Raw genomic sequence first — 57,671 nt, forward strand, 5'->3', positions numbered from 1 at the left:
GGTTGATAGGCCGGATCTGGAAGCACCGTGAGGTGTGGAGGTGACCGGTACTAATAGGCCGAGGGCTTGTCCATAGAGGCTCGCGTCCACTGTGTTGGTTCTGAAACCACGAACAACCGTCGTAGCCGTTGCTGCGGTTCCGGTTGATTGTTTCATAGTGTTTCGGTGGTCATAGCGTGAGGGAAACGCCCGGTTACATTCCGAACCCGGAAGCTAAGCCTTACAGCGCCGATGGTACTGCAGGGGGGACCCTGTGGGAGAGTAGGACGCCGCCGAACAAATTGTGAGAGGGTTGGACCCCGAACTTCGGTTCCGGGTCCAACCCTTTTTTGTTTTCCGTTACTTGAAGTTCATGTTGCACAACCAGCATCCGCCTCATGGGTATTGCTGCTCTGCTCAGGGCCGCCGGCGTCGGAGTCGGTGACGAGGTCGTCGTGCCGGCGTTCGGCAACGTGGAGGTCGCCGAGGCCGTGACACAGGTGGGCGCGCTGCCTGTGTTCGCCGACATAGACCCGATGACGTACTGCCTCGACGCCTCCGCCGTCGAACAGGCCCTGACTCCGCGGACGGTGGCCGTGGTCGTCGTACACCGCTTCGGCCGGTCCGCCGACATGGGGAGGCTGCACGCGATGGGCCAGCGGCACGGCCTGCTGGTGCTGGAGCACGGCGAGTCCGAGGCGCCGTACGACGAGATGGCGCAGCGCAGGGAGCGTGCCGCCTATCTGGACACCAAGCTGCGGGGCGTACGGACGCCCGACGGCGGTGACGGGCACACCTATCAGCAGTACGTGGTGCGGGTGCCCGGGAACGGCCGGCCGGACCGCGACGCCTACGCACGCGCCATACAGGCCAGGGGAGTTGACTGCCGGGTGCCCGTGAAAACCCCCGTGCACCGGCTTCCGGAGTTCCGTCGGTGCGTGTCCCTTCCGGAGACCGAGCGGGCCGCCGAGGAGACACTCGCGCTACCCGTGGACGCGTCGCTGACGCGCCGGGAGATGCAGCGGATCGTCTCGGTGTGCAACGCGCTCGGCGGACCGATCGTGGTTGGGAGCACGGCCCTGTTCGGGGTATGATCTATTCCGTTGCCGCGGGGGAAACCCCGGCAGGGCGACCGGCCCCTATAGCTCAGTCGGCAGAGCGTCTCCATGGTAAGGAGAAGGTCAACGGTTCGATTCCGTTTGGGGGCTCCAACGAAAAGGGCCCTCACCCGATGGGTGAGGGCCCTTTTCCACGCCCTGGGGCAGCCGCCCTACTGCGGGAGGCCCGGCACCCGCATCGCCAGGATGGCCATGTCGTCGGACGGGGCGTCCGAGGCGAAGCGCTCCACCGCGCGCATGATGCGGGCCGCCACCGCACCGGCCGTCAGACCCGTACAGGTGGTCAGAACATCGGCGAGACCGTCGTCGCCCAGCATCCGGCTGCCCTCACGGCGTTCGGTGACGCCGTCCGTGACGCACAGCAGCACGTCGCCCGGGTCCAGAGTGATCGTCTGCTCGTACAGCTCCAGGTCCTCCATGACGCCGAGCAGCGGCTGGGGGTCGGCGGCCGGCTCCACCGTGCCGTCCTGACGCAGGCGCAGCGGCAGCGGATGGCCGGCACAGACCACCTTCAGCCGGGCGCTGCCGTCCTCCTGCGGCCACAACTCGCCGTACAAGAGCGTGAGGAAGCGGCTGCGGGCGCCCTCGTCGAGGATCGCGGAGTTCAGGCGCTCCAGCACCGCCGGTCCGCCGAAACCCTCGCGGGCCAGCAGCCTGAGCGCGTGCCGGGCCAGGCCGGTCACCGCGGCCGCCTCCGGGCCCGTACCGCAGACGTCGCCGATGGCGAAGCCGTAGGCGCCGTCACGGATGGGGAAGAGGTCGTAGAAGTCGCCGCCGACCTCGTTGCCCTCGCCGGCCGCGCGGTAGATGACTTCCACCTCCACGCCCTCGACGTCGGGGAGTCCCGGGGGCAGGAGGCTGCGCTGAAGCGACTGGCTGATGGCCGTGCGCTCCGAATACAGGCGGGCGTTGTCCAGGGCGAGGGCGGCGCGGCGGCTCAGGTCCTCGGCCAGTTCCAGGATCTCCTGGCGGAAGTGCTCGTCGGTGGGCTTGCCGAGGGTGAGCATGCCGATGACGCGGTTGCGGGCGACCAGCGGCAGGACGACCGTTTCGCCGCCGACCGCGGAGGCCGTGGCGAGGGTCGGTCCGATGATCGTACTGATCTGGTGGTGCGAGTCACCCAGGCTGAGGCTGCGCATGGAGCTGCGCAGGGCCGCCTGGTGGGCGGCCTCGCCGGGGGCGGTCCACACGCGCGCTCCGGGTGTGGGCACCGGGTCCGGCGGGGCGATCTTGGACAGCAGGGACTTGATGCCGTCGATCAGCTCCTCGTCCTCGTGCAGGACGTAGGACAGGTAGGGGTCGGAGGCCTGGTCGGCGATCGTGTAGACGGCGCACCAGGTGGCCAGGGTCGGGACCGTCATCTGGGCCATCAGGGCGAGGGTCTGGTCGCGGTCCAGGGTGCCGGCCAGCAGGTCGGAGGCCTCGACGAGGAAGCTGAGGGAGCCGCGGCGCAGCCGCTCCAGTTCGCCGAGGCGGGCCGACTCGACGGCGAGGGCGATGCGGTCGGCGGCGAACTGGAGGCGCAGCGCCTCCTCGTTCGAGTACCGGCCGGGCGCCTCGGCGGCGACGCCGAGGGAGCCGGTGAGGCGGCCTTCGACCTTCAGCGGGACGGTGACGACCGAGCGCATGCCCGTGCTGTTGAGGAGGGGGACGGCGCCCGGGACGGCGGTGAGGTCGTCGTGGACGGCGGGCATCCGGGCGGAGCCGTAGCGGCCGGGGCCCGCCTCGACGGGGACGCGGGCGAAGCGCTGGCGTGCGGAGGGCAGACCGGTGGAGGCGCGGACCTCCAACTCCGTTTCGTCGTCGGTGGCCAGCAGGAGGAAGGCGGCGTCGCCGTCGAGCATGTCGCGGGCGCGTTCCACCGTGCGTTGCAGCAGGCCGTCGAGGTCGTCGGGGGCGGGAGAGCCGATGAAGACCTCGAACGGGTCGGCGCTGGGGCCCTCGGGGGCGCTGCCCGCGTCGGAGGTCGCCGGAAGGCGCAACGGTGTCTGGAGCACGGCCCGTTCGTGGTCCCGCACGAGCAGGCAGACCGTGGAGGGCTCGCCGTCCGTGTCACGTACGCGGAGGTGGGAGGCGTAGACGGGGATGACGCGGCCGTGGGCGCCGCGGATGCCGTAGCTGCCTTCCCAGCGGGAGAGTTGGAGCGCCTCGGCGATGCCCGTGCTGGTGCCGGGGGTGTGCGGCCAGGCGGCGAGGTCGGTCAGTGGCCTGCCGGTGACCTGCTTGGCAGCGAAGCCGAACAGTTCCTCGGCGTCCTCGTTCCAGGCGGTGATGGAGCCGCCGCTTTCGATCTGGACGACGGCCACGCGGACCCGGCCGTCGGCGAGCGGGAGGAGGTCGGCAGGCAGGCAGGGGCCGGCTGCGCGCGTGCCGACCGGGCGCTCGGGCAGGTCCAGTTGGAACCAGACCTTCTTGTGCGTCGGCGTGTACTCCACGCCCCAGCGGCCGGCCAGGGCCGCACACAGTTGCAGGCCGCGGCCGCCCTCGCGGTCGGGGCTGCCCATGTTGACCGCCGAGCTCTGCACCGGGAGTTCGCGCTCGGGGTAGCGGTCGGACACCTCGATGCGCACCCCCTCGTCGCTGCGCAGGCACAGCACGTCGGCCGCGGTTCCGGCATGGACGACGGCGTTGGTGACCAGTTCGCTCGTGAGGACCACCGCGTCGTCGACGATGTCGCCGAAGCCCCATCCCTGGAGGGTGTCGCGGACGAAGGACCGGGCGGTCGCGACCGATCGGCCCAGGGGATCGAAGCTGGCGGCCGCGCGCGCGGTGATCACAGAACTCCTCGTCCGGTTGTCGACGTGCAGACCCTGGTGGCCGACGGGCTCTCGCCGCTGCTCCGGCAGCTGCGGTCCGTTCGGCTGCGGCTCCGGGGTCTGTCCCCCCGGGATCACTCCGGTGGTCATGTCTGCGGCCGCCCTCCGATGCCCGCTCGTTCCCGTGCCACCGCCCAGACCGGACGGACCGGTGCGGCTGGACAGCCCCATGCAAGGTTACTTACCTTCGCCGTCCACGCGGACGCCGGTCGCCAGTGTTTCCGCCCCGAGGGTGTGCGGAGGGTGTGCGAAGCTGCCGAACTGTTATGGCCTGGTTCGGCCGGGGTGAAACACTGGGCAGGCTTCTGGTGAAGGTCCGGGCAGGCTGAGTGTGTTCTCTGCAACCCAGGGCAGCGGCTCTCCCTGTGGGCTGATTACATCGGACAGGAATACGCAGCATTAACCGGTACGTCGAGTAGGCGTACCGCAGCACGGCGGTAACGGTCGACCCCTGCGGGAGGGACACAGTGGAGTCTGGCGCAGCGACGCGGGGCACGAAGACGCGCGCGAAAGGCGGACAGTCCCCGAAGAACCGGCGCACGACGCGCAACGGGACCACCGAGGTGGACACGGCTTCCCTGAACCGACTGCTGGCCGCTCTGGTGTCGATGCGCGACGGCAATTTCCGCAGGCGGCTCACGGTGTCCGGGGACGGCGTGATGTCGGAGATCGCGGCCGTCTTCAACGAGGTGGCCGACCGCAATCTGCATCTGACGGGCGAGTTGTCGCGGGTGCGACGCATGGTGGGACGTGAGGGAAAACTCACCGAGCGGCTGGAGACGGGCGCTTGCGAGGGCTCCTGGGCGACCGCTATCGACCACTCCAACGCGCTCGTCGACGATCTCGTACGACCCGTCTCGGAGGTCGGCCGGGTCCTCTCCGCGGTCGCCGAGGGCGATCTGTCGCCGCGCATGGAGCTGCGCACGCAGGTGCCGGAGGGGGCCGGGCACCCGCTGCGCGGTGAGTTCCTGAAGGTCGGTCGGACCGTCAACAACCTCGTCGACCAGTTGTCGACGTTCACCGACGAGGTCACGCGCGTGGCCAGCGAGGTGGGCACGGAGGGCAAGCTGGGCGGGCAGGCGCGGGTGCGCGGTCTGTCCGGATCGTGGAAGGACCTCACGGACTCCGTCAACACGATGGCGTCCCGGCTGACGGCGCAGGTGCGGGATATCGCGCTGGTCACGACGGCGGTGGCCAAGGGCGATCTGTCACGCAAGGTGACCGTCCATGTCGCCGGCGAGATGCTGGAGCTGAAGAACACCGTCAACACGATGGTCGACCAGCTCTCCGCGTTCTCCTCCGAGGTGACACGGGTCGCCCGTGAGGTGGGCACGGACGGCATCCTCGGCGGTCAGGCGCATGTGCCCGGGGTCGACGGTACGTGGAAGGAACTCACCGACTCGGTGAACCTGATGGCCGGCAATCTGACGGCCCAGGTGCGCGGGATCGCCCAGGTCACGACCGCCGTGGCGAACGGTGATCTGTCGCAGAAGGTGACCGTGCCGGCGCGTGGCGAGGTCGCGCAGCTCGCGGACACGATCAACCAGATGACCGAGACGCTGCGCATCTTCGCGGACGAGGTCACGCGGGTGGCCAACGAGGTCGGCGCCGAGGGCCGCCTGGGCGGCCAGGCGAACGTGCCCGGGGTGGCCGGCACCTGGAAGGACCTGACGGACTCCGTCAACACGGTGTTCCGGAATCTCACCACGCAGGTGAGGGACATCGCCACCGTGACGACGGCCGTGGCCAGCGGTGATCTGTCGCAGAAGGTCACCGTCGACGTGGCCGGCGAGATGCTGGAGCTGAAGAACACCGTCAACGGCATGGTGGACCAGCTGTCGTCCTTCGGTGCCGAGGTCACGCGGGTGGCGCGGGAGATCGGGGTCGAGGGCGAGCTGGGCGGTCAGGCCCAGGTGGCGGGCGCGGCGGGGACCTGGAAGGACCTCACCGACTCCGTCAACACCGCGTTCCGCAACCTCACCGGGCAGGTGAGGAACATCGCCCAGGTGACGACGGCCGTGGCCAACGGTGATCTGTCGCAGAAGGTCACCGTGGACGTCTCCGGCGAGATGCTCCAGCTGAAGAACACCGTGAACACGATGGTGGACCAGCTGTCGTCGTTCGCCGACCAGGTGACCCGGATGGCCCGGGACGTGGGCACGGAGGGCCGCCTGGGCGGTCAGGCCCGGGTGGACGGCGTGTCCGGCACCTGGAAGGAGCTCACCGACTCCGTCAACTTCATGGCGGGCAACCTCACCTCTCAGGTGCGGCAGATCGCCCAGGTGACGACGGCCGTGGCGCGCGGCGACCTCTCGCAGAAGATCGACGTCGACGCGCGCGGGGAGATCCTGGAGCTGAAGAACACCATCAACACGATGGTCGACCAGCTCTCCGCCTTCGCCGACCAGGTCACCCGGGTCGCCCGTGAGGTGGGCACGGAGGGCCGGCTTGGCGGGCAGGCGCAGGTGCCCGGCGTCGCCGGTGTGTGGCGCGACCTCACGGACTCCGTGAACGGCATGGCCGGCAACCTCACCGCCCAGGTGCGCAACATCGCCCAGGTCGCCACCGCCGTGGCCCGCGGTGACCTCTCGCAGAAGATCACCGTGGACGCGCGCGGGGAGATCCTGGAGCTGAAGAACACCCTGAACACCATGGTCGACCAGCTCTCCTCGTTCGCCCAGGAGGTCACGCGGGTGGCCCGTGAGGTGGGTACGGAGGGCATCCTCGGCGGCCAGGCCGAGGTCCAGGGGGTCTCCGGCACCTGGAAGGACCTCACCCAGTCCGTGAACTTCATGGCGAACAACCTGACCAGCCAGGTGCGCAACATCGCCGAGGTCACGACCGCCGTCGCCAAGGGCGACCTGTCGAAGAAGATCACCGTCGACGCCAAGGGCGAGATCCTCGAGCTCGTCACCACCGTGAACACGATGGTCGACCAGCTGTCGTCGTTCGCCGAGCAGGTCACGCGGGTGGCCCGCGAGGTGGGCACCGAGGGCATCCTCGGCGGCCAGGCGCACGTGCCCGGTGTCGTGGGCATCTGGAAGGACCTCAGCGACAACGTCAACCTGATGGCCAACAACCTGACCATGCAGGTGCGCAACATCTCCCAGGTCGCGGCCGCGGTCGCCAACGGCGACCTGACCCGGACGGTGACCATCGAGGCGCGTGGCGAGGTCGCGCAGCTCGCGGACACGTTCAACACCATGGTGAAGACGCTGAGTTCGTTCGCCGACCAGGTCACGAAGGTGGCCCGTGAGGTGGGCACGGACGGCATTCTCGGCGGCCAGGCGTACGTCCCGGGGGTGGCCGGCACCTGGAAGGACCTCACCGAGTCCGTGAACCAGATGGCGTCCAATCTGACCGGTCAGGTTCGCAACATCGCCATGGTCACCACCGCCATCGCCAAGGGCGATCTGACCAAGAAGATCGACATCGACGCGCGTGGGGAGATCCTGGAGCTGAAGACGACCATCAACACGATGGTCGACCAGCTGTCCAGCTTCGCCGAGGAGGTCACCAGGGTCGCCCGCGAGGTGGGCACCGAGGGCCAGCTCGGCGGCCAGGCACGCGTGCGTGACGTCGACGGCACCTGGCGGGACCTGACCGAGTCCGTGAACGAGATGGCCGGAAACCTCACCCGGCAGGTGCGCGCCATCGCGCGCGTGGCCACCGCGGTCACCCGCGGCGACCTGAACCTGAAGATCGACGTCGACGCCTCCGGCGAGATCCAGGAGCTCCAGGACTACATCAACAAGATGATCGCCAACCTGCGCGACACCACGATCGCCAACAAGGAGCAGGACTGGCTCAAGGGCAACCTCGCCCGCATCTCCGCGCTGATGCAGGGCCGTCGTGACCTCCAGGACGTGGCCTCGCTGATCATGAGCGAGCTGACGCCGGTGGTCTCGGCGCAGCACGGTGCCTTCTTCGTCGCCATGCCGCTCGTCGACGACACGGACCTCGGGGGCGAGGGCGACGACGCCTACGAGCTGCGGATGCTGGGTTCCTACGGCTACTCGCTGGGGTCCATGCCGACGTCGTTCCGGCCGGGCGAGGCGCTGATCGGGACCGCCGCGGAGGAGAGGCGCACCATCCTCGTCGACAACGCGCCCAGCGGCTATCTGAAGATCTCCTCCGGGCTCGGCGAGGCGCCGCCCGCGCAGGTGATCGTGCTGCCGGTGCTGTTCGAGGGGACGGTCCTCGGCGTCATCGAGCTGGCCTCCTTCACGCCGTTCACGCACATCCAGAAGGACTTCCTGAACCAGATCGCGGAGATGATCGCCACCAGCGTCAACACCATCTCCGTCAACACCAAGACCGAGCAGCTGCTGAAGCAGTCCCAGGAGCTGACCGAGCAACTGCGCCTGAGGTCGGAGGAGCTGGAGCAGCGGCAGAAGGCGCTTCAGGCGTCCAACGCCGAACTGGAGGAGAAGGCCGAGCTGCTGGCCCAGCAGAACCGCGACATCGAGGCGAAGAACTCCGAGATCGAGGAGGCCCGGCAGGTTCTGGAGGAGCGCGCCGAACAGCTCGCCGTCTCCATGCGCTACCGCAGCGAGTTCCTGGCCAACATGTCGCACGAGCTGCGTACGCCGCTCAACTCCCTGCTGATTCTGGCCAAACTGCTCGCCGACAACGCCGAGGGCAACCTCTCCCCGAAGCAGGTCGAGTTCGCCGAGACGATCCACGGCGCCGGCTCCGACCTGCTCCAGCTGATCAATGACATCCTGGACCTGTCGAAGGTCGAGGCGGGCAAGATGGACGTCTCCCCGACGCGCATCGCGCTCGTCCAGCTCATCGACTACGTGGAGGCCACCTTCCGCCCGCTGACCGCGGAGAAGGGCCTCGATCTGTCCGTACGGGTGTCGCCGGAGCTGCCCGCGACCCTGCACACCGACGAGCAGCGGCTGCTCCAGGTCCTGCGCAACCTGCTGTCCAACGCGGTGAAGTTCACCGACTCCGGGTCGGTGGAGCTGGTCATCCGGCCCGCCCGGGACGACGTTCCGCAGCCGATCCGCGAGCAGTTGCTGGAGGCCGGCTCGCTGACCGACCCGGACGCGGCCTTGATCGCCTTCTCCGTCACCGACACCGGAATCGGCATCGCGGCCAGCAAGATGCGGGTGATCTTCGAGGCGTTCAAGCAGGCCGACGGCACCACCAGCCGCAAGTACGGCGGTACCGGCCTCGGGCTGTCCATCTCGCGGGAGATCGCGCAACTGCTCGGCGGTGAGATCCACGCCCAGAGCGAGCCGGGCCGCGGCTCGACGTTCACCCTGTACCTGCCGCTGCACCCGGGGGAGCTGCCGCCGCAGGGCTACCAGCAGCCCGGCTCCGTACTGGACGCCCGCGAACTGGTCGCCGCCCCCGGGCCGGACCCGTCCGGGCAGGCCGCCGCGCAGGTCGAGACGCCGGCGGAGGTGAAGTCGTACCAGGAGACGCAGAACGGCCCCGCCGCGCTCTTCCGGCGCCGCCGCAAGGCCCTGCCCGCCGCCGACCCCAGGCCGGCGCAGCACGGGCAGCCGCTTCAGGAGCAGTGGGTGGTGGCGTCGGCGGGCCCGGCGGAGCCGGAGACCGTCCCGCAGGGGCACCGTGACATCCGGTTCGGCGGCGAGAAGGTGCTCATCGTCGACGACGACATCCGCAACGTCTTCGCCCTGACCAGCGTCCTGGAGCAGCACGGCCTGTCCGTGCTGTACGCCGAGAACGGCCGAGAGGGCATCGAGGTGCTGGAACAGCACGATGACGTGGCGGTCGTCCTGATGGACATCATGATGCCCGAGATGGACGGTTATGCGACGACCACGGCGATCCGGCGGATGCCGCAGTTCGCCGGGCTGCCGATCGTCGCGCTGACCGCGAAGGCGATGAAGGGCGACCGGGAGAAGGCGATCGAGTCGGGCGCCTCCGACTACGTGACCAAGCCCGTGGACCCCGATCACCTGCTGACGGTGATGGCGCAGTGGATGAGCGGGGAGTGACGGCGCAGCGGTGACCGGAACGTTCGCAGGACGCGGGACGTTGTCGACTCGGAGGCCCCGAAGCCGTGTAGGAGTGCGGAATCCGGGGAACCTTCTGGTCTCCCGCGGCGTTTCTGCCAGGTGCACAGTGACATCACGGTGACAGGGTGTGGCGACGGGCGGGGTGCGGCTACGATGACCGGCACAAGGACGGGCGGCGCAAGGGAGTCGTCCCCTGGGGCGGCACCCGCCGGTGCTTCCCCGGTTCCTGCGGACAGGGGCGGCCCCAAGCCGGGGCGAGGAGGGCGGGCCATGGTGCAGAAGGCCAAGATCCTCCTGGTCGATGACCGGCCGGAGAATCTGTTGGCGCTGGAGGCCATCCTCTCTGCGCTCGATCAGACGCTGGTGCGGGCATCGTCCGGGGAGGAAGCGCTCAAAGCACTGCTCACGGACGACTTCGCGGTCATTCTGCTGGACGTTCAGATGCCGGGCATGGACGGCTTCGAGACGGCCGCGCACATCAAGCGGCGGGAGAGGACCCGGGACATTCCGATCATCTTCCTCACCGCGATCAACCACGGCCCCCACCACACCTTCCGCGGCTACGCGGCCGGCGCGGTGGACTACATCTCCAAGCCGTTCGACCCGTGGGTGCTGCGCGCGAAGGTCTCGGTCTTTGTGGACCTGTACATGAAGAACTGCCAGCTGAAGGAGCAGGCGTCCCTGCTGCGGCTCCAGTTGGAGGGCGGTGGCAAGGGCGCGGTGGGCGACGGCAAGGAGTCGGCCGGTCTGCTCGCCGAACTCTCCGCCCGTCTCGCCGCGGTCGAGGAGCAGGCGGAGGCCCTGTCCAAACAGCTGGACGACGAGTCCGCCGACGCGGCGGCGGTGGCCACGGCGGCCCACTTGGAGCGCAAGCTGACGGGTCTGCGACGCGCCCTGGACGCGCTGGAGCCGGGCACGGGGAGCACATCGTCGGTGCCTTCGCAGGGCTGAGCCCGAATCCGGGGGCGGGGGCCCGGCCCACTCGGCGAGCGGCGGGACCGCGCCATGCTTCCCGCGATGTACGGCTCTTGAGGGCGTGTCAGCCCGGCTCCTCTCCGGACACGACACGAACGGGTGAAGCAACGGGCGCACGTGTCCGCTGTCGTCTCCACCGGTAACCTCACACCCATGGCCTCACGTCCCTCCGCAGCCAAGAAGCAGCCCGCGAAGAAGGCTGCCGCTTCCGGGGCGGCTCCGGCGAAGAAGGCCGCCGCGAAGAAGGCGCCCGCCAAGAAGGCGCCCGCCAAGAAGGCGCCCGCCAAGAAGGCCGCGGGCAAGCCGGCGCCCAGTCCGACGGGGGGCGTGTACCGGGTCGTGCGCGCCCTCTGGCTCGGGCTCGCGCACGCCGTCGGCGCCGTCTTCCGCGGAGTGGGGCAGGGCGCCAAGAACCTCCACCCCGCGCACCGCAAGGACGGCATTGCGCTGCTGTTGCTCGCCGTCGCCCTGATCGTCGCCGCCGGTACCTGGGCCGATCTGCGCGGGCCCGTCGGCGACCTGGTCGAGATCCTGGTGACCGGCGCGTTCGGACGGCTGGACCTGCTGGTGCCGATCCTGATCGCGGTCATCGCCGTCCGCTTCATCCGGCACCCCGAGAAGCCCGAGGCCAACGGCCGGATCGTCATCGGACTGTCCGCCCTGGTGATCGGCGTGCTGGGGCAGGTTCACATCGCCTGCGGCTCGCCCGCCCGCAGCGACGGCATGCAGGCGATAAGGGACGCCGGCGGGCTCATCGGCTGGGGCGCGGCGACCCCGCTGACCTACGCCGTGGGCGAAGTCCTCGCCGTACCGCTGCTCGTGCTGCTCACGGTGTTCGGCCTGCTGGTCGTCACCGCGACCCCGGTCAACGCGATCCCGCAGCGGCTGCGGCTGCTCGGGGTGAAGCTCGGCATCGTGCACGGCCCGGAGGCCGAGGAGTACAGCGACGACGACGCGCGCTACGAGGAGCAGTGGCGCGAGGCGCTGCCCGCGCGCTCCCGCAAGCGGCAGAGCGCCGCCCAGGACTACGACCCGGACGCCGCGGAGCAGGAGGCCCTCTCCAAGCGGCGTTCCCGTCCCCGTCGCTCGGCGGTGCCGCAGCCGGACATGGAACGGCAGATGGACGCCGTGGACGTCGCCGCCGCTGCCGCCGCCGCACTCGACGGCGCGGTGCTGCACGGCATGCCGCCCTCGCCGATCGTCGCGGACCTCACCCAGGGCGTCGGCGTGGGCGACCGCGGGGAGAGCACGACCCCGACGCCCGTGCCCGCCGCACGCCCCGGCGAGGACGGCCGGACCGGACGGTCCCCGCAGGAGCCGCCGGTCCAGCGGCCCGCGAGCCCGAAGCAGTCCGGGGTCCCCGACCTCACGAAGACCCCGCCGCCCCAGCCCCGCGACCTGCCGGCGCGCGCCGAGCAGCTCCAGCTCTCCGGCGACATCACCTACTCCCTGCCCTCCCTGGACCTGCTCGAGCGGGGCGGTCCGGGCAAGGCGCGCAGCGCGGCCAACGACGCCATCGTCGACGCGCTCTCCAACGTCTTCACCGAGTTCAAGGTCGACGCCCGCGTCACCGGGTTCACCCGCGGCCCGACGGTCACGCGCTACGAGGTCGAACTCGGACCCGCCGTGAAGGTCGAGCGGATCACCGCGCTGACCAAGAACATCGCGTACGCCGTCGCCAGCCCGGACGTGCGGATCATCAGCCCGATCCCCGGCAAGTCCGCGGTCGGCATCGAGATCCCCAACACCGACCGGGAGATGGTGAACCTCGGGGACGTGCTGCGTCTCGCGGACGCCGCCGAGGACGACCACCCGATGCTCGTCGCGCTCGGCAAGGACGTCGAGGGCGGCTACGTGATGGCCAACATCGCGAAGATGCCGCACATCCTCGTCGCCGGCGCCACCGGCTCCGGCAAGTCCTCCTGCATCAACTGCCTGATCACCTCGGTCATGATGCGGGCGACTCCGGAGGACGTGCGCATGGTCCTCGTCGACCCCAAGCGCGTCGAACTGACCGCGTACGAGGGCATTCCGCACCTGATCACGCCGATCATCACCAACCCCAAGCGGGCCGCCGAGGCCTTGCAGTGGGTCGTGCGCGAGATGGATCTGCGGTACGACGACCTGGCGGCGTACGGGTTCCGGCATATCGACGACTTCAACGAGGCCGTGCGCAGCGGCAGGGCCAAGGCGCCGGAGGGCAGCGAACGGGAGCTCCAGCCGTACCCGTACCTGCTGGTGATCGTGGACGAGCTCGCCGACCTGATGATGGTCGCGCCGCGTGACGTGGAGGACGCGATCGTGCGCATCACCCAGCTCGCGCGTGCCGCCGGCATCCACCTGGTGCTCGCCACCCAGCGCCCCTCGGTCGACGTGGTCACCGGTCTGATCAAGGCGAACGTGCCCTCCCGGCTCGCGTTCGCCACCTCCTCGCTGGCCGACTCCCGCGTCATCCTCGACCAGCCGGGCGCCGAGAAGCTGATCGGCAAGGGCGACGGGCTGTTCCTGCCGATGGGCGCGAGCAAGCCGACCCGTCTTCAGGGCGCGTTCGTGACCGAGGCGGAGGTCCAGGAGGTCGTCCGGCACTGCAAGGACCAGATGGCGCCGCTCTTCCGGGACGACGTCGTCGTCGGCACCAAGCAGAAGAAGGAGATCGACGAGGACATCGGCGACGACCTCGACCTGCTGTGCCAGGCGGCCGAGCTGGTCGTCTCCACGCAGTTCGGCTCGACGTCCATGCTCCAGCGCAAGCTGCGCGTCGGCTTCGCCAAGGCGGGGCGGCTGATGGACCTGATGGAGTCCCGCGGCATCGTCGGGCCCAGCGAGGGATCCAAGGCGCGTGACGTTCTTGTGAAGCCCGACGACCTGGACGGCGTGCTGGCCGTGATTCGTGGGGAGTCTGAGGGGTAGCAGGAAGACGCCGTCCGGCGGATGCGCTCGCCGCGGGTGGGCGCGTGGACCGTGATCCACCCGTTAGCGAGCTATGGGCAACCGTTTCGCCTGGGCGTACGTCAAGTTGAGCGAGAGGACCGGTGCGGGTCCCGCCCTGGGCCCACATCTGTCCCACCATCGGATTGTCCGGCCATTCCGATGGCGTACAAATTCCTACCGCCGGGTCGCTTCACCCTTTGGCACCTCCCTAGACTGAACCTCCAGCACAGGCGGCTACACGCTCGAAAGGCGCCCCCGTGTCCATCGGCAACTCCCCTGAAGACGAGCGTCCCTTCGAAGACGTTTCCGAGGAAGCCAGCCCCTCCGTCGGCCGTGCCCTGAAGGAGGCGCGGATCGCCGCCGGACTGACCGTCGACGACGTCAGCAGCGCCACCCGGGTCCGCGTCGCCATCGTGCACGCCATCGAGGCCGACGACTTCGCCCCCTGCGGCGGCGACGTCTACGCCCGCGGCCACATCCGGAACCTGGCGAAGGCCGTGCGCGTCGACCCGGGCCCGCTGCTCGGGCGCTTCGACGCCGAGCACGGCGGCCGCCCCGCCCCGACCCCGGCCGCCCCCCTGTTCGAGGCGGAACGTATCCGCCCGGAGCGGCGCGGGCCCAACTGGACCGCGGCCATGGTCGCGGCGATTGTCGTCGTGATCGGTTTCGTCGGCTTCACGGCCTTCAATGGCGGCAGCGACGACACAGGCGCCAAGGGGCAGATCGGTGAGGGCTCCACGCCCACGGCCGGCACGTCGGCCTCGCCCACGCCGAAGAGCAGCAAGACCGCCGACCCCACACCGGCGCCGTCCGACAGCGCCATCGCGGCCGCGCCGCAGGACAAGGTGACCGTGCAGGTCAGCGCCGACAACGGGCGCAGCTGGATCTCGGCCAAGGACCACAACGGCCGGATGCTCTTCGACGGGCTCCTGCAGAAGGGCGAGTCCAAGACCTTCCAGGACAGCTCCAAGATCAACCTGATCCTCGGCGACGCCGGCGCGATCCAGCTGTACGTCAACGGCAAGAAGATCGAGGACCAGTTCCAGCCGGGCGCCGTGGAGCGCCTCACGTACACCAAGGGCGACCCGCAGGCCGGGTAGTGGCCGACGAGCGGCCCGTACACAAGGGGCCGAACAGTCAGGCGAGCACGGGGTCGGCCAAGATCGGCCAACCCCGTCGACTTGGGCGGTCAGAGAGACAAAGTAGTCTTGAGCCCATGCCTGAACGCCGTACCGTCGCACTCGTCACTCTCGGCTGCGCCCGTAACGAGGTGGACTCGGAGGAGCTCGCAGGCCGTTTGGAGGCGGACGGCTGGCAGCTCGTGGAGGACGCCGCGGAAGCGGACGTCGCCGTGGTCAACACCTGTGGCTTCGTGGAGGCCGCCAAGAAGGACTCCGTCGACGCCCTCCTCGAGGCCAACGACCTCAAGGACCACGGCAGAACGCAGGCGGTGGTCGCGGTCGGCTGCATGGCCGAGCGGTACGGCAAGGAACTCGCCGAGGCCCTCCCGGAGGCCGACGGCGTGCTCGGCTTCGACGACTACGCGGACATCTCCGACCGCCTCCAGACGATCCTGAGCGGTGGCATCCACGCCTCGCACACCCCGCGCGACCGCCGCAAGCTCCTGCCGATCAGTCCGGCCGAGCGGCAGGACGCCGGCACGGAGGTGGCCATTCCGGGGCACGGCCCCGCGGACCTACCGGAAGGTGTCGCGCCGGCCTCGGGTCCGCGCGCGCCGCTGCGCCGCCGCCTGGACGGCGCCCCGGTCGCCTCGGTCAAGCTCGCCTCCGGCTGCGACCGGCGCTGCTCCTTCTGCGCCATCCCGTCCTTCCGCGGCTCGTTCATCTCCCGTCGCCCGAGCGATGTGCTGAACGAGACGCGGTGGCTGGCCGAGCAGGGCGTCAAGGAGATCATGCTGGTCTCCGAGAACAACACCTCCTACGGCAAGGACCTCGGCGACATCCGCCTCCTGGAGTCCCTGCTGCCCGAGCTCGCCGAGGTCGAGGGCATCGAGCGGGTGCGGGTGAGCTACCTCCAGCCCGCCGAGATGCGTCCCGGGCTGATCGACGTCCTGACCTCCACCCCGAAGGTCGCCCCCTACTTCGACCTGTCGTTCCAGCACTCCGCGCCCGGCGTGCTGCGCGCCATGCGCCGCTTCGGCGACACCGACCGCTTCCTGGAACTGCTCGAGACCATCCGCACCAAGGCCCCCGAGGCCGGCGTGCGGTCCAACTTCATCGTCGGCTTCCCCGGTGAGAGCGATGCCGACCTGGCCGAGCTCGAGCGGTTCCTGAACGGTGCGCGGCTGGACGCCATCGGCGTCTTCGGCTACTCCGACGAGGAGGGCACGGAGGCGGCGACGTACGACGGCAAGCTCGACGAGGACGTCGTCGCCGAGCGGCTGGCGCGTGTCTCCCGGCTGGCCGAGGAACTCGTCTCCCAGCGGGCCGAGGAGCGTGTCGGTCAGACGGTGCGCGTGCTGGTCGAGTCCGCGGACGCCGAGGAGGGCGTCCGCGGTCGGGCGGCGCACCAGGCGCCGGAGACGGACGGCCAGGTGCTGCTCGTGGGCGGCGAGGGCCTGGGCGTCGGTCGTATGGTCGAGGCGAAGGTGGTCGGTACGGAAGGTGTCGACCTGGTGGCCGAGCCGCTGGCGGGCGCGTTCGCGTGGAGCGAGGAGGCGGGCAGATGACGGGAGTCCCGGCATCCGCTGCGGGCGGCTCCTCGGGCGCCCAGGGGAGGGCTGCGGGGGCGGCCTCGCGCCGCGCCGGTGCTGACGGTGCTTCGGGCGCTTCCCGGGTTTCCCGTCCTTCCGCTTCTGCCACTCCCGCTGGTTCCGGTGCGACGGAAGCGGGCGGTGCGGCCGGTGAGACCGCGCGGGCGCGGGGCGCCGGCAAGGCACCGCGTGGCGGGAAGATCGCGGCCGCCGCCGTGAACGAGGCGAGTGTGTGGAACGTCGCCAATCTGCTGACCATGCTCCGGCTGCTGCTCGTGCCCTGCTTCGTCGCCCTGATGCTGGCCGAGGGAGGGTACGACCCGGCATGGCGGTCGCTGGCCTGGGCGGCCTTCGCCATCGCCATGATCACCGACCTGTTCGACGGCCACCTGGCGCGGACGTACAACCTCGTCACCGATTTCGGGAAGATCGCCGACCCCATCGCCGACAAGGCGATCATGGGGGCGGCGCTGATCTGCCTCTCCGGGCTGGGCGACCTGCCCTGGTGGGTGACCGGGGTGATCCTCGGCCGGGAACTGGGAATCACGCTCCTGCGTTTCCTGGTCATCCGCTACGGCGTCATCCCCGCGAGCCGCGGGGGCAAGCTGAAGACGCTCACGCAGGGCGTGGCCGTCGGGATGTACGTACTGGCGCTGACGGGCTGGCTGGCAACGCTGAGGTTCTGGGTGATGGCCGCGGCGGTCGTGCTGACCGTGGTGACGGGCCTTGACTATGTGAGACAGGCCATCGTGCTGCGCAGGCGGGGAATCGCCGAGCAGCGTTCCGCGTTGGAGGAGTCGGAAGCGTGAGTTCGCCGGCCGTCGATGTAGTGAGACTACTCACGGTGAGGGGCGAGACGGTCGCCGTGGCCGAGTCGCTGACCGGTGGCCTGGTCGCGGCGGAGATCACCGCGGTGCCGGGGGCGTCGAAGGTGTTCCGGGGCTCGGTCACCGCCTACGCGACCGAACTCAAGCATCGGCTGCTGGGCGTCGACGCCACCCTGCTGGCCGAGCGGGGAGCGGTGGATCCGCAGGTCGCGGCCCAGATGGCGGCCGGGGTGCGGAAGGCCCTGGAAGCCGACTGGGGCATCGCGACCACCGGGGTCGCCGGCCCCGACCCCCAGGACGGACAGCCCGTCGGGACGGTTTTCGTGGCCGTGGACGGGCCGCGCGTGACGGAAACCGGTGCCGACCGCGGTGGGAAAACGGCCGCGCTGCGGTTGAACGGCGGCCGGGCGGAAATTCGTATGGAGAGTGTACGGAGCGTACTCGCACTGCTTTTGGAGCAGATCGCGGGCGAACAGACCGGAAATGAGCGGGCACAGGATACGGAACGGAACGGGGGGTTTTGATGTTTGCAGCCCTGAGTGAACACGACATCGCTCCCCGCACGGCCGCGGCGCAAGGCGGTACGGTGGGGCGTGAAGGATGCGGCTACGCGGTCCGAGGAGGGAGCCACCGATGATTCTGCTCCGTCGCCTGCTGGGTGACGTGCTGCGTCGGCAGCGCCAGCGCCAGGGCCGTACTCTGCGCGAAGTCTCCTCGTCCGCCCGAGTCTCGCTCGGCTATCTATCCGAGGTGGAGCGGGGGCAGAAGGAGGCTTCCTCCGAGCTGCTCGCCGCCATCTGCGACGCGCTGGACGTACGGATGTCCGAGCTCATGCGGGAAGTGAGCGACGAGCTCGCCCTCGCCGAGCTGGCCCGGTCTGCCGCCGTCACCGAGCCCGTGCCCACGCCGGTTCGCCCGATGCTGGGTTCCGTGTCGGTGACCGGTGTGCCACCGGAACGGGTGACCATCAAGGCGCCCGCCGCCGAGGCGGTGGACGTGGTCGCCGCGTGAGCTGTCGAACGCGCGCGTGAACCGACGCACACGTGGGTGAGGCCCCGGCCGGGGCTTCTCCGGGGAGACCTGGAGAGGCGCGGCCGGGGCCTTCACCTTGTCCGAGGGTTTACGGCGGGTTTCGCCGCGCCCGTTTGCCGGTGCCGGGCGGGGCCGCCATCGTGGAGTCCGGTGCGGCGGTCCGTCGTCGGCTGGAGGTGGTGGTGGGTGCGATGGCGGGGCCGATAGTGCGCTGGGGGGCCGCTCTGGGGCTCGGCGCGGTGTGGTGGTGGGCGGTGCTGCGGCTGCTGCTGTCGGGCGAGGCGGGGGTGCTGGAGGGGGCCGTCGCGGCCGGGGGGTGGGGCCTGAGCCTGCTGCCCGTGCATTGCGTGCCCAAGGAGAGGCGCAAGGAGGGCCGCAAGGAGGCGTCGCAGGAAGAGCCGGACGAGGGGCCGGGCGTGGGGACGGGCAAGGGGCTTGGGGCGTCGCCCCTCGCGGACGGCGGTGGAGCGTCGTTTCCCGCCTCCGAGGGGTGGCCGTACGGCGCCTTCGGGGGGCCGCCCTCCGCCTGCGGGAGATGGCCGTTCGGCACCGCGACGGCATCGCCGCCCCACCGTTCGGATGAGGAATCCGGCCCGTCGTGAGGTCCGGGGCGGTCAACCGGTGGTGCGGTGATGGCGGTCCCGCCACTTCTGCGCGGTGTTCGGCGGCGGTGCGGGTCCTGCCTGGCAGCTCGGACACCAGTATGTGGGCCGCTCCTGGGAGCCGTCGCCCTGGTCAGCCACCCGGACCGAGGTGCCGCAGCGCAGACAGGGGCGGGGTGCCCGGCCGTACACGAACAGGTCCTGGCCCCGCAGGCCGGTGGTCCGGCGGACCACACGGTCGCGGTTGGCCTCCAGAAGTTTCTTGGCCAGGGCGGGCAGCATCGCGGCGCGGTCGGCGGGCAGGGCGCCGGCCGGCAGCCACGGGGTCACGCCGAGCAGGAAGCACAGCTCGCTCTTGTAGACGTTGCCGATGCCGGCCAGATTGCGCTGGTCGAGCAGGGCCTCGCCGAGCGGGCGGCCCGGGTCGGCCAGGAGGTTGGCCAGGGCGAGGTCGGGGTCCCAGTCGGGACCGAGGAGGTCCGGGCCGAGGTGGGCGACGGTGCGCTCATCCTCCGAGGTGCGCAGCAGCTCCAGGACCTGGAGGCGGTAGCCGACGGCCGCGCGGTCGGCGGTGCCGAGGACGGCCCGGATCTGGTGGCCGGGGCCGCCCTTCCAGCGCTCGCCGGTGCCGTACACCTTCCAGGCGCCCTCCATCAGCAGGTGCGAGTGCAGCGTCAGGCCGCCCTCGAAACGGGTGAGCAGGTGCTTGCCGCGGGAGACGGTGTCCAGGACGGTCCGGCCGGTGAGGTCGACCGTGGCGTACTTCGGTACCCGGAAGTCGCTGCGGGTCAGCACCTTGCCCGCGAGGGCGTCGCGCAATCGCCTCGCGGTCTGCCAGACCGTGTCGCCTTCGGGCATGGGTCAAGGGTGACACGTGCGGGTGGGTGGCCACGTACGGGTGCGCGTGTGCGTGGCCCGCGCTGCCCGGATCATGCGCGCAGGCGCAGTCCGCGCGGGGTCGCTATGAAGCCCGCTCCTTCCAGGAGGGCGCCGATGGGGGAGGTCAGGGCCGAGGCACCGTTGACCCGCTCCACCGTCACCGTGCCCAGCGAGCCCGCGCGGGCGGCCGCGGCGAGCGCCTCGGCGCCCTCCCGCAGGCGCGGGTCGTCACCGACCGCGCCGTCCGGGTCGGTCGGCCAGGCCAGCAGCGTCTTGCCGCCGCGCTCCATGTACAGCGCCGGTTCGCCGTCGACGAGCACCACCAGGGAGCCGGCCTTGCGGCCCGGTTTGTGTCCCGCGCCGGTCGGCGGCTCGGGCCACGGCAGGGCGGCGCCGTAGGCGTTCGCGGGGTCGGCGGCGGCGAGGACGATTCCTCTGGTCCCGGCGTCGGCGGTACGGGCACGGCGGTCACCGAAGCCGTTGCCGTACGGGAAGGTCTGCCCACCGCCTCTCGGTCCGCCGTGACCCGGTGAGGCGAGGTCCCGGGGTGAGACGTGGTCACCGGGGGCCGGGCGGCCGGAGTCCAGCCAGTCGACGTCACCGCCGAAGTCACCGCCGAGTTCGGCGGCGGGGAAGCCGGAGCCGATGCCACCGGGGACAGGGGAGCCGTCGCGGGAGCCGAAGCCGCCCGGACCACCGCCCCCGGAGACCGCGCCGGGCAGGCCCTCGCCGCGGTCACGGGCGTTCGCCACCGCGCGCAGCCGGTCCACCGCGCCGTCCATCGCGAACTGCGCGGCACCCAGGCCCTCCACCACGTAGCCCCGCCGGGCGTGGCCGTTGTCCTCGAAGGCGGACAGGACCCGGTACACCGCCGAGAAGCCGCCCTCCACGGCCTCCGCCGCCACCGCACCCCGCGTGACCACGCCGTGCCGGTCGAGGAGGGTACGGGCCAGGGCGTGGGCGCGCACGGTGGGGTCGGGGTCGCGGACCGGCAGCAGCGACCAGCGGCCCGCGACGGTCGGCGGGCCGCTGCGGGACGCGGTGCGGGCGGCGGCCGTCAGCGATCCGTAACGCCCGCGCGGGACCGCGCGCTTGGCCCGGTGCGCGGTGGAACCCGCGGTGCGGCCCGAGCCCAGCAGGGAGCGCATCGGGGCGAGCGTGTCGTTGGTGAGCCGGCCGGACCACGCCAGGTCCCAGAGCGCGTCGGCAAGTTGGGGATCCGTGGCCTCGGGGTGGGTGGTAGCGCGGACCTGGTCGGCGATCTGACGGAAGAACAGGCCGTATCCGCCAAAGAGAGCGTCCAGGACAGACTGGTGGAGCGCGGTCAGCTCCAGTGGGTGCGGGGGCGGCAGGAGCAGCGGGGCCGTGTCCGCCAGGTACAGGGAGACCCAGCCGTCCTTTCCGGGCAGTGCGCCCGCGCCCGCCCACACCACCTCGCCTGCCGCGGTGAGTTCGTCCAGCATCGACGCGGTGTAGTTCGCCACGCGGGACGGCAGGACCAGCTTCTCCAGCGCGGAGGCGGGCACGGACGCGCCCTGCAACTGCTCGACCGCGCGCACCAGTCCGTCGATGCCGCGCAGGCCGTGCCCCTTGCCGATGTGCTGCCACTGCGGCAGGAACTGCGCGAGCGCGGCCGGCGGCACAGGCTCCAACTCGTGCCGCAGCGCGGCCAGCGAACGCCGGCGCAGCCGACGCAGCACGGTCGCGTCGCACCACTCCTGGCCGATGCCCGCCGGATGGAACTCGCCTTGTACGACACGGCCGTTGGCGGCGAGCCGCTGGAGCGCGCCCTCGGTGACCGCCACGCCCAGGCCGAAGCGGGCCGCGGCCGTCGCCGACGTGAACGGGCCGTGGGCGCGGGCGTAGCGCGCCAGGAGGTCGCCCAGGGGGTCCTTCACCGGCTCGGTGAACGCCTCCGGGACGCCCACCGGCAGCGCGGTGCCGAGCGCGTCGCGCAGCCGGCCCGCGTCCTCGATCGCGGCCCAGTGGTCGGCTCCGGCGATCCGGACCCGGATGGCCCGGCGGGCCCCGGCCAGCTCCTGCGCCCAGCCGGGTTCGGCACCCCGCTCGGCCAGCTCGGCCTCGGAGAGCGGACCGAGCAGCCGCAGTACGTCGGCGACGCCTTCGATGTCCTTCACACGGCGGTCCTCGGTCAGCCACTGAAGCTCGCGCTCCAGCTCCACCAGCACCTCGGCGTCGAGCAGTTCGCGCAGCTCGGCCTGGCCCAGCAGCTCGGCCAGCAGCCGCGAGTCCAGCGACAGCGCGGCGGCGCGGCGCTCGGCGAGCGGCGAGTCCCCCTCGTACAGGAACTGGGCGACGTACCCGAACAGCAGCGAACGTGCGAAGGGAGAGGGCTCGGGGGTGGTGACTTCGACCAGGCGCACCCTGCGCGACTCGACGTCGCCCATCAGCTCGACCAGGCCCGGCACGTCGAAAACGTCCTGGAGGCATTCGCGGACCGCCTCCAGCACGATCGGGAAGGAGCCGAACTCGCTCGCCACCTGGAGCAGTTGGGCGGCACGCTGGCGCTGCTGCCACAACGGGGTGCGCTTGCCCGGGTTGCGGCGCGGCAGCAGCAGCGCGCGGGCGGCGCACTCGCGGAAGCGGGAGGCGAACAGGGCCGAGCCGCCGACCTGGTCGGTGACGATCTGGTCGACCTCGCCCTTGTCGAAGGTGACGTCCGCGGCCCCGACGGGCGCCTGCTCCACGTCGTACTCCAGGCCTGCCTTCATCGGCTCCTGGTCGAGCAGGTCCAAGCCCATCAGGTCGGCGTCGGGCAGGCGCAGCACGATGCCGTCGTCGGCGTGCATGACCTGCGCGTCCATGCCGTACCGCTCGGACAGGCGGGCGCCGAGCGCCAGCGCCCAGGGGGCGTGCACCTGGGCTCCGAAGGGAGAGTGCACCACGACCCGCCAGTCGCCCAGCTCGTCGCGGAAGCGCTCCACGACGATCGTCCGGTCGTCGGGGACGTGCCCGCAGGCCGCGCGCTGCTCCTCCAAGTACGACAGCACGTTGTCCGCGGCCCACGCGTCGAGGCCGGCGGCCAGCAGACGCAGCCGGGCGTCCTCGTCCGGCAGGGAGCCGACCTCGCGCAGGAACGCGCCCACCGCGCGGCCCAGTTCCAGCGGGCGGCCCAGCTGGTCGCCCTTCCAGAACGGCAGCCGGCCCGGCACTCCCGGCGCGGGCGAGACCAGGACCCGGTCGCGCGTGATGTCCTCGATGCGCCAGGAGCTCGTGCCGAGCGTGAAGACGTCGCCGACCCGGGACTCGTAGACCATCTCCTCGTCCAGCTCGCCGACCCGGCCGCCGCCCTTCTTGGGGTCCGAGCCGGCGAGGAAGACGCCGAACAGTCCGCGGTCGGGGATCGTGCCCCCGGAGGTGACGGCGAGGCGCTGCGCGCCGGGGCGGCCGGTGACCGTGCCCGCGACGCGGTCCCACACCACGCGCGGGCGCAGCTCCGCGAACGCGTCGGACGGGTAGCGGCCGGCGAGCATGTCCAGGACGGCGGTGAACGCCGACTCCGGCAGCGAGGCGAACGGCGCCGCCCGGCGGACCAGGCCGAGCAGGTCGTCCAGCTGCCAGGTGTCCATGGCCGTCATCGCCACGAGTTGCTGGGCGAGGACGTCCAGCGGGTTGGCGGGCACCTTGAGGGACTCGATGGCGCCGGAGCGCATCCGCTCGGTGACCACCGCGGCCTGGACCAGGTCGCCGCGGTACTTCGGGAAGACCACGCCCGTGGAGACCGCGCCGACCTGGTGTCCCGCGCGGCCGACCCGTTGCAGTCCGGAGGCCACGGACGGCGGGGACTCGACCTGGACGACGAGGTCCACGGCGCCCATGTCGATGCCCAGCTCCAGGCTGGAGGTGGCGACCACCGCGGGGAGCCGGCCCGCCTTGAGATCCTCCTCGACCAGGGCGCGCTGCTCCTTGGACACCGAGCCGTGGTGCGCGCGGGCGATGACCGGCGGCGCGCCGTGCGCCGCGCCGGAGCCGCCCATCAGCTCGGCGGGGGAGTGGTGTTCGTCCAGGGACTCGCCGGTCGCCCGCTCGTAGGCGATCTCGTTGAGCCGGTTGCACAGGCGCTCGGCGAGCCGGCGGGAGTTGGCGAACACGATCGTCGAGCGGTGCGCCTGGACCAGATCGGTGATCCGCTCCTCGACATGCGGCCAGATCGAGGGCCGCTCCGCCCCGTCGCCGCCGTCGGCGACCGGGGAACCTCCCGCCCGTCGCCCACCACCACCCTTATGAGGACGCGCTTCGCGCGACTCGCCTGGATTGCCCAGGTCCTCGACCGGGACGACCACGGACAGGTCGAACTCCTTGCCGGACTCCGGCTGGACGATCTCCACCTTGCGGCGGGGGGACAGATAGCGGGCGATCTCGTCGACCGGACGGACCGTCGCGGACAGGCCGATGCGGCGGGCGGGCCTCGGCAGCAGCTCGTCCAGGCGCTCCAGGGACAGGGCGAGGTGCGCGCCGCGCTTGGTGCCGGCCACCGCGTGCACCTCGTCCAGGATCACCGTCTCCACGCCGGTCAGCGCGTCCCGGGTGGCCGAGGTCAGCATCAGGAACAGCGACTCGGGCGTGGTGATCAGGATGTCCGGCGGGCGGGTGGACAGGGCGCGGCGCTCGGCCGCCGGGGTGTCGCCGGAGCGGATGCCGACCTTCACCTCCGGCTCCGGCAGGCCGAGGCGTACGGACTCCTGGCGGATGCCGGTCAGCGGGCTGCGCAGATTGCGCTCCACGTCCACGGCGAGGGCCTTGAGCGGGGAGACGTACAGTACCCGGCAGCGCTTCTTCGGATCGGCCGGGGGCGGGGTGGAGGCGAGCTGGTCGAGCGCGGCGAGGAAGGCGGCGAGGGTCTTGCCGGAGCCGGTCGGGGCGACCACCAGCACGTCCGAGCCCTCGCCGATGGCCTGCCATGCCCCCGCCTGGGCGGCGGTGGGCGCGGAGAAGGCCCCCGTGAACCAGCCGCGGGTCGCGGGGGAGAAGCCGTCGAGGGCCCGGTGTGCGTCGCTGACCATGAGTCCATCGTGCACCCGCCCACTGACAACGCCTCTGACCTGGGCGTGCCCGGGGTCGCCCGGGGGGCGGCCCCCACGCTCGCCGAGCCGTGCCGGCGACGGAGAATCGGGGGTATGGCGGCAGCGGGTGAGGAGCGGGCGCGGCACTGGCAGTACGAAGAACTGCCCGGTGTCGACCTGCTACGGGCCCGCTACGTCCGCAAGGAGTTCGTGCGGCACACCCACGAGCACTTCGTGATCGCCGCCATCGTCGAGGGCGTGGAGGTGTTCCACCACGGGGGGTCCGACCAGTACGCGGGGCCGGGGGCGCTGGCGCTGGTCAATCCCGACACACCGCACACCGGGAGGGCGGCGGTGCCCGAGGGATGGCGGTACGGCGCGGTGTATCCGGCGCCGGAGCTGGTCGCCGAGATCGCCGCGGAGACCACGGGCATACGCGGAACGCCGGGCTTCGTCCGCCCCGTGCTCGACGATCCGTACGCCGTCGGGCTGGTGCACCAGGTGCTGCGGGCCGCGGACGAGGGCAACGCGCTGGCCGCCGACACCCTGCTACGGGTCGCCGTGACGCGGTTGCTGCGGCTCAACGGCGGGGCACTGCCGCAGCGGGACATACGGACGGCGGGTGCGCGGACCGCGGCACGCGCGCGTGCCGTCCTGGAGGAGCGGATGGCCGAGCCGCCGAGCCTGGAGAGGCTGGCGGCCGACCTGGGCAGCAGCCCGTTCGCGCTGCTGCGAGCCTTCCGCAACGCCTACGGAATGCCGCCGCACACCTGGCTGACCGACGCCCGGGTGCGCCGGGCCAGGCGGTTGCTGGACGCGGGCACCGCGCCCTCCCAGGCCGCCGTCGCCGTCGGCTTCACCGACCAGTCGCACCTGAGCCGGCACTTCTCCCGGATCGTGGGCGTGCCCCCGGGGGCCTACCAGCGCGAGCGCAAGAACGTACAAGACGCCGGGTCCCGGCTCTTCCTACCCTCGGCGCTGTGGCAGAACAGACAGCTCTCGCAGACATACGCGCCGACGACGGAGGAAAGCCCGACGCCGCCGTCGTACGGGACGCCCTGGGGGTCGGGGTCGCCGTAGGACTGTCCGGGTTCGCCTTCGGGGTGACCTCGGCGGGCAGCGGGCTCACGCTCTGGCAGACGTGCGCTCTCAGCCTGCTGGTGTTCACCGGGGCCTCCCAGTTCGCGCTGGTGGGGGCGCTGGCGGCCGGAGGCAACCCGTTCACGGCGGCCGCGGGCGCCTTCTTCCTGGGCGTGCGCAACGCCTTCTACGGACTGCGCCTGTCGCAGCTGCTGGCCCTCCCGCGCGCGGTGCGGCCATTCGCGGCCCAATGGGTCATCGACGAGACCACCGCGGTGACGCTGGCCCAGCCCACGCGGCGCAGCGCGCGGATCGGCTTCACCGTCACCGGGGTCACGCTGTACGTGCTGTGGAACCTCACCACGCTGCTGGGCGCGCTGGGCGCCAAGGCCCTCGGCGACACCGACGCGTGGGGCCTGGACGCGGCCGGGCCGGCCGTGTTCCTGGCGCTGCTGGCGCCGATGCTGAAGACCGCCACCGAGCGGGCCGTCGCCGCTCTGGCCGTACTGCTCGGGCTCGGTCTGCTGCCCGTGCTGCCGGCCGGGGTGCCGGTCCTGGCGGCCGCGCTCGCCGCGCCGGCCGTGCTCTACCTGCGGGGCCGTCGCCGGAGCGGCGCCCGTGACGACGTACGAGAGGGAGATCGTTGAACATCTGGATCGCGGTGGCGGTGACCGCTGTCGGCTGCTACGCCGTCAAGCTGGCCGGGCTGCTCGTTCCGGCGGGTGCCCTGGAGCGGCCACTGGTGAAGCGGCTCGCCGCGCTGCTGCCCGTCGCCCTGCTGGCCGCGCTCACCGCCCAGCAGACGTTCGCCGACGGGCGCACGCTCGTGCTGGACGCGCGGGCGGCCGGGCTCGCGGCCGCCGCCGTGGCGCTGCTGCTGCGGGCGCCGTTCCTGGTCGTGGTCGGCGCGGCCGTGGTGGTGACGGCCGGGGTGCGGGCCCTGACCGGATGAGCCGGGGCGCGTACCGGTGGCGGCTCAGCCGATGGGCCGGCCGTAGGCCCTGAGGGTGCGCAGCGCCTCGATCGTGACCAAGGGGCGCGCCTCCAGCGCGGTGCCCGGAGCCCACTGGCGCCACGTGACCGGCCAGCCGCCGTCCTGCTCCTGGCGGCCGGCCAGGAAGTCCAGGGAGCGTTTCATCTCCTCGTCCGTGAACCACGCGCGCGCCAGGGAGCCGGGTGCCCGCGCGTAGTCGTGCGGGAAGTGGTGCTCCCCGGGTGCGTAGCCCGGTGCGACCGGGTAGGCATCCGGCCGCTCCGGGTCCAGCACCGCCAGGCGGTGGTCGCGCACCAGACGGCCGAGCCGGTCGGCGGCCGCACGCGCGCGCGTGCGGCCGGGTGCGGAGTCCAGGAAGGTGACGGCCGCCTCGATCTCGTACGGGTGGGAGGTCTCCAGCGACTCGACCCGCTGCCAGCAGAAGTCGGTGGCCCGGAACAGCCAGGCGTGCCACACCTCGTTGCGGTGCAGCAGGCCCACCACCGGTCCGGTGGCCAGGAGGTCGCTCGGCGGGTCGTCCACGATCGGCACGAAGGGTGCCGCCGGATAGCCGCGCTGGCCGGGATGGACCGCGGGCAGCGCGCCGTCGGGGGTGGAGACGGAGGTCAGATAGCGGCACACGCGCTCCACCCGCTGTCCGCCGCAGCGGCCCACGGTGTCCAGCACGCGCAGCGCGTGCGCGGTGTGCAGCGGCTGGCTGACGGGGCCGCGCAGATCGGGCTCCAGCGCGTGACCGTACCCGCCGTCCTCGTTGCGGTAGGCGTCCAGCGCGGTCTCCACCGGATCCGCGCCGCCGTTCAGGAAGTGGTAGGCGAACAGCCGCTGCTCCAGCACGCGCGCGGTGAGCCACACGAAGTGCTCGGCGCGGAACAGCGGGGAGGACGCCGGGGGCGGTTGGGGAGAAGGGGGAGCTCCGGTCTCGGCCATGCGTCAGACCGTAGGGCGGAAAGCGGTCTCCCCAAGTGGCCCCGGAACGAGGTCACCCGCAGGGGCGGGATACTGGGATCATGCGGTTGACGGTCTTCTGGGAGCGGATGGCGGAGCACTTCGGCGCGGGGTACGCCGACACCTTCGCGCGCGACCACGTGATGTCGGAGCTCGGCGGGCGCACGGTGCACGAGGCGCTGGCGGACGGCTGGGACGCGAAGGACGTGTGGCGCGTGGTGTGCCAGGTCATGAACGTTCCGCGGGAGAAGCACTGACCGGCCACGAGGATCGCGGGCCGGTGCCGCGCCGTCGGCGGCGTCGGCGAGACTTGCACCGTGGCACCCACTGACGAGACCGGGCAGACGGCCCCGCACGCATCCCCGTTCGCTACGACGCCGCCTCCCCGGTCTCCGGTACCGGCCGAGGGCGCCGCCGGGCCGGGCTCCCGCATGCCCCGCTGGCTGCCGCGCGCCATGGTGCTCGCGATCGGCCTCGTCGCCGCCTTCCAGCTCGGCAGCTGGGCCTTCCACCAGCTGACCGGCCTGCTCCTCAACGTGCTCATCGCGTTCTTCCTGGCCCTCGCCATCGAGCCCGCGGTCAGCCGCATGGCCGCCGGCGGGATGCGGCGGGGACTCGCGACCTTCCTGGTGTTCCTCGGTCTGACGATCGCGGCGGCGGGCTTCGTGACGCTGCTCGGCTCGATGCTCGCCGGGCAGATCATCAAGATGGTCGAGGGCTTCCCGGAGTACCTCGACTCCGTCATCAACTGGGTCAACACCACGTTCCACACCGAGCTCAGACGGGTGGACGTGCAGGAGGGCCTGCTCCACTCCGACTGGCTGCGCAAGTACGCGCAGACCAGCGCCGCGGGCGTGCTCGACGTGTCCGCCCAGGTGCTCGGGGGCCTGTTCCGGCTGCTGACGATCGCCCTGTTCTCGTTCTACTTCGCCGCCGACGGTCCGCGGCTGCGCCGCACCATCTGCTCCCTGCTGCCGCCCGCCCGCCAGGCGGAGGTGCTGCGCGCGTGGGAGATAGCCGTCGACAAGACCGGCGGCTACCTGTACTCGCGCGGCCTGATGGCGCTCATCTCGGGGATCGCCCACTACGTCCTGCTCCAGGCCCTGGGAGTGCCGTACGCGCTCGTGCTCGGTGTCTGGGTGGGCCTGGTCTCGCAGTTCATCCCCACCATAGGGACCTATCTCGCGGGCGCCCTGCCGATGCTGATCGCCTTCACGGTCGACCCCTGGTACGCGGTGTGGGTGCTGGTCTTCGTGGTGATCTACCAGCAGTTCGAGAACTACGTGCTGCAACCCAAGCTGACCGCGAGGACCGTGGACATCCATCCCGCGGTCGCCTTCGGCTCGGTCATCGCCGGCACCGCCCTGCTCGGCGCCGTGGGCGCGCTGATCGCCATTCCCGCGGTCGCCACCCTCCAGGCCTTCCTGGGCGCCTATGTGAAGCGGTACGCCGTCACGGACGACCCCCGCGTCCACGGCCACCGACGCGGCCCGGTCCCGGGCCTGCTCGCCCGCGCGCGCCGGCTGTGGCGGGCCCGGTAGGGCGTACTCGGCAGTGCGTCGCGGCGCCCTGCGCGATCGGCGTTCCCGGGAAGGAGGGGCGTGCTCCGGTGCCGCTCGGCGCGCTTGACACAGAAATCGAACATCCATTCTTATGGGAGCTCCGGCGAGGCCTAACGGAAGGGATTTCGCCCCGTTTCGGGCGGAGAAGTACCTGAGTTATCCACAGGCCGGACGTGCGTCGGGGCGCATTGTCAGTGGCAGGCGTTAGCGTCTTTGACGTGAAGCGATCGACTCAAGCAAACCGGGTGGAACCCATGGCAGGAACCGACCGCGAGAAGGCGCTCGACGCCGCGCTCGCACAGATTGAACGACAGTTCGGCAAGGGCGCGGTCATGCGCATGGGCGAGCGGTCGAAGGAGCCGATCGAGGTCATCCCGACCGGGTCGACCGCGCTCGACGTGGCCCTCGGCGTCGGTGGCCTGCCGCGCGGCCGTGTCGTGGAGATCTACGGACCGGAGTCCTCCGGTAAGACGACCCTGACCCTGCACGCGGTGGCGAACGCGCAGAAGGCGGGCGGCCAGGTCGCGTTCGTGGACGCGGAGCACGCCCTCGACCCCGAGTACGCGAAGAAGCTCGGCGTCGACATCGACAACCTGATCCTCTCCCAGCCGGACAACGGCGAGCAGGCCCTGGAGATCGTGGACATGCTGGTCCGCTCCGGCGCCCTCGACCTCATCGTCATCGACTCCGTCGCCGCGCTCGTCCCGCGCGCGGAGATCGAGGGCGAGATGGGCGACAGCCACGTGGGTCTCCAGGCCCGGCTGATGAGCCAGGCCCTGCGCAAGATCACCAGCGCGCTCAACCAGTCCAAGACCACCGCGATCTTCATCAACCAGCTCCGCGAGAAGATCGGCGTGATGTTCGGCTCCCCGGAGACCACGACCGGTGGCCGGGCGCTGAAGTTCTACGCCTCGGTGCGCATCGACATCCGCCGCATCGAGACCCTGAAGGACGGCACGGAGGCGGTCGGCAACCGGACCCGTTGCAAGGTCGTCAAGAACAAGGTCGCGCCGCCCTTCAAGCAGGCCGAGTTCGACATCCTCTACGGCCAGGGCATCAGCCGCGAGGGCGGTCTGATCGACATGGGCGTGGAGCACGGCTTCGTCCGCAAGGCCGGCGCCTGGTACACGTACGAGGGCGACCAGCTCGGCCAGGGCAAGGAGAATGCGCGCAACTTCCTGAAGGACAACCCCGACCTGGCCAACGAGATCGAGAAGAAGATCAAGGAGAAGCTGGGCGTCGGGGTGCGGCCGGAGGAGCCGACCACGGAGCCGGGCGCGGACGCCGCGGTCACCACCGCCGCGGACGACACGGCCAAGGCGGCGCCCGCCAAGGCCACCAAGCCCAAGGCCGCCTCGGCCAAGAGCTGACCCGTGACACGGCGAACCGACTGGGCCGAGTACGAGTACGAGTACAAGCACGCCGCCTTCGGTGCCCCACGGGGGAGGGGCACCGGGGACGCACTCGGCTCGGACACGGACGGAGACGGCGTGCACGGGAACGCCGAGCCGGGCGGTGGTGTGCCCGGGGACGACGGCGGACAGCGGCGCGCGGGTGGCCCACCCATGGGTGGTGCGCGCCGGGGCGGCTCGCGTGACGGCGGGCCGCGCGGTGGACGCGGGGGCCGTCGGCGCGGCTTCGGTGAGGCGTCCGCCGAGGACGGGGGCACCCTCTCCTCGTCGAGGGCTGGGCGGGGGGAGCCTCCGGGGGACCCGGTGGAGCAGGCGCGCGCCATCTGCCTGCGCCTGCTCACCGGGACCCCGCGCACTCGCAAGCAGCTCGCGGACGCCCTGCGCAAGCGGGAGATCCCGGACGAGGCGGCGGACGAGGTCCTGTCCAGGTTCGCGGAGGTCGGGCTGATCGACGACAGCGCGTTCGCGGACGCCTGGGTGGAGTCCCGGCACCACGGGCGCGGACTGGCCCGGCGCGCTCTCGCCCGGGAGCTGCGGACCAAGGGCGTCGACGCGGCACTGATCGACGAGGCCGTCGGCCGGCTCGACGCCGAGCAGGAGGAGGCCACCGCGCGCGAGCTCGTCGCCCGCAAACTGCGCTCCACCCGCGGCCTCGACCGCGACAAACGGCTGCGCCGCCTCGCCGGGATGCTCGCCCGCAAGGGCTACTCCGAGGGCCTGGCCCTGCGCGTGGTCCGGCAGGCGCTGGAGGAGGAGGGCGAGGACACGGACTTCCTCGCCGACGAGGGGTACTGAGCCGGAGTCCGCCGGGCGGCCGGAGCCGGGAGGCACCAACACCACGGGGTGCGCGGGCTCAGCGTGCGATTCCCTCTACGACGACTGGACTCGGCCGTCCCACGGCGCCACCGGCAGCCCGGCCGAGCGCCATGCCTGGAAGCCGCCCACCAGGTCGGTCGCTCGGAGCAGCCCCAACTGGTGCAGGGACGCGGCCGCGAGACTCGACGCGTAGCCCTCGTTGCAGACGACGACCACGCGCAGGTCGTGGCCGGTGGCCTCGGGGACACGGTGGCTGCCCAGGGGGTCCAGCCGCCACTCCAGCTCGTTGCGCTCCACGACGAGGGCGCCCGGGATCAGGCCGTCCCTCACGCGCAGCGTGGCGTAGCGGATGTCCACCAGGAGGGCGTCGCCGGCCCGGGCGGCCGCGTACGCCTCGCGCGCCCCGACGCGTTCGTAGCCCTGGCGGACCCGCTCCAGCAACTCGTCGATTCCAACGGGTGGTTGAGGTGTGCTCACTGCCAGTCCTCCGGGCGCTCGACCTGCTCGAGGCGCAGCGTCTGCCCGGTGCGGCTGTAACGGCGGATGCGGGGCAGCGGCGGGTGGTAGGCGTGCACGGAGACGGCGTACCGGTCGGTGGACTCGTTGAGCACCTCGTGCACGTGGTGGCGGCCGAAGGAGCGGCCCCGCCCCGCCGGGAGCCGCCGTTCGCGGTCCACGCCGTCGGTGAGTTCGAGGGTCTTCCAGCCGTCGGTGGGCAGCCGGGCGGCGAGCGAGTTCTCCTTCAACTCGCCCGCGGCGGTGAGGAAGGCGCCGACCGAGTCGGCGTGGTCGTGCCAGCCCGTGCCGGTGCCGGGCGGCCAGCCGATCAGCCAGGCCTCACTGCCACCGGGCCCGTCCAGGCGCACCCAGGTGCGGCCCTCCGGGTCGAGCGGAAGCGAGGCGATCAATTCGGTGTCGGCGGTGGTGCGCCGTACGAAGTCGAGGAGTTCCGCCTGCGTCGGCCCCTGCGCGGAGCGGGCGGGGGAGGAGTCGGCGGGGGAGAAGTCGGAAGCGGAGGACCCGAGGGGCGAGACAGACACGTACACCGTCCTGAAGAGCGTTCGCGGAGGGCGCGCGGCGGCACAGGGCACGGACGTACGGGTGTGGGGACGTCCGGATGTGTGCGGGTCGGGCGGCGCGCACCGGGGGAGGGGAGGCGAGTTCAACAGGCCGGACGACACACGCAGCCCGCATAGCGGACGAGGTCCATGTGGACCCTCCGCCACAGGCGCACATCGGTGTCGGTCACGTTCGGGAGTAGACCATGGCGGTGCCGACCGGTCAAACGCCGTCACCTGTGGACCGCACAGCGCGTACGGTCCACAGGACTCCGCGGTCAGCGCGCGCCCGCCTCGGCACGGTCCCCGGCATGTCCGGCGCCGCCCAGTGCGGTCTCCGCCGCGCTGTACAGGTCGGCCGGGCGCACTCCGCTCAGCGCGGTGACCAGGTGCCCGTCGGGCCGTACCAGGAGGACGGTGTGGGGAGCGGCGCCCGGGTAGGTCTCGGCGACCAGCAGCTCGGCGGGGTGCGGCAGCGCGGTCACCGCGGCGGCCAGCCGGGGCATGACGCCGGCGCTCACCCAGTGCCGGCGCTCCCACACACCGGTACCCGGCGCGATCAGCACCACGAGCAGCGCCCCCCGGCCCAGCCGGTCCCTCAGGGGCACGAAGGAGCCGTCCTCCGCGGTCACCACCACATCGGCGACCGGGGCGCCGGCCGGCGTGTCCACGAGCACCTCCCCGTCGAGGGTCGGGGGCGTGAGCGGCGAGTCCGCGTACGCCCCCGGCGCCCCCAGCGACCCGCGCCCCAGATGGCCGTCCATCAGCAGGGCATCGTGTCCACGGCCGGACCCGGGCACCAAGGACCGCAGTCCGCCGCCCCCGCGCAGCACCGGCAGCAGCTGGTCGGCGCCGCGCAGCCGGGCGGCGACGATCGCGCGCCGCTCGGTCTGGTAGCTGTCCAGCAGCGCCTCGTGCGGCCCGTGGTGCCAGGCCGGGGCCAGCTTCCAGGCGAGGTTGTCGGCGTCCCGCAGGCCCTCGTCCAGCCCCTGGGTGCCGAGCGCGCCCAGCAGATGGGCCGCGTCCCCGGCGAGGAAGACCCGCCCGGCGCGCCAGCGGCGGGCCACCCGGTGGTGGACCGTGTGGACCCCGGTGTCCAGGAGTTCGTACGACGGCGAGGGTTCGCCGGTCCAGCCGGTGAGGGTCTCCCGGATGCGGGCGAGCAGCAGTTCGGGCGTGACCAGGTCCTTGCCGGGCGGCAGCAGCCAGTCCAGCCGCCACACGCCGTCCGGGAGCGGACGGGCGGCGATCTCCCCGGCGAAGGGGCCCGTCGCGCGCCACGGCGGCAGCCGGTGGAGGAACGCTTCGCCGGGCCGGGGCAGTTCGGTGCGCACCGCGGCGACGGCGTGCCGCTCGACGGCCGTACGGCCGGGGAAGCGGATGTCCTGGAGCTTGCGCACGGTCGAACGCGGGCCGTCGCAGCCGACCAGGTAACTGCCCCGCCACCACGTGCCGCCCGGGCCGCGGGTGTGCACGGTGACTCCCGTGGACTCCTGCTCCATGCTGTCGAGCCGGCTGTCCACGGCGAGTTCGATCAGCGGTTCGCGGGCGACGGCGGCGCGCAGGGCGCCGGTCAGAACGTGCTGGGCGATGTGCAGCAGGGCGGGGTCGGCGTCGTCGAAGGCGATCTCGCGCATCACCTGTTTGCGCCGCAACGACCGCCATCCGGCCCAGCGGAGCCCTGCCCCGCCGAGCGGCGCACCGGCCAGGCGCTCCACGAGCGCGGTGGTGTCCTCGCGCAGGACGACCGTGCGCGCGGCGCGCGGGGCGTCCCTGCCGGATCCCTCGTCGAGCACGACGGACGGCACCTCCTGACGCGCCAGCGCCAGGGCGAGCGTGAGCCCGACGGGCCCCGCTCCGACGACGATCACCGGGTCCACGGCGCGGCGCCCCCTGCCCGCAGCGGTGTCCTGACGGACAGGCGTGAAGAAGAAGCCGGAGCAGGGTGCACGATCACAGAACGTATGCAACCCATTGCCGCTGCTTGCGTCAAGTGACGGGGGCGGTGGTGATCACTCCACTGCCCCCGTGTCACTTCTGCCGGGTTGAGCGGCCGTCAGACGGTTCCCGTCGACTCGGCGCCCGCCACCGCCGCAGGCGGAAGGACCGCGCCCGTCGACTTCTTCCCGCGCCTCAGCCGCTGCTCCAGCCAGCTCGCGAAGCTGGTGAGGCTGAAGTTGATCGCCACGAAGAGCAGGGCCACGATCGTGAAGCTGGCGATGGTGTTCGCTCCGTAGTAGGAGCTCATGGGGGACACGGCGGCCAGCAGGTCCGGGAAGGTGAGGACGGCGCCGCCGAGCGCGGTGTCCTTCACGATGACCACCAACTGGCTGACGATCGCCGGCAGCATGGCGGTGACCGCCTGCGGCAGCAGGACCGACGTCATGGTCTGGGTCTTGCGCAAGCCGATCGCCTGCGCGGCCTCCGTCTGGCCCTTGGGAAGAGCGAGGATGCCCGCGCGGACGATCTCCGCGAGCACCGAGGCGTTGTAGAGCACCAGACCGGTGACGACGGCGTACAGCGGCCGGTCGTCCGAGCTGACGTTGCTGTAAGCGGCGAACAGCGCCGTACCGAAGATCATCAGGATCAGCACCGGAATGGCGCGGAAGAACTCCACGACCACCGCGGCCGGAATCCTGATCCAGGCGTGGTCGGAGAGGCGCGCGATGCCGAAGGCCGCGCCGAGCGGCAGCGCGATGAGCATCGACAGGGCCGCCGCGATCAGCGTGTTCTTCAGCCCGGGCAGGATGTACGTGGTCCACGCCTCGGAGCCGGAGAAGAACGGCTTCCACTTCTCCCAGTCCAGCTGGCCCTTGTCACTCAGGCTCTGGAACACCCACCACACCAGCGCCGCGCAGGCGAGGACGAACACGACCGTGTAGAGGACGTTGCGCCGCTTGGCCCTGGGCCCCTGGGCGTCGTACAGCACGGAGGTCATCGCTTCACCGCCACCTTCTTGCCCACCCAGCCGAGGATCAGACCGGTCGGCAGCGTCAGGCACACGAAGCCGAACGCGAAGACCGCAGAGATCAGCAGGAGTTGTGCCTCGTTCTCGATCATCTTCTTCATCAGCAGGGCCGCCTCGGCCACGCCGATCGCCGCCGCCACCGTGGTGTTCTTGGTCAGCGCGATCAGCACGTTGGCGAGCGGGCCGACCACCGAGCGGAACGCCTGCGGCAGCACGACCAGGGTCAGCACCTGGGTGAAGCTCAGCCCGAGGGCGCGGGCCGCCTCCGCCTGGCCGACCGGCACCGTGTTGATGCCGGAGCGGATCGCCTCGCAGACGAACGCCGCGGTGTAGGCGATCAGACCCAGCACGGCGAGGCGGAAGTTGATGGTGTCGAAGTCCTGCGCACCGAGGTTGACACTCAGCGTCTGGTTCATGCCCAGCGAGGTGAACAGGATGATCACCGTCAGCGGGATGTTCCGCACGACGTTGACGTAGGCGGTGCCGAAACCGCGCATGAGCGGCACCGGGCCGACGCGCATGGCGGCCAGCAGGGTGCCCCAGACCAGGGAGCCGGCGGCCGAGAGCAGGGTGAGCTGCACGGTCACCCAGAAGGCTCCCAGCAGGTCGTAGCCTTGAAGAAAGTCGAACACGATCTCCCGCGCTTCCGCGTGTGGTGGGCCCCGGTGCGCCGCCCTGCACGGGCGGCGCACCCGGCGGGCGCTGACTCAGCTCTTGATGTCGCCGATCTTCGGCGCGGGCTCGTTCTTGTAGTTCGCCGGACCGAAGTTGGCCTCGACGGCCTTCTCCCACGAACCGTCGGCGACCATGTCCTCAAGGGCCTTGTTGATCTTGTCCTTGAGGTCGCTGCCCTTCTTGACGCCGATGCCGTAGTTCTCGTTGGTCATCTTGAGGCCGCCCAGCTTGAACTTGCCCTTGAACTGCTCCTGGGAGGCGTAACCGGCGAGGATCGAGTCGTCCGTCGTCAGCGCGTCGATCGCCTTGTTCTGCAGGCCGGTCAGACAGGCGGAGTACGTCGGGTACTGCTGGAGGTTCGCCTTGGGCGCCAGCTTGTCCTTGACGTTCTGGGCCGACGTCGAACCGGTGACCGAGCACAGCTTCTTGCTGTTCAGGTCGGCCGGCGACTTGATCGAGTCGTCGTCGGCGCGGATCAGCACATCCTGGTGGGCCAGCAGGTAGGGGCCGGCGAAGTCGACCTTCTGCTCGCGCTCCGGGGTGATCGAGTACGTGGCGGTGATGAAGTCCACGTCGCCACGCTGGAGCATGGTCTCGCGGTCGGCGCTCTTGGACTCCTTCCACTCGATCTGGTTCTCGTCGTAACCGAGCTTCTTGGCAACGTACTTGGCCACGTCGACGTCGAATCCGGAGTAGCCCTGCGGGGTCTTCTGGCCGAGGCCCGGCTGGTCGAACTTGATGCCGACGGTGATCTTCTTGCCACCGCCGGACGCCCCCTCGTCCTTCTTGTCGTTCGAGCCGCACGCCGTCGCCGAGAGGGCGAGGGCGAGGGCGACGGCCGAGGCGGCGGTGACCTTGCGGAGCTTCATGCGAACTTCCTTCGGTGTTGAGGAGATGAGAGCCGTCGGGACGGCGACGGCACGATCACGGGCCGGTGGCGCACGGCGCCACCGGCGGGCCGCCGCGTCAGTGGTGCAGGATCTTCGAAAGGAAGTCCCTGGCCCGGTCGCTGCGCGGGTTGCTGAAGAACTGGTCGGGCGCAGCCTGTTCGATGATCCGGCCGTCGGCCATGAAGACCACCCGGTTCGCGGCCGATCGGGCGAAGCCCATCTCGTGGGTGACGACGACCATCGTCATGCCGTCCCGGGCGAGTTGCTGCATGACCTCCAGCACCTCGTTGATCATCTCCGGGTCGAGCGCGGAGGTCGGTTCGTCGAACAGCATGACCTTCGGGTCCATGGCCAGCGCCCGCGCGATGGCCACGCGCTGCTGCTGGCCGCCGGAGAGCTGCGCGGGGTACTTGTCGGCCTGCGCGCCCACTCCGACCCGGTCGAGCAGTTCCCGGGCCCGGTCCTCGGCCTTCTTCTTGTCCGTGCGGCGGACCTTGACCTGGCCGAGCATCACGTTCTCGAGCACGGTCTTGTGCGCGAAGAGGTTGAAGGACTGGAAGACCATGCCGACGTCGGCGCGCAGCCGGGCCAGCTCCTTGCCCTCCTGGGGCAGCGGCTTGCCGTCGATCGTGATGGTGCCCGAATCGATGGTCTCCAGGCGGTTGATGGTGCGGCACAGGGTGGACTTGCCGGACCCGGAGGGCCCGATGACCACGACGACCTCGCCGCGGGCGATCGTCAGCTCGATGTCCTGGAGCACGTGCAACGCGCCGAAGTGCTTGTTGACGCTCTTCAGGACGACCAGATCGGCGGTCGAGGCCACGTCTTCCTTGGCCATCGATACTTCGGTCATCGCTTTCAGGCTCCGTCCTCCTCGGTTTCGGGGGACAGTATCGACCGATGCGATCTGCGTCATTACATCTGAGGGAGATCTGAGCATCACGATCCGGTAGCGGTCGCACACAGGTCGTAGCGCGACCGGGCGGGGCACGTACCGGCTGGATAACGACACACGGTGCGCAACCGGAACCCCCTTGACGCCGTCCGCGTCCATCGGCGTCACTGCCATGGTGCACGCGCGCGTGCACCACCTTTACACACCGTGACCGTACGACTCATGAACCGGAGGGGGCCGGAATGCGACTGCTCCTCGTCGAGGACGACAACCACGTCGCCGCCGCCCTGTCCGCGGTCCTGGCGCGGCACGGGTTCGACGTCACGCACGCCCGCAGCGGCGAGGAGGCCCTCCAGGCGCTCGTCCCCGAGAGCGCCTGCTTCGGCGTGGTCCTGCTCGACCTGGGCCTGCCCGACCAGGACGGCTACGAGGTGTGCGCCAGGATCCGCAAGCGCACCAGCACCCCGGTGATCATGGTCACCGCCCGCTCCGACGTCCGTTCCCGCATCCACGGCCTCAACCTCGGCGCCGACGACTACGTGGTGAAGCCCTACGACACCGGGGAGCTGCTCGCCCGTATCCACGCCGTCAGCCGCCGCATCGCCCACGAGGACGCGGGCGCCGCCGGCGAGAGCACGCTGCGCCTGGGCGCGGTGCACATCGAACTGCCCACCCGGCAGGTCAGCGTGGACGGCGTGGTCGTCCAGCTCACCCGCAAGGAGTTCGACCTGCTCGCGCTGCTCGCCCAGCGCCCCGGGGTGGTCTTCCGGCGGGAGCAGATCATCAGCGAGGTGTGGCAGACCAGTTGGGAGGGCACCGGACGGACCCTGGAGGTGCACGTCGCCTCCCTGCGCTCCAAGCTGCGCACACCGGCGCTCATCGAGACCGTACGCGGCGTCGGTTACCGCCTCGTCGCCCCGGCCGCCTAGCGGGGACGGGTGAGTACACGTCTGCTGCCGCTGCTCATCGTCCTGATGGCGGCCGTCCTGCTCGCCCTCGGCGTCCCGCTCGCCGTCAGCGTCGCCGGTGCCGAGCAGCAGAAGGCGGTCGTGGACCGCATCGACGACACCGCGCGCTTCGCCGCCCTGGCCCAGTTCGTCACCGACGGGACCAGTGGCCCCCGGCGCACGGTCCCGGACGAGCGGTTGGAGACCCTTCGCCGCGAACTCGGCAGCTACTACGGGGTCTACGGCATCCGGGCCGGCGTCTTCTACCGGACCGGCATCCCGATGGCCAACGCCCCGGCCGACTGGTCGCTGCCGGCGCTCGGCGAGGTCCGCGACGCCTTCGGCGAGGCGCTGCTGAGCCGGCGCAGCCACGACCCGGAACAGGTCTGGCCCTGGCAGCGCCACCGGCTGGTCGTCGCGTCCCCCGTGATCCGGGACGGTGACGTCGTCGCGGTCGTCGTGACCGACTCGCCGACCGGGCAGATGCGCTCGCGGACGCTGCACGGCTGGCTGCTCATCGGCACCGGCGAGATCGCCGCGATGCTGCTCGCCGTCGGCGCGGCCCTGCGGCTGACCGGCTGGGTGCTCAGACCCGTACGGATCCTCGACGCCACCACGCACGACATCGCCACCGGGCGGCTCAAGTCCCGGGTGGCGGCCGCCGGCGGGCCGCCCGAACTGCGCCGGCTCGCCCGGTCGTTCAACGAGATGGCGGACAACGTCGAGGACGTGCTGGAGCAGCAGCGCGCCTTCGTCGCCGACGCCTCGCACCAGTTGCGCAATCCGCTCTCCGCGCTGCTGCTGCGTATCGAGCTGCTCGCGCTCGAACTGCCCAAGGGCAACGAGGAGATCGCCTCGGTGCGCACCGAGGGCAAGCGCCTCGCACAGGTCCTGGACGATCTGCTCGACCTGGCGCTCGCCGAGCACGCGGAGCCGGATCTGAAGCTCATCGACATCGGGGAGCTGGCCGCCGAACGGGTGGCGGCCTGGGCGCCGGCAGCCGAGGCCAAGGGGGTGCGGCTGTTCGGCGACTGCCCGGCCACCACGGCCTGGGCCGACCCCGTGGCCCTGTCGTCCGCGCTGGACGCGGTGATCGACAACGCGGTGAAGTTCACGCCGGGCGGCGAGAGCGTCGAGGTGACGGTCTCCTTCGACCGCGACACGTCGACGATCGTGGTCGCCGACCACGGCCCCGGCCTCACCGACGAGGAGATCGCCCGCGTCGGCGACCGCTTCTGGCGCAGCGGACGCCACCAGAACATCAAGGGCTCCGGCCTCGGCCTGTCCATCTCCCGCGCCCTGCTCGCGGCGGGCGGCGGCTCGATCTCCTACGCCCGGCACCGGCAGGAGGAGCCGCGCGGACTGCGGGTGACGGTGACCGTGCCGAGGTCGGTGCCTACGGCTTGACCGAGCGGTAGTAGCGCCGCGCGCCCTCGTGCAGCGTCAGTGGGTCGGTGTAGATCGCGGTGCGCAGGTCGACCAGCTGGGCGGAGTGGACGTGGGCGCCGATGCCGTCGCGGCTGTTGATGACGGTGCGGGTCACCCACTCCGTCAGCCTCGGGTCCATGTCCTTGCGCGTCATCAGCACGTTGGACACGGCGATCGTCGGCACGGTCGTGCCCTGCTGGACCGACGGGTACGCCGACTCCGGCATGTTGGTGGCGCGGTAGTAGCGTGTGGCGCCGCCCTCGGTGTGCAGCCTGGCCACCAGATCGGCCTCGATCGGCACGAAACGGAACGCGAACTTCTCGGCCAGCCGCCGCAGACCGTCCGTCGGCAGTCCGCCCGACCAGAAGAACGCGTCGAGCTCGCCCCGCCGCAGCCGGTCCGGGGCGGTGCCTATGCCGTCGCCCATCGGGCGGATGTCCGTCTCCGGGTCGATCCCGGCCGTCCTGAGCACCCGCTCGGCGATCAGCCGGACGCCGGACTCCGGCGGCCCGACCGACACCCGCTTGCCGCGCAGGTCCGTCACGGAGCGGACGCGCGAGTCGCGCGGGACGACGAGCTGCACGTAGTCGTCGTAGAGGCGGGCCACACCGCGCAGCCGCGAGGCACCCGGGCCGTGGTTCACCTCGTACGTCTCCACCGCGTCCGCCGCGGCGATGGTGAAGTCGGCCCGGCCGGTCGCCACCCGCGCGACGTTCTCCTGGGAGCCGTCGCTGGTCAGCAGCCGCACCCTCAGATCGGGCATGTCCTTGGCGAACGCGGTGCGCAGCCGCACGCCGTACTCCTGGTAGACCCCGCGCAGGGTGCCCGTGCTGAAGGTGATCGTCCCGCTGGGCGGTGCCTCGCCCAGGGGCAGCAGCCACCACAGCAGCAGCCCGAGGACCACGACCCCGGCGGCCGTGCCCTGGAGAGCGCGGCGTCGTCCGATGCGGGGGAACAGCTTTGGCATGGGCGCGATCCTGCCAGCGGTACGCCGCGCTGACCAGGGGCGGGCGGCCCGGCGGGCGGCCGGTGCCGTGCCAGCCGGCGGCTACCCTCGCGGTATGAGTTCCTCGCCCGCCGATCTGGTCCGTGAGTTCCACCGTGCCTTCGGGCTCGACGCCCGCCCCACGCCGACCCGGGTGGCGCCGGAGCTTGCCGCGCACCGCGGGGAACTGCTCGCGGAGGAGGCGGCCGAGGTCGCTGAGGTCTCGGTCGGGGGCCCGCTCGACCGGCTCGCGCACGAGTTGGCGGACGTCGTGTACGTGGCGTACGGCACCGCCCTGGTGCACGGCATCGACCTCGACGAGGTGATCGCCGAGATCCACCGGGCCAACATGACCAAGCTCGGCCCGGACGGCCGGATCGCCCGCCGCTCCGACGGAAAGGTGCTCAAGGGGGAGCACTACGTGGCGCCCGACGTGTCGGCCGTGCTGCGCCGGCAGGGCTGGGTCCCCGACGGCGCCTGACGGCGCGCGACCGCCCTACGGCAGTCCCGAGTCGGCGGGCCGACCCGCGACCGTCCTACGGCAGTCCCGAGTCGGGGGGCCGACCCGGTGAGGGCCGGGCGCACCGCACGGCGAGCACCAGTGCGAGCACGGACAGCGTGGCCGCGTCCTTGAACGCCCTGCGGGTCGAGGCGTCCAGGCCCGGGAAGGTGAACTGAGGCACCTGCGGGACGAGCGCGACCCAGAACCACGGCGAACGCGTCACCGAGTCCACCTCCAGCGCACCGGCGACCAGCAGCGGCACGACCACGACCAGGTAGTGGTCGTAGGACGGCCGGGACACCAGGTAGGAGGCCAGCATCAGCAGTGCGGCCGTGTCCGCGAGCCGCGCCGGACCGCGATCGGCGCGCCGCCAGCGCAGCCGGGCGCACAGCACTCCGGCCGCCGCCGCGGCCAGGGCCACCGCCGCGGCCGGGACGGGCGGCAGCCCGAGCCGCGGCAGCACCGCCGGCAGGGAGGCGTCGAACGGCCGCATCAGACCGTCCCCGCCCTTGAGCAGGAAGGGCAGGGTGCGGGTGAAGAAGCCGCCCGGGTCCGGCATGATCAGGGCCGCGCCCACCGACAGGGCCACGGGCACCGCCACCATCCAGGCCAGCGCCCGCCATCGCCGGGCCAGCACCAGCAGGACGACCAAGGGCAGCAGCAGCGGCTTCACCGCCACCGAGACGCCCAGGACCACCCCGGCCATGTCCCAGCGGCCCCGGTCGGCCAGCAGCAGCGCCAGAGGCAACGCCAGGGCGCCGACCGCCGTCCAGTTCCCCAGGTTCACCAGGTGGCCGACCGGCGCCCAGCACAGCACCAGCCCCAGCAGCCCCAGCACCGCGAACCGGCTGCGCGCCGGCACCCGGAACAGGCGCACCGCACACCACCAGCCGCCCGTGATCAGCGCCACGCACGCCAGCGGCGCGGCGACGCGCACCACGGGCGCCGGCAGCGCGGCCTGCCCGGCGGCGAACAGCACGGCACTCGGCAGATACAGGAAGCGCCGGTCGGCGTACGGAGCGCCACCGCCCAGCCAGACCTGCCCGGCATGCACGACGAAGGCGTTGTCCATGCCTCCCCGGGTGGACACGACGGCCACGCGTACGGCGCGGGCGAACAGGACGACGGCGAGGAGGACGACCGGGACGGGACCGGCCGGCCGCAGCAGCCATGCGCGCAGCGCCGCGATCGGGGGCACTTCCGGCTCGGGTGCCCGCAGGGCGTCACGAAGCTCCGTCACGCGTGTCATTTTGGGCCAGTTGTCCCCATGCGGGAGGGAGTGGCCGGTCGTGTCGTCATCGCGTGGGCGCAAAGCCCTCCGCCGGGCCGTTGCTCCCGTGGATCCGCGCGGTGCCCGGCCCGGAAGGCCGTGACGCTCCGCCGTCCAGGGGCCGTCCGGGACCACCTACCCTTGATGCATGACCAGCAGCAGCGACCGGAGCCCCGCAGTGGACGTTCAAGGACCCAAGAGCTACGAAATCCGCACCTACGGGTGCCAGATGAACGTCCACGACTCCGAGCGGCTGGCCGGGCTGCTCGAGGACGCAGGCTACGTGCGGGCGCCGGAGGGAGCGGACGGCGAGGCGGACGTCGTCGTCTTCAACACCTGCGCCGTCCGGGAGAACGCCGACAACCGGCTGTACGGCAACCTCGGGCACCTCGCGCCGAAGAAGGCGAAACGGCCCGGGATGCAGATCGCGGTCGGCGGCTGCCTGGCGCAGAAGGACCGGGACATCATCGTGAAGAGGGCGCCCTGGGTGGACGTCGTCTTCGGCACGCACAACATCGGCAAGCTGCCCGTCCTGCTGGAGCGCGCCCGCGTGCAGCAGGAGGCGCAGGTGGAGATCGCCGAGTCCCTGGAGGCGTTCCCCTCCACGCTGCCGACCCGGCGCGAGAGCGCGTACGCGGCCTGGGTCTCCATCTCCGTCGGCTGCAACAACACCTGCACCTTCTGCATCGTCCCCGCGCTGCGCGGCAAGGAGAAGGACCGCCGCCCCGGCGACATCCTCGCCGAGGTGGAGGCCCTGGTCGCCGAGGGCGTCTCAGAGATCACACTGCTCGGCCAGAACGTCAACGCCTACGGCTCCGACATCGGCGACCGGGAGGCGTTCAGCAAGCTGCTGCGGGCCTGCGGCACCATCGACGGCCTGGAGCGGGTCCGCTTCACCTCGCCGCATCCGCGCGACTTCACCGACGACGTGATCGCCGCGATGGCCGAGACCCCGAACGTCATGCCGCAACTGCACATGCCGCTGCAGTCCGGCTCCGACACGGTGCTGAGGGCGATGCGCCGCTCCTACCGGCAGGAGCGCTACCTCGGGATCATCGAGAAGGTCCGCGCCGCCATCCCGCACGCCGCGATCACCACCGACATCATCGTGGGCTTCCCCGGCGAGACCGAGGAGGACTTCGAGCAGACGCTGCACGTCGTGCGCGAGGCGCGTTTCGCGCAGGCGTTCACCTTCCAGTACTCCAAGCGTCCGGGCACCCCGGCCGCCGAGATGGAGGACCAGATCCCCAAGGAGGTCGTCCAGGCGCGTTACGAGCGGCTGGTCGCGCTCCAGGAGGAGATCTCCTGGGAGGAGAACAAGAAGCAGGTCGGCCGCACCCTGGAGCTCATGGTCGCCGAGGGCGAGGGCCGCAAGGACGGCACCACCCACCGCCTCTCCGGCCGTGCTCCCGACAACCGCCTGGTCCACTTCACCAAGCCCGAGCAGGACGTGCGCCCCGGCGACGTGGTCACGGTCGAGGTCACCTACGCCGCCCCGCACCACCTCCTCGCCGAGGGCCCGGTGCTCGACGTGCGCCGCACGCGCGCGGGTGACGCGTGGGAGAAGCGCAACGCCGCCGAGGCCGCCAAGCCGGCCGGCGTCATGCTCGGCCTGCCGAAGGTGGGTGTGCCCGAGCCGCTGCCCGTGGCCGCGAGCAGCGGCTGCGGTTGCGACTGACCTGTCGGGGGAACGGCCGGCTGACGTCCGGCCGCCCTGCGGCGTTACCCTGCGGATCATGCTTGTCGCCGCCGCTGTCTGCCCCTGCCCGCCCCTCCTCGTGCCCGAGGTGGCCGCGGGAGCCGCACCCGAGCTGGACTCCGCCCGGGCCGCCTGCACGGACGCGCTGGGTGTGCTCGCCGCCGCCCGGCCCGACCTGCTGGTGGTCGTCGGACCCGCGGAGGCCTCCGGGCGCGGCCCCCAGCCGGAGGGCAGCCGGGGCTCGTTCCGCGGCTTCGGCGTGGACCTGGAGGTACGGCTCGGCCGGGACACCGGCACCGGGTCCGCGGCCGAGCTGCCGCCCTCGCTCGCCGTCGCGGCCTGGCTGCTGGAGCGCACCGGCTGGTCCGACGCCCCGGTCGAGGGACTCGGTGTGGGGGAACCGCTGCCGCCCGAGCGGTGTGCGGCGGCCGGCCGGGACCTCGCCACACGGGCCGGCCGTGTGGCGCTGCTGGTGATGGGCGACGCCAGCGCACGGCGGACGCTCAAGGCTCCGGGGTACCTCGACGAACGGGCCGAACCCTTCGACGCGGGCGTCGCCCGAGCGCTGGGGGAGGCCGACACGTCGGCTCTCATGGCGCTCGACGTGGAGCTGGCGCGCGAACTGAAGGCGTCGGGCCGGGCCCCATGGCAGGTGCTGGCCGGCGCGGCCGAGGGCGCCGGTCTCTCCGGCGCGCTGCTCTACGACGACGCGCCGTACGGAGTGGGGTACCTGGTCGCGGCCTGGTCGTGAGCGGGACACGGCGGGCGGCCGGAAGGCCCTGCCTCCCGGCCGCCCGCCGCGTCAGCCAATGCCCTCCGCCGACGTCCCTCAGGACGTGGGCGGCGGCCCCTCCGGCGGCGTCGGCGCGGAGGCGCCGCCCGGCGCCGTGCCGGTGCCCGGCTCCGGGCTCGCGCCCGCTTCCGGGGCGGTGCGGGTCTCCGGGCCCGTCCCGCCCTTGTGGGCGAGCCGGTCCATGGCGTCCTTGGCCTTGTCCGTACCCGCGTGGATCTTGTCGCTGTACTTGCCCTTGGTCTTCTCGTCGACCACCTTCGCGGCCTTGTCGAGGCGCTGCCCGATCGTGCCCCCGTGGCGTTGGGCGAGGTCCGACACCTTCTCCTTCGCCGGGCCGATCCTGGCCTTCATGTTGTCCAGCAGACCCATGGTTCACCTTCCCTGACGGGGCGGATTCCTTCTCCCCGGCGGTCGAGGTCCCTCCGCCCCTTCGACCACCGAAGGAGTCGCGCAAAAACGCCCATACTCACTCGATACCCTACTCGTCCTACCCCGTCACCTGCCGTCACACGACTCGTGCGAGGCACCTTCCGCGGGGTTTGGGAGACTGGTGCGGTGAGCAGCGCACTCCCCGCCCCCCGCGTCATCGCCGTCGTCGGCCCCACCGCGGCCGGAAAGTCCGATCTCGGCGTCTTTCTGGCCCAGCGCCTCGGCGGCGAGGTCGTCAACGCCGACTCCATGCAGCTCTACCGGGGGATGGACATCGGCACCGCGAAGCTGACGCCCGAGGAGCGCGGTGGCGTACCGCACCACCTGCTCGACATCTGGGACGTGACGGTCACGGCGTCCGTCGCCGAGTACCAGCGGCTCGCCCGGGAGCGGATCGACGCCCTGCTCGCCGAGGGGCGCTGGCCGGTCCTGGTCGGCGGCTCCGGGCTGTACGTCCGCGGGGCCGTGGACAACCTGGAGTTCCCCGGCACAGATCCCGAGGTGCGCGCCCGGCTGGAGGACGAACTCACGCTGCGCGGCTCCGGGGCGCTGCACGCCCGCCTCGCCGCCGCCGACCCCGAGGCCGCACGGGCGATCCTGCCCGGCAACGGCCGCCGGATCGTCCGGGCCCTCGAGGTGATCGAGATCACCGGCCGGCCCTTCACCGCCAACCTCCCGGGCCACGACTCGGTCTACGACACCGTCCAGATCGGCGTCGACGTGGCGCGCCCCGAACTCGACGAACGCATCGCGCGCCGGGTCGACCGCATGTGGGAGGCGGGGCTCGTGGACGAGGTGCGCGCGCTGGAGGCGCGGGGCCTGCGCGAGGGACGTACGGCATCGCGTGCGCTCGGCTACCAGCAGGTGCTCGCGGCGCTCGCGGGGGAGTGCACGCTCGACGAGGCGCGCGCGGAGACCGTACGCGCCACGAAACGCTTCGCGCGGCGGCAGGACTCCTGGTTCCGGCGCGACCCCCGTGTGCACTGGCTGAGCGGGGCTGCGGCGGATCTCACAGAACTTCCGCATCTCGCCTTGGCGTTGGTCGAACGACCGGTTACAGCCTGATCACGTCATGGCATCGGGACGCCCAGGCCGTCATCCATGCCTCCGGCGCCGTGCCATCATCAAGCTCGGATCGACCGAGTGAAGTCCTAGTTGGGAGGGCGCGTGGCGATGGAGGCCGGCCCTCGCGACACCGCACAAGACACCGACCGCATCACCGTGGAGCGCGGCGGCGCGGAACCGGACGAGGACTCGTTGAGCCCCGACGGGCCCGACGAGACGCAGGGCGGCGTGACCGCGGACGGCCCCGGGCCCGAGGAGATGTTCGCCGGGCCCGAGGTGGAGGTCGAACTGCGCCCGCAGCGGCGGCTGCGCATCTGGCAGCTGGCCCCGATCGTCGGCCTGGCCGTCGTCGGCTCCCTGATGTTCGCCTTCCCGCTGGCCTTCGACGGCGACAACGGCGCCGTGATCGCCATGTTGGGGCTGCTGATCTGCTCCTGCTCGGCCGGCTGGGGCATGATGGCCGCCCGCCGCGTCGGCCACACCTGGCCGGGCCTGCCGCCGCGCGGTTCCGGGCGGCGCCTGGACTGGCGGGTGATCGGCGCGTACGTCCTCGTCGTCGCCGTGGTCGTGGTACTCGCCGTCTGGCGGGTCGCCCGGCTGCGCTAGGTCCCGCGACTGCGCTGGACCACTCCCGGCTCCGCCAGGCCCTCGTCACCGCCCGTACCGCGGACCGGCCCCCAGGCCGGTGGACATGATCGCCGGGTTGCCGGAGCGACCCCGTACGATCGAGCCATGAGCACGCGCATCCCCTTCCTCAAGGGCCACGGCACGGAGAACGACTTCGTGATCGTCCCGGACCCGGAGAACGCCGTCGAGCTGACCCCGGCGGCCGTCGCCGCCCTGTGCGACCGCCGCGCGGGCATCGGCGGGGACGGGGTGCTGCACGTCGTGCGCTCCGCCGCGCACCCCGAGGCCCGCGCGATGGCGGCCGAGGCGGAGTGGTTCATGGACTACCGCAACGCCGACGGTTCCGTCGCGGAGATGTGCGGCAACGGCGTGCGGGTGTTCGCGCGCTACCTCCAGCACGCCGGTCACACGACGGAGGGCGACCTCGCGATCGCCACGCGCGGGGGCGTGAAGACGGCGCACATCGCCAAGGACGGTGACATCACCGTCGGCATGGGCAGGGCGAGGCTCCCCGAAGGGGACGTCACCGTGAGCGTCGGCGGGCGCAGCTGGCCCGCGCGCAACGTGAACATGGGCAACCCGCACGCGGTCGCCTTCGTCGACGACCTCGCCGACGCCGGCGACCTGCTCGCGCCGCCGCCCTTCAGCCCGGCCTCCGCCTACCCGGACGGAGTGAACGTCGAGTTCGTCGTCGACCGCGGTCCCCGCCACGTCGCCCTGCGCGTGCACGAGCGCGGCTCGGGCGAGACCCGCTCGTGCGGCACGGGCGCGTGTGCCGTCGCCGTGGCGGCCGCCCGGCGCGACGGCGCCGACCCGACGGCCACCGGAACCCCGGCGACGTACACGGTGGACCTCCCCGGCGGAACGCTCGTGATCACCGAGCGGCCGGACGGCGAGATCGAGATGACCGGACCCGCGGTGATCGTCGCCGAGGGCGTGATCGACGCGAAGTGGCTGGAGCCGGCGCTCGGCTGACGGTCGGTCGGTCGGCTGGCTGTCGCAGCTTCGGCGGCCCATGGGAAGGTCATACGTATGCCTGGAGGCGGGAACGGGCGGCGAATCCACGGCTGACCCCTGTCAGGTGACTGAAAACCCTAAACCTCCTGACCATCGCTCGAATGGGTGATCCGTTTCACGCTCGCCGGGAGAGGGGCGGTCGGGCGTGCTGGGCTCGGTAGCATCAATCACCGGCCCGGACGGGGGATCCGTCGCCAACCCCTGTGCCGAGTACGCCCTGGGGTGCCCCGTCCGCCGGTCCACGCAGCCGGAGGTGCCCATGAGTGCGGATGCCACGAATCCTGCGGCCCCGGGCCCGGTGGCTCCAGCAGGGCCCCGGCGCAGGGCCCGCCCGCGGATCGACCTGCGCCGGCTCGGCCGTGCCGCACTGCTCGGCCCGGCCGCCCGTGACCGGCTGCCGGACGCCATCGGCCACGTGGCCGAGGCCCACCGCGCGCACTTCCCCGAAGCCGACCTCGAACCGCTGCGTCGCGCCTACGTCCTGGCCGAGTCCTCGCACCGCGGCCAGATGCGCAAGAGCGGCGAGCCCTACATCACGCATCCGCTCGCGGTGACTCTCATCCTCGCCGAACTCGGCGCGGAGACCACGACGTTGACCGCGTCCTTGCTGCACGACACCGTCGAGGACACCGACGTGACGCTGGACCAGGTCCGCGACCAGTTCGGCGAGGAGGTCCGCTACCTCGTCGACGGCGTCACCAAGCTGGAGAAGGTCGACTACGGCGCGGCCGCCGAGCCCGAGACCTTCCGCAAGATGCTCGTCGCCACCGGCAACGACGTCCGCGTGATGTCGATCAAACTCGCCGACCGGCTGCACAACATGCGCACCCTCGGCGTGATGCGCCCGGAGAAACAGGCTCGTATCGCCAAGGTGACCCGGGACGTCCTCATCCCGCTCGCCGAACGGCTCGGCGTGCAGGCGCTCAAGACCGAGCTGGAGGACCTGGTCTTCGCGATCCTGCACCCCGAGGAGTACACGCACACGCGCGAGTTGATCGCGGAGAACGCGGGCCGGCCGGACGACCCGCTCACCGAGGTCGCCGAGCAGGTGCGCGGGGTGCTGCGCGAGGCGGACGTTCCCGCCGAAGTGCTCGTCAGGCCACGGCACTTCGTCTCCGTGCACCGGGTATCCCGCAAGCGCGGCCGACTGCGCGGCAGCGACTTCGGCCGGCTGCTGGTGCTGGTGAACGAGGACGCCGACTGCTACGCCGTCCTCGGCGAACTGCACACCTGCATGACGCCCGTCGTCTCGGAGTTCAAGGACTTCATCGCCGTACCCAAGTTCAACCTGTACCAGTCGCTGCACACCGCCGTCGCCCGCGAGGACGGACAGGTCGTCGAAGTCCTCATCCGCACCCACCAGATGCACAAGGTCGCCGAGGCCGGGGTCGTCGCACTCGGCAACCCCTACGCCCCTCCCGCGGAGGAGCACTCCGCGAGCGACGGTGAGCGCGCCGACCCCACCCGCCCCGGCTGGCTCTCCCGTCTCCTCGAATGGCAGCAGGCCGCGCCGGACCCCGACACCTTCTGGTCCACCCTGCGCGAAGACCTCGCCCAGGACCGCGAGATCACCGTCTTCCGGCCCGACGGAGGCACCCTGGGCCTGCCCGAGGGCGCCACGTGCGTGGACGCCGCGTACGCCCAGTACGGCGAGGACGCGCACGCGTGCATCGGCGCCCGCGTCAACGGCCGCCTGGCGACGCTGAGCACCGTCCTGAAGGACGGCGACACCGTCCAGCTCCTGATGGGCCAGGACCCGGCCTCCGAGCCCTCCGAAGAATGGCTGGACCACGCCCACACCCCGGCCGCCCGCATCGCCATCCAACGCCGGCTGGCCACCCGTCAGTCCGCGGCGGACCGGGCCCAGGACGCCGGCGACGCACCACCGGCCGCGGGCAACCCTGCGCCCGCCGGCTCCGCCGCGGCTGCGCGGGCCGGTGCGGGCGTCGGCCCGCCGCCGGTTCCGGGGCCCGTCGCCCCGGTCCCGTCGGCCGGGCTCACCGTGCAGGCCGCCTCCGGGCCCGGCACGGCGAGCGTCGTGGTCGTCGGCCGGCCCGACACGGCCGCACGGCTCGCGGGCTGCTGTACGCCCGTGCCGCCCGACGAGATCACCGGCTTCGCCGTGCGTGGGGGAATGGTGACCGTGCACCGCGTGGAGTGCGCCGCGGTCACGCGGATGAGGAGCGCGGGGCGCGCGGAGTTCGGCGTGCACTGGGGAGAGACCACCGCGTGCCGTGTCACGCTGCTCGCGGAATCGTTCGGCCGCCCCCATCTGCTGGCCGACCTCACCGAGGCCATCGCCCTCGAGGGCGTCGAGATCATCTCCGCGACCGTGGCCCCGCCGGCACAGCAGCGCGTCCGACACACGTACACCCTCCAACTCCCCGACGCCGCCGGGCTCCCGGCCCTGATGCGCGCGATGCGCAACGTCCCGGGCGTCTACGACGTGAGCCGCACCCAGCGTCAGCCACCAGGGGTGTGAGCCGCGCCCGTCCTTCTTCGCGCGCGCCCGGGCGGCCGACTCCGTGTCCGGGGCGCTCTCCCTCCGCGCCCGCGCGCCGCCGCCTCTCACCATCGCGCCTCCAGCACGACCCCGCGCCCCGGCACGACCCCGCGCCCCGGCACGACCCCGCGCCCCGGCACGACTCCGCGCCTCCGCGGCCCTCGGCGTGCTCCCACGGGGCCCTTTCGGGTGGGTTGGGCGCGCGTCGGCGCGGTGGGGCGGGTGGGCGCTGGTAGCGGTGGTGCATGCCGCTCAGCCTTGGATCACGTGTCCCGCGTCGCCTGAAGGCGACCGTCCTCGCGTCCGCCGTCTCCGTCTGTCTCGTCGCCGCGAGTGTTCCGACCGAGCCGCTGGGCGTCGGTGACCGGCTCTTCCCGTACCTGGGCAACCCCGGGTACGACGTGTCGTCGTACGACCTCTCGTTCACCTATGCCGGTGACAACGGCAAGCCGCTCCAGGCCGTCACCACGATCGACGCGTGGACCACCAAGGACCTGGAGCGAGTGAACCTCGACTTCGCGCACGGCACGGTCAACTCCGTGGAGGTCGACGGCCTGCCGGCCGAGTTCACCACCGCGGGCGAGGATCTCGTGGTCACCCCGAAGACCCCGCTGCCCCAGGGTGGTTGGATGCGCATCACCGTGCGCCACACCAGCGACCCCATGCCCGTGAAGGGCCGCGACGGCGGCTGGGTGCGCACCGCGGACGGTCTCGCCATGGCCAATCAAGCTGACGCCGCCCACCTGGTGTTCCCGTGCAACGACCACCCCTCCGACAAGGCGATGTTCACCTTCCACGTCACCGCGCCCGACGGGTACACGGCCGTCGCCAACGGTCTCCCGGCCGGCGTCACCCGCACCGGCGGGACGACGACCTGGACGTACCGCACCCAGCACCCCATGGCCACCGAGCTGACGCAGGTGTCCATCGGCCACTCCACCGTGGTGCACCGCACCGGCCCGCACGGCCTGCCCGTGCGCGACGTCGTCCCCACCGAGGACCGCGAAGTCCTCGAACCGTGGCTGGCCAGGACCCCCGAGCAGATCGCCTGGATGGAGGGCAAGGTCGGAACGTACCCCTTCGAGACCTACGGCGTGCTCATGGCCTCCGCCGCCACCGGCTTCGAACTCGAGACACAGACCCTGTCCCTCTTCGAGAAGAAGCTGTTCACCGACCCCGCCTACCCCCGGTGGTACGTCGAGTCGATCATGGTGCACGAGCTGTCCCACCAGTGGTTCGGCGACAGCGTCAGCCCCCGCACATGGTCCGACCTGTGGCTCAACGAGGGCCACGCCACCTGGTACGAGGCCCTGTACGCCGACGAGAAGGCGAAGAAGCCGCTGGAGGCCCGTATGAAGGCCGCCTACGGCGCCTCCGACCGCTGGCGCGAGGACGGCGGACCGCCCGCGCTGCCCAAGCCGCCGAAGCCTGGCCGGAAGATCGGCGTCTTCCGCGCGAACGTCTACGACGGCTCCGCGCTCGTCCTGTACGCGCTGCGCCAGGAGATCGGCAAGCCGGCCTTCGAGCGCCTGGAGCGCGCCTGGGTGCGGGCCCACCGGGACGGCACGGGCACCACGGCCGACTTCGAGCGCCTTGCCTCGGGCATCGCCGGACGCGACCTGACCGGCTTCTTCCAGGCCTGGCTGTACGGCGAGAAGACCCCGCCCATGCCCGGCCACCCCGACTGGAAGCCCGCCCCGCCGCCGAAGACGGCGAAGAAGTGAGCGGAAGTGAATGGAGGAACCCGGTGGAGGAACCCGATGGAGGAATACGGTGGAGGAATCCGGAGGAATAACGCAGTGACGAGACGAGCCGTACCGTGCGACCATCTTCAGACCGGCGCGGCACGGGCCAACGGGAATCTCCCGGGGTGCCCGTACGTTGTGACCAGTGACGGACTCTCCCACCACGTAAGGACCAAATGACCTCCTCTTCTTCCTCTTCCCAGACGTTTGAGGCGTCCCAGGACAGCAAGCGCCTCGCGCACTCCTACCCCGAAGGTCTCCGGGCCGATGCCCTGATGGAAGAGGACGTCACCTGGAGCCACGAGTTCGACGGAGAGCGGGACGGCGATCAGTTCGACCGTTCCGAGCGCGCGGCGCTGCGCCGTGTCACGGGCCTGTCCACCGAGCTAGAGGACGTCACCGAGGTCGAGTACCGCCAGCTCCGCCTGGAGCGGGTCGTGCTCGTCGGCGTATGGACCTCGGGGACCGCGCGGGACGCGGAGAACTCCCTGGCCGAGCTGGCCGCTCTCGCCGAGACCGCGGGCGCGGTCGTGCTCGACGGCGTGATCCAGCGCCGTGACAAGCCCGACGCGGCCACCTACATCGGCTCCGGCAAGGCGGACGAGCTGCGCGACATCGTCCTGGAGACCGGCGCGGACACCGTCATCTGTGACGGTGAGCTCAGCCCGGGCCAGCTGATCCACCTCGAGGACGTCGTCAAGGTCAAGGTCATCGACCGCACGGCCCTGATCCTGGACATCTTCGCCCAGCACGCCAAGTCCCGCGAGGGCAAGGCGCAGGTCGCGCTCGCCCAGATGCAGTACATGCTGCCGAGGCTGCGCGGCTGGGGTCAGTCGCTGTCCCGGCAGATGGGCGGCGGCAGCGGCGGCCTCGCCACGCGCGGCCCCGGTGAGACCAAGATCGAGACGGACCGTCGGCGGATCCGCGAGAAGATGGCGAAGATGCGCCGGGAGATCGCGGAGATGAAGACCGGCCGCGAGATCAAGCGCCAGGAGCGGCGCCGCAACAAGGTGCCCTCCGTCGCCATCGCCGGCTACACCAACGCCGGCAAGTCGTCCCTGCTCAACCGTCTCACCGGCGCGGGTGTCCTGGTCGAGAACGCACTGTTCGCGACCCTGGACCCGACCGTGCGCCGCGCCGAGACCCCGAGCGGGCGGCTCTACACGCTGGCGGACACCGTCGGCTTCGTCCGGCACCTGCCGCACCACCTGGTCGAGGCGTTCCGCTCCACCATGGAGGAGGTCGGCGACTCCGACCTGATCCTGCACGTGGTGGACGGCTCGCACCCCGACCCCGAGGAGCAACTGGCCGCGGTGCGCGGGGTGATCAGGGACGTCGGTGCCACCGACGTACCCGAGATCGTCGTGGTCAACAAGGCGGACGCGGCGGATCCGCTGGTGCTCCAGCGGCTGCTGCGGATCGAGAAGCGCTCGATCGCCGTCTCGGCCCGCACCGGGCAGGGCATCGCCGAGCTGCTCGCACTGATCGACAGCGATCTGCCCCGGCCGTCCGTCGAGATCGAGGCGCTGGTGCCGTACACCCACGGCAAGCTGGTCGCCCGTGCCCACACCGAGGGCGAGGTGATCTCCGAGGAGCACACCGCGGAGGGCACCCTGCTCAAGGCCCGGGTGCACGAGGAGCTCGCGGCGGACCTGGCGCCGTACGTGCCCGCCCCCGCCCTCTGACCCACAGCCGCACGTCCGAGAGCCCGCCCCCTGTCGAAAGGGGACGGGCCCTCGGCGTCGTTCACCGGGTCACCGGCCGCCGTACGTCCTGCTCATGTTCTGGTACAGCGCCTCCGCGCCCTGCCCCAGCTGCGGACCCGCCAGCCAGGTGTGGTCCGCCGGGCCGATCGAGGTGTTGGACACCAGCTTGGTCCTGCCGTCCACCACGCGGAACCAGCCGCCGCCGGAGGAGCCGCCGGTCATGGTGCACCCGATGCGGTACATCGTCGGGAGCGACGGGCTGAGCGACAGCCGGCCCGGCCGGTCGACGCAGCGGAACATCCTCAGACCGTTGTACGGAGGCGCGGCCGGGTAGCCCCAGGCGCCCATCGTGGCGACCTGTGTCGCCGGCGGCGCGGAGAAGTCCACGTCCAGCGCCGCCCCGACGGTCTCCTCCAGGGACCGGGAACCGGACTCCGGCTTCACGTGCAGCACGGCGTAGTCGTGCGCCGCGCCCGCGCCGCCCGTCTCCGCACCGCCCTGGATCCACTGGTTGGAGGCGGACGCCCAGTCCGCCCACCAGGCGCCGTACGGGGCGACCTCGGAGGCGTTGGCGTTGCTCAGCTGCGCCGCGGACTTGCCGAGGTCGTTGTAGGCAGGGACGAACGCGATGTTGCGGTACCAGCCGCCGTCCCGGCCGGCGTGCACGCAGTGGCCGGCGGTCCACACCAGGTTGGACCTGCCCGGGTGGTTGACGTCCTTGACGACCGTGCCCGAGCAGACCATCGAGCCCTGGGGCGAGTCGAAGAAGACCTTGCCGACCGGGGCGGCGTTCTCGTGGTACGGCGTCTTCTCCGCCCGCGCCCGGACCGGCTGCGGCGCCGCGTCGCTGACGCCCTGGTCGGCGGCGGCGTCCTTGGTGGAGATCGTCTTGTTGGCCTCCTGGGCGGACTTCATCCGCTCGGGCTTCCACAGGCCCTCGATCACCGGGTTGACGAAGTCCTTGGCCTCACTGAGCCACTTGTCCTCGTCCCAGTCCTTCCAGCCGCCGCGCTGCCACTTGTCGACATCGATCCCGTGCTCCTTGAGTTTGTCCGCGATGTCGGCCGGAATCCTGACCTTGCCGTCGCCGCTGCCGCTGTCCGCGGTCTGCGAGGCGGTGGCGTCCGCTGCGCCGGCGGCGTCGGCCTTGCCCGAGTCGCCGCAGGCGGTGGCGGTGAGCGCCAGGGCCGCGACGAGCCCGGTGGCGGCGAGGACGGTGCGCCGGCGTGCGCGCCGGGGCGTGGCGGACCCAGGTATGAACTGCATGGTGCGATGAACCCCCGTCGGTTGGTGTGAACGCCGTGCGCCCGGCCTGAGCGCCGAGCGCCCTTGGTGTCATGTGCTTGTCATCCGGGCGGCCTTCCCGTGCGGAGCCGTCCGCAGCGGCACCCCACTATGCCCGGGGAATCGAGTGCGAACGGCGGCGGGATGGTGAAGGTTCCCGTGAGACACCCCGCCGCCGTCGGCCTACTGTCCGGCGAACTTGCCGCTGACCGCGTCGTACACGCCCTCGGCCGCCGGGCCCAGCCGCGGACCTGCCAGCCAGCCGGCCGTCACCGGACCGATGGAGGTGTTGGAGACCAGAGCGGGCTTGCCGTCCGAGCCGGTCGCGACCCAGCCGCCGCCGGAGGAGCCGCCGGTCATGGTGCAGCCGATGCGGTACATCGTCGGGTCCGAGGCGTTCAGCGAAAGCCGGCCCGGTTTGTCCTGGCACCGGTACAGCCGCTGCCCGTCGTACGGCGGCGCGGCCGGGTAGCCGGTCGCGGTCACGCTCCGCACCTGCGGCACGGCCGGGGCGGCGAAGTCCACGGGCAGCGCCGCGCCGACCGTCTCCTCCAGCGACTTGCCGCCGCCGCCCTGCTCGGGCGTCACATGGATGACGGCGAAGTCGTAGGCGGCACCCTGCCCGCCGGTCGGACCGCCCTGCTCGATCCACTGCTCCGAGGTCTGCGCCCAGTCTCCCCACCACACGCCGTACGGCGCGAGCTCGTCCTTGGTGGCGTCCTGCAGCTCGGCGGTGCTGCGGCCCGCGTCGTTGTACGACGGTACGAAGGCGATGTTGCGGTACCAGCCGCCCTTCTTGCCGGCGTGCACGCAGTGGCCGGCCGTCCACACGAGGTTGGACTTGCCCGGGTGAGCCGGGTCCTGAACGACCGTCGCCGAGCAGACCATCGTGCCCTCGGGGGAGTCGAAGAACACCTTGCCCGCCGTCGCGGCGTTCGCGTGGTACGTCGGCGAGACCGCACGCGCCCTCACCGGGGCCGGGGTCGGGTCGGTGACGCCCTGGTCGCCGGAGAGGTCCTTGTCGACGCCCTTGTCCGGGTCCTTGGCACGGCGCATCCGGTCGGGATCCCACAGGTCCTTGATGATCGGGTTGACGAAGTCCTTCGCCTCACGGAGCCAGTCGTCCTCGTTCCAGTCCTTCCAGGCGCCGTTCTTCCACTTGTCGATGTCGATCCCGTGTTCCTCGAGCTTCTTCCTGAGGTCGTCCGGGATCTTGATCTTTCCGTCGCCGGTTGTGCCCGTGCCGTCGGCGGTCGCGGCGGCGGAGGGCCGGTTGTCGGCCTCGCTGTCGCCCGAGTCGCAGCCGGTGGCGAAGAGCGTGAGCACCGAGGCCAAGGTAACGGCGGTCAGTGTGGGTGAGGTTGTGCGGCGGGCGCCCCCTCCTCGACGAGCGGTGAAGAACGGGCGTATGGGTCGCATGCTCTGACTCCCCCTGCTGTGAACGGACTTGCTCCTTGCCGCCGCATTCTCACCCTGAACTCAGG

Annotated in this window: 45 protein-coding genes, 1 tRNA gene and 1 rRNA gene; 30 read left to right on the top strand and 17 right to left on the bottom strand. The window is 71.7% G+C overall.

The window, feature by feature from the left end:
* Nucleotides 1–161 precede the first annotated feature (161 nt).
* The 3 genes from rrf to ACFY4A_RS02785 all read left to right on the top strand — a co-directional run bounded on the left by rrf (nucleotide 162) and on the right by ACFY4A_RS02785 (nucleotide 1,190).
* Nucleotides 162–278 (top strand): 5S ribosomal RNA (gene rrf, locus ACFY4A_RS02775).
* A gap of 114 nt (nucleotides 279–392) precedes the next feature.
* Complete coding sequence (locus tag ACFY4A_RS02780; RefSeq protein ID WP_390827942.1) at nucleotides 393–1,073, top strand: DegT/DnrJ/EryC1/StrS family aminotransferase; 681 nt, start codon at nucleotides 393–395, stop codon at nucleotides 1,071–1,073.
* 41 nt (nucleotides 1,074–1,114) lie between these two features.
* Nucleotides 1,115–1,190 (top strand) — tRNA-Thr (locus ACFY4A_RS02785).
* Nucleotides 1,191–1,249: 59 nt separating this feature from the next.
* Here the strand turns inward: ACFY4A_RS02785 and ACFY4A_RS02790 are convergent.
* Entirely contained in the window at nucleotides 1,250–4,003 is a 2,754-nt protein-coding gene (locus ACFY4A_RS02790) for a SpoIIE family protein phosphatase (protein WP_390827633.1), read from the bottom strand.
* 377 nt (nucleotides 4,004–4,380) lie between these two features.
* Here ACFY4A_RS02790 and ACFY4A_RS02795 point away from each other — a divergent pair, with 377 nt between their 5' ends.
* The 9 genes from ACFY4A_RS02795 (at nucleotide 4,381) to ACFY4A_RS02835 (ending at nucleotide 18,989) form a co-directional block, all read left to right on the top strand.
* On the top strand, nucleotides 4,381–9,888 hold the full coding sequence (locus tag ACFY4A_RS02795) for a HAMP domain-containing protein (RefSeq protein WP_390827634.1): 5,508 nt from the start codon (nucleotides 4,381–4,383) through the stop codon (nucleotides 9,886–9,888).
* A 291-nt stretch (nucleotides 9,889–10,179) separates the two neighbouring features.
* Nucleotides 10,180–10,860, top strand: a complete 681-nt coding sequence (locus tag ACFY4A_RS02800) for a two-component system response regulator (RefSeq protein WP_390827635.1) — start codon at nucleotides 10,180–10,182, stop codon at nucleotides 10,858–10,860.
* A gap of 177 nt (nucleotides 10,861–11,037) precedes the next feature.
* Nucleotides 11,038–13,794 carry a DNA translocase FtsK gene (locus ACFY4A_RS02805; RefSeq protein ID WP_390827636.1) on the top strand — a complete coding sequence of 919 codons (2,757 nt, stop codon included), beginning with the start codon at nucleotides 11,038–11,040 and terminating at the stop codon, nucleotides 13,792–13,794.
* A 278-nt stretch (nucleotides 13,795–14,072) separates the two neighbouring features.
* Entirely contained in the window at nucleotides 14,073–14,915 is an 843-nt protein-coding gene (locus ACFY4A_RS02810) for a helix-turn-helix domain-containing protein (RefSeq protein ID WP_390827637.1), read from the top strand.
* 116 nt (nucleotides 14,916–15,031) lie between these two features.
* On the top strand, nucleotides 15,032–16,504 hold the full coding sequence (gene rimO, locus ACFY4A_RS02815) for a 30S ribosomal protein S12 methylthiotransferase RimO (protein WP_390827638.1): 1,473 nt from the start codon (nucleotides 15,032–15,034) through the stop codon (nucleotides 16,502–16,504).
* On the top strand, nucleotides 16,501–17,337 hold the full coding sequence (gene pgsA, locus ACFY4A_RS02820) for a CDP-diacylglycerol--glycerol-3-phosphate 3-phosphatidyltransferase (protein ID WP_390827639.1): 837 nt from the start codon (nucleotides 16,501–16,503) through the stop codon (nucleotides 17,335–17,337). The genes rimO and pgsA overlap by 4 nt, the downstream gene beginning before the upstream one ends.
* Nucleotides 17,334–17,879 (top strand): CinA family protein, encoded by a 546-nt coding sequence (locus ACFY4A_RS02825; RefSeq protein WP_390827640.1) that lies wholly within the window; start codon nucleotides 17,334–17,336, stop codon nucleotides 17,877–17,879. The genes pgsA and ACFY4A_RS02825 overlap by 4 nt, the downstream gene beginning before the upstream one ends.
* A gap of 109 nt (nucleotides 17,880–17,988) precedes the next feature.
* Complete coding sequence (locus tag ACFY4A_RS02830; protein ID WP_390827641.1) at nucleotides 17,989–18,366, top strand: helix-turn-helix domain-containing protein; 378 nt, start codon at nucleotides 17,989–17,991, stop codon at nucleotides 18,364–18,366.
* Nucleotides 18,367–18,578: 212 nt separating this feature from the next.
* The gene (locus ACFY4A_RS02835) at nucleotides 18,579–18,989 is read left to right on the top strand and encodes a hypothetical protein (protein ID WP_390827642.1); all 411 of its coding nucleotides are present in this window, start codon (nucleotides 18,579–18,581) and stop codon (nucleotides 18,987–18,989) included.
* A gap of 12 nt (nucleotides 18,990–19,001) precedes the next feature.
* Here the strand turns inward: ACFY4A_RS02835 and ACFY4A_RS02840 are convergent, their stop codons facing one another.
* Both ACFY4A_RS02840 and ACFY4A_RS02845 read right to left on the bottom strand, forming a co-directional pair.
* Entirely contained in the window at nucleotides 19,002–19,847 is an 846-nt protein-coding gene (locus ACFY4A_RS02840) for an Fpg/Nei family DNA glycosylase (RefSeq protein ID WP_390827643.1), read from the bottom strand.
* 71 nt (nucleotides 19,848–19,918) lie between these two features.
* The gene (locus ACFY4A_RS02845; RefSeq protein WP_390827644.1) at nucleotides 19,919–24,892 is read right to left on the bottom strand and encodes an ATP-dependent helicase; all 4,974 of its coding nucleotides are present in this window, start codon (nucleotides 24,890–24,892) and stop codon (nucleotides 19,919–19,921) included.
* 114 nt (nucleotides 24,893–25,006) lie between these two features.
* On the opposite strand from ACFY4A_RS02845, the gene ACFY4A_RS02850 reads away from it, so the two are divergent.
* The 3 genes from ACFY4A_RS02850 to ACFY4A_RS02860 are packed head-to-tail and all read left to right on the top strand — an operon-like array spanning nucleotide 25,007 to nucleotide 26,924.
* The gene (locus ACFY4A_RS02850; protein ID WP_390827645.1) at nucleotides 25,007–25,972 is read left to right on the top strand and encodes an AraC family transcriptional regulator; all 966 of its coding nucleotides are present in this window, start codon (nucleotides 25,007–25,009) and stop codon (nucleotides 25,970–25,972) included.
* Entirely contained in the window at nucleotides 25,873–26,619 is a 747-nt protein-coding gene (locus tag ACFY4A_RS02855) for an AzlC family ABC transporter permease (protein WP_390827646.1), read from the top strand. The genes ACFY4A_RS02850 and ACFY4A_RS02855 overlap by 100 nt, the downstream gene beginning before the upstream one ends.
* Nucleotides 26,616–26,924 (top strand): AzlD domain-containing protein, encoded by a 309-nt coding sequence (locus ACFY4A_RS02860; protein WP_390827647.1) that lies wholly within the window; start codon nucleotides 26,616–26,618, stop codon nucleotides 26,922–26,924. The genes ACFY4A_RS02855 and ACFY4A_RS02860 overlap by 4 nt, the downstream gene beginning before the upstream one ends.
* A gap of 24 nt (nucleotides 26,925–26,948) precedes the next feature.
* On the opposite strand, the gene ACFY4A_RS02865 is transcribed toward ACFY4A_RS02860, so the two are convergent.
* Nucleotides 26,949–27,893: a hypothetical protein gene (locus tag ACFY4A_RS02865; protein WP_390827648.1), complete on the bottom strand. Its 945-nt coding sequence runs from the start codon at nucleotides 27,891–27,893 to the stop codon at nucleotides 26,949–26,951.
* A gap of 80 nt (nucleotides 27,894–27,973) precedes the next feature.
* On the opposite strand from ACFY4A_RS02865, the gene ACFY4A_RS02870 reads away from it, so the two are divergent.
* The 4 genes from ACFY4A_RS02870 to recX all read left to right on the top strand — a co-directional run bounded on the left by ACFY4A_RS02870 (nucleotide 27,974) and on the right by recX (nucleotide 31,680).
* Nucleotides 27,974–28,168 (top strand): DUF3046 domain-containing protein, encoded by a 195-nt coding sequence (locus ACFY4A_RS02870; RefSeq protein ID WP_390827649.1) that lies wholly within the window; start codon nucleotides 27,974–27,976, stop codon nucleotides 28,166–28,168.
* Between the two features lie 60 nt (nucleotides 28,169–28,228).
* Nucleotides 28,229–29,452: an AI-2E family transporter gene (locus ACFY4A_RS02875; protein ID WP_390827650.1), complete on the top strand. Its 1,224-nt coding sequence runs from the start codon at nucleotides 28,229–28,231 to the stop codon at nucleotides 29,450–29,452.
* A 275-nt stretch (nucleotides 29,453–29,727) separates the two neighbouring features.
* Entirely contained in the window at nucleotides 29,728–30,843 is a 1,116-nt protein-coding gene (gene recA, locus ACFY4A_RS02880) for a recombinase RecA (RefSeq protein ID WP_390827651.1), read from the top strand.
* Between the two features lie 3 nt (nucleotides 30,844–30,846).
* Nucleotides 30,847–31,680: a recombination regulator RecX gene (gene recX / locus ACFY4A_RS02885; RefSeq protein WP_390827652.1), complete on the top strand. Its 834-nt coding sequence runs from the start codon at nucleotides 30,847–30,849 to the stop codon at nucleotides 31,678–31,680.
* Between the two features lie 75 nt (nucleotides 31,681–31,755).
* On the opposite strand, the gene ACFY4A_RS02890 is transcribed toward recX, so the two are convergent.
* The 8 genes from ACFY4A_RS02890 to ACFY4A_RS02925 all read right to left on the bottom strand — a co-directional run bounded on the left by ACFY4A_RS02890 (nucleotide 31,756) and on the right by ACFY4A_RS02925 (nucleotide 38,145).
* A complete protein-coding gene (locus tag ACFY4A_RS02890; RefSeq protein ID WP_390827653.1) occupies nucleotides 31,756–32,178 on the bottom strand; it encodes a rhodanese-like domain-containing protein in 423 nt (140 codons plus the stop codon).
* The gene (locus tag ACFY4A_RS02895; RefSeq protein WP_390827654.1) at nucleotides 32,175–32,741 is read right to left on the bottom strand and encodes a cysteine dioxygenase; all 567 of its coding nucleotides are present in this window, start codon (nucleotides 32,739–32,741) and stop codon (nucleotides 32,175–32,177) included. The genes ACFY4A_RS02890 and ACFY4A_RS02895 overlap by 4 nt, the downstream gene beginning before the upstream one ends.
* A gap of 122 nt (nucleotides 32,742–32,863) precedes the next feature.
* Nucleotides 32,864–32,950 (bottom strand): putative leader peptide, encoded by an 87-nt coding sequence (locus tag ACFY4A_RS02900; RefSeq protein ID WP_348638505.1) that lies wholly within the window; start codon nucleotides 32,948–32,950, stop codon nucleotides 32,864–32,866.
* An 87-nt stretch (nucleotides 32,951–33,037) separates the two neighbouring features.
* Complete coding sequence (locus tag ACFY4A_RS02905) at nucleotides 33,038–34,639, bottom strand: FAD-dependent monooxygenase (protein ID WP_390827655.1); 1,602 nt, start codon at nucleotides 34,637–34,639, stop codon at nucleotides 33,038–33,040.
* 176 nt (nucleotides 34,640–34,815) lie between these two features.
* Nucleotides 34,816–35,697: an amino acid ABC transporter permease gene (locus ACFY4A_RS02910; protein ID WP_390827656.1), complete on the bottom strand. Its 882-nt coding sequence runs from the start codon at nucleotides 35,695–35,697 to the stop codon at nucleotides 34,816–34,818.
* A complete protein-coding gene (locus tag ACFY4A_RS02915; protein ID WP_390827657.1) occupies nucleotides 35,694–36,359 on the bottom strand; it encodes an amino acid ABC transporter permease in 666 nt (221 codons plus the stop codon). The genes ACFY4A_RS02910 and ACFY4A_RS02915 overlap by 4 nt, the downstream gene beginning before the upstream one ends.
* Nucleotides 36,360–36,434: 75 nt before the next feature.
* Nucleotides 36,435–37,271, bottom strand: coding sequence for a glutamate ABC transporter substrate-binding protein (locus ACFY4A_RS02920; RefSeq protein WP_390827658.1), 837 nt, complete (start codon nucleotides 37,269–37,271; stop codon nucleotides 36,435–36,437).
* Between the two features lie 97 nt (nucleotides 37,272–37,368).
* A complete protein-coding gene (locus ACFY4A_RS02925; RefSeq protein WP_390827659.1) occupies nucleotides 37,369–38,145 on the bottom strand; it encodes an amino acid ABC transporter ATP-binding protein in 777 nt (258 codons plus the stop codon).
* A gap of 284 nt (nucleotides 38,146–38,429) precedes the next feature.
* Between ACFY4A_RS02925 and ACFY4A_RS02930 the strand changes: the two genes are divergently transcribed.
* Nucleotides 38,430–39,116: a response regulator transcription factor gene (locus ACFY4A_RS02930; protein ID WP_390827661.1), complete on the top strand. Its 687-nt coding sequence runs from the start codon at nucleotides 38,430–38,432 to the stop codon at nucleotides 39,114–39,116.
* A 9-nt stretch (nucleotides 39,117–39,125) separates the two neighbouring features.
* On the top strand, nucleotides 39,126–40,541 hold the full coding sequence (locus tag ACFY4A_RS02935) for a sensor histidine kinase (RefSeq protein WP_390827662.1): 1,416 nt from the start codon (nucleotides 39,126–39,128) through the stop codon (nucleotides 40,539–40,541).
* Here the strand turns inward: ACFY4A_RS02935 and ACFY4A_RS02940 are convergent.
* Nucleotides 40,531–41,529: a TAXI family TRAP transporter solute-binding subunit gene (locus tag ACFY4A_RS02940; protein WP_390827663.1), complete on the bottom strand. Its 999-nt coding sequence runs from the start codon at nucleotides 41,527–41,529 to the stop codon at nucleotides 40,531–40,533. The two genes, ACFY4A_RS02935 and ACFY4A_RS02940, sit on opposite strands and share 11 nt — an antisense overlap.
* A gap of 94 nt (nucleotides 41,530–41,623) precedes the next feature.
* On the opposite strand from ACFY4A_RS02940, the gene ACFY4A_RS02945 reads away from it, so the two are divergent.
* Nucleotides 41,624–42,028, top strand: a complete 405-nt coding sequence (locus ACFY4A_RS02945; protein WP_390827664.1) for a MazG nucleotide pyrophosphohydrolase domain-containing protein — start codon at nucleotides 41,624–41,626, stop codon at nucleotides 42,026–42,028.
* 55 nt (nucleotides 42,029–42,083) lie between these two features.
* Here the strand turns inward: ACFY4A_RS02945 and ACFY4A_RS02950 are convergent, their stop codons facing one another.
* Nucleotides 42,084–43,289 carry a glycosyltransferase family 87 protein gene (locus ACFY4A_RS02950; RefSeq protein ID WP_390827666.1) on the bottom strand — a complete coding sequence of 402 codons (1,206 nt, stop codon included), beginning with the start codon at nucleotides 43,287–43,289 and terminating at the stop codon, nucleotides 42,084–42,086.
* 178 nt (nucleotides 43,290–43,467) lie between these two features.
* Here ACFY4A_RS02950 and miaB point away from each other — a divergent pair, with 178 nt between their 5' ends.
* Nucleotides 43,468–44,997, top strand: a complete 1,530-nt coding sequence (miaB, locus tag ACFY4A_RS02955; RefSeq protein ID WP_390827667.1) for a tRNA (N6-isopentenyl adenosine(37)-C2)-methylthiotransferase MiaB — start codon at nucleotides 43,468–43,470, stop codon at nucleotides 44,995–44,997.
* A gap of 58 nt (nucleotides 44,998–45,055) precedes the next feature.
* A complete protein-coding gene (locus tag ACFY4A_RS02960) occupies nucleotides 45,056–45,769 on the top strand; it encodes a class III extradiol dioxygenase subunit B-like domain-containing protein (protein ID WP_390827668.1) in 714 nt (237 codons plus the stop codon).
* A gap of 78 nt (nucleotides 45,770–45,847) precedes the next feature.
* On the opposite strand, the gene ACFY4A_RS02965 is transcribed toward ACFY4A_RS02960, so the two are convergent.
* A complete protein-coding gene (locus ACFY4A_RS02965) occupies nucleotides 45,848–46,180 on the bottom strand; it encodes an antitoxin (protein WP_390827670.1) in 333 nt (110 codons plus the stop codon).
* 186 nt (nucleotides 46,181–46,366) lie between these two features.
* Between ACFY4A_RS02965 and miaA the strand changes: the two genes are divergently transcribed.
* From miaA to hflX, 6 genes are all read left to right on the top strand, one after another.
* Nucleotides 46,367–47,305, top strand: a complete 939-nt coding sequence (miaA, locus tag ACFY4A_RS02970; protein WP_390827671.1) for a tRNA (adenosine(37)-N6)-dimethylallyltransferase MiaA — start codon at nucleotides 46,367–46,369, stop codon at nucleotides 47,303–47,305.
* Nucleotides 47,306–47,413: 108 nt separating this feature from the next.
* Nucleotides 47,414–47,911: a hypothetical protein gene (locus tag ACFY4A_RS02975; protein ID WP_390827944.1), complete on the top strand. Its 498-nt coding sequence runs from the start codon at nucleotides 47,414–47,416 to the stop codon at nucleotides 47,909–47,911.
* A gap of 126 nt (nucleotides 47,912–48,037) precedes the next feature.
* Nucleotides 48,038–48,907, top strand: coding sequence for a diaminopimelate epimerase (dapF, locus tag ACFY4A_RS02980; protein ID WP_390827672.1), 870 nt, complete (start codon nucleotides 48,038–48,040; stop codon nucleotides 48,905–48,907).
* A 301-nt stretch (nucleotides 48,908–49,208) separates the two neighbouring features.
* Complete coding sequence (locus ACFY4A_RS02985) at nucleotides 49,209–51,431, top strand: RelA/SpoT family protein (protein WP_390827673.1); 2,223 nt, start codon at nucleotides 49,209–49,211, stop codon at nucleotides 51,429–51,431.
* Between the two features lie 266 nt (nucleotides 51,432–51,697).
* A complete protein-coding gene (locus ACFY4A_RS02990; RefSeq protein ID WP_390827674.1) occupies nucleotides 51,698–53,176 on the top strand; it encodes a M1 family metallopeptidase in 1,479 nt (492 codons plus the stop codon).
* A 197-nt stretch (nucleotides 53,177–53,373) separates the two neighbouring features.
* Entirely contained in the window at nucleotides 53,374–54,882 is a 1,509-nt protein-coding gene (hflX, locus tag ACFY4A_RS02995; protein WP_390827675.1) for a GTPase HflX, read from the top strand.
* A gap of 69 nt (nucleotides 54,883–54,951) precedes the next feature.
* Here hflX and ACFY4A_RS03000 read toward each other — a convergent pair whose 3' ends face one another.
* Both ACFY4A_RS03000 and ACFY4A_RS03005 read right to left on the bottom strand, forming a co-directional pair.
* Nucleotides 54,952–56,169, bottom strand: a complete 1,218-nt coding sequence (locus ACFY4A_RS03000; RefSeq protein WP_390827676.1) for a trypsin-like serine peptidase — start codon at nucleotides 56,167–56,169, stop codon at nucleotides 54,952–54,954.
* Between the two features lie 201 nt (nucleotides 56,170–56,370).
* Nucleotides 56,371–57,606 (bottom strand): trypsin-like serine peptidase, encoded by a 1,236-nt coding sequence (locus tag ACFY4A_RS03005; RefSeq protein ID WP_390827677.1) that lies wholly within the window; start codon nucleotides 57,604–57,606, stop codon nucleotides 56,371–56,373.
* Nucleotides 57,607–57,671: the final 65 nt, after the last annotated feature.

The organism is Streptomyces sp. NPDC001292 (assembly GCF_042896465.1).
Taxonomy (GTDB): domain Bacteria; phylum Actinomycetota; class Actinomycetes; order Streptomycetales; family Streptomycetaceae; genus Streptomyces.

Coding starts and splice junctions, on each gene's coding strand:
- ACFY4A_RS02790 (WP_390827633.1), bottom strand. CDS start 4,003: ATGACCACCGGAGTGATCCCGGGGGGACAGACCCCGGAGCCGCAGCCG.
- ACFY4A_RS02800 (WP_390827635.1), top strand. CDS start 10,180: ATGGTGCAGAAGGCCAAGATCCTCCTGGTCGATGACCGGCCGGAGAAT.
- ACFY4A_RS02805 (WP_390827636.1), top strand. CDS start 11,038: ATGGCCTCACGTCCCTCCGCAGCCAAGAAGCAGCCCGCGAAGAAGGCT.
- rimO (WP_390827638.1), top strand. CDS start 15,032: ATGCCTGAACGCCGTACCGTCGCACTCGTCACTCTCGGCTGCGCCCGT.
- pgsA (WP_390827639.1), top strand. CDS start 16,501: ATGACGGGAGTCCCGGCATCCGCTGCGGGCGGCTCCTCGGGCGCCCAG.
- ACFY4A_RS02830 (WP_390827641.1), top strand. CDS start 17,989: ATGATTCTGCTCCGTCGCCTGCTGGGTGACGTGCTGCGTCGGCAGCGC.
- ACFY4A_RS02835 (WP_390827642.1), top strand. CDS start 18,579: ATGGCGGGGCCGATAGTGCGCTGGGGGGCCGCTCTGGGGCTCGGCGCG.
- ACFY4A_RS02840 (WP_390827643.1), bottom strand. CDS start 19,847: ATGCCCGAAGGCGACACGGTCTGGCAGACCGCGAGGCGATTGCGCGAC.
- ACFY4A_RS02845 (WP_390827644.1), bottom strand. CDS start 24,892: ATGGTCAGCGACGCACACCGGGCCCTCGACGGCTTCTCCCCCGCGACC.
- ACFY4A_RS02850 (WP_390827645.1), top strand. CDS start 25,007: ATGGCGGCAGCGGGTGAGGAGCGGGCGCGGCACTGGCAGTACGAAGAA.
- ACFY4A_RS02865 (WP_390827648.1), bottom strand. CDS start 27,893: ATGGCCGAGACCGGAGCTCCCCCTTCTCCCCAACCGCCCCCGGCGTCC.
- ACFY4A_RS02870 (WP_390827649.1), top strand. CDS start 27,974: ATGCGGTTGACGGTCTTCTGGGAGCGGATGGCGGAGCACTTCGGCGCG.
- recA (WP_390827651.1), top strand. CDS start 29,728: ATGGCAGGAACCGACCGCGAGAAGGCGCTCGACGCCGCGCTCGCACAG.
- ACFY4A_RS02910 (WP_390827656.1), bottom strand. CDS start 35,697: ATGACCTCCGTGCTGTACGACGCCCAGGGGCCCAGGGCCAAGCGGCGC.
- ACFY4A_RS02920 (WP_390827658.1), bottom strand. CDS start 37,271: ATGAAGCTCCGCAAGGTCACCGCCGCCTCGGCCGTCGCCCTCGCCCTC.
- ACFY4A_RS02925 (WP_390827659.1), bottom strand. CDS start 38,145: ATGACCGAAGTATCGATGGCCAAGGAAGACGTGGCCTCGACCGCCGAT.
- ACFY4A_RS02930 (WP_390827661.1), top strand. CDS start 38,430: ATGCGACTGCTCCTCGTCGAGGACGACAACCACGTCGCCGCCGCCCTG.
- ACFY4A_RS02940 (WP_390827663.1), bottom strand. CDS start 41,529: ATGCCAAAGCTGTTCCCCCGCATCGGACGACGCCGCGCTCTCCAGGGC.
- ACFY4A_RS02945 (WP_390827664.1), top strand. CDS start 41,624: ATGAGTTCCTCGCCCGCCGATCTGGTCCGTGAGTTCCACCGTGCCTTC.
- miaB (WP_390827667.1), top strand. CDS start 43,468: ATGACCAGCAGCAGCGACCGGAGCCCCGCAGTGGACGTTCAAGGACCC.
- ACFY4A_RS02960 (WP_390827668.1), top strand. CDS start 45,056: ATGCTTGTCGCCGCCGCTGTCTGCCCCTGCCCGCCCCTCCTCGTGCCC.
- ACFY4A_RS02965 (WP_390827670.1), bottom strand. CDS start 46,180: ATGGGTCTGCTGGACAACATGAAGGCCAGGATCGGCCCGGCGAAGGAG.
- ACFY4A_RS02975 (WP_390827944.1), top strand. CDS start 47,414: ATGGAGGCCGGCCCTCGCGACACCGCACAAGACACCGACCGCATCACC.
- dapF (WP_390827672.1), top strand. CDS start 48,038: ATGAGCACGCGCATCCCCTTCCTCAAGGGCCACGGCACGGAGAACGAC.
- ACFY4A_RS02985 (WP_390827673.1), top strand. CDS start 49,209: ATGAGTGCGGATGCCACGAATCCTGCGGCCCCGGGCCCGGTGGCTCCA.
- ACFY4A_RS02990 (WP_390827674.1), top strand. CDS start 51,698: ATGCCGCTCAGCCTTGGATCACGTGTCCCGCGTCGCCTGAAGGCGACC.
- hflX (WP_390827675.1), top strand. CDS start 53,374: ATGACCTCCTCTTCTTCCTCTTCCCAGACGTTTGAGGCGTCCCAGGAC.
- ACFY4A_RS03000 (WP_390827676.1), bottom strand. CDS start 56,169: ATGCAGTTCATACCTGGGTCCGCCACGCCCCGGCGCGCACGCCGGCGC.
- ACFY4A_RS03005 (WP_390827677.1), bottom strand. CDS start 57,606: ATGCGACCCATACGCCCGTTCTTCACCGCTCGTCGAGGAGGGGGCGCC.